Below are 56,377 nucleotides of genomic sequence, written 5' to 3'. Positions count from 1 at the left end.
GTCATTAGTTTTGGAAAGCGATTCGAAGCCGCGAAGCAGGAAAAATCAATCATCGATTTTTCTGATTTGGAGCATTACTGTTTGGCGATTTTGACAGCTGAAAATGACAAAGGTGAACAGGAGCCGAGCGAAGCGGCAAGATTTTATCAGGAGCAGTTTCATGAGGTGCTTGTTGATGAATACCAGGATACCAACCTCGTGCAGGAATCGATCCTGCAGCTCGTCACAAGCGGGCCGGAAGAGACGGGCAACCTGTTTATGGTAGGAGATGTCAAACAGTCGATTTATCGATTCAGATTGGCGGAGCCGCTCCTTTTCCTCTCCAAATACAAGCGGTTTACAGAAAGCGGAGAAGGAACGGGACGGAAAATTGACTTGAATAGAAATTTCCGAAGCAGGACTGATATTTTAGACAGCACAAACTTTTTATTTAAACAGCTGATGGGCGGCAAAATCGGTGAGGTTGATTATGACGAGCAGGCTGAGCTGAAGCTTGGTGCAGATTATCCGGACAATGCTGAGACGGAAACAGAGCTGCTGCTGATTGACAACTCTGAACAGACGGATGCAGGCGAGGAAGCAGAAGAGCTTGAAACAGTGCAGTTCGAAGCGAAAGCGATCGCTAAGGAAATTCGCAAACTGGTTTCATCGCCATTTAAGGTATATGACGGAAAAACGAAAACACATCGCAATATCCAATACCGGGATATCGTGATTTTGCTTCGTTCCATGCCGTGGGCGCCGCAAATCATGGAAGAGCTGAGAGCTCAAGGCATACCGGTTTACGCCAATTTAACGTCAGGTTATTTTGAAGCGGTCGAAGTCGCCGTCGCGCTTTCTGTGCTGAAGGTGATCGATAACCCGTATCAGGATATTCCGCTTGCCTCCGTGCTGCGCTCCCCGATCGTCGGGGCTGATGAAAATGAGCTGTCCTTGATCAGGCTTGAAAACACAAAAGCGCCATATTATGAAGCGATGAAAGACTATTTGGCTGCAGGCGACCGAAACGATGAGCTTTATCAAAAGCTGCACACATTCTACGGACATCTGCAAAAATGGCGTGCGTTTTCGAAAAACCACTCCGTATCTGAGCTGATTTGGGAAGTGTACCGCGACACGAAATACATGGATTATGTCGGCGGGATGCCGGGCGGAAAACAGCGTCAGGCCAATTTGCGGGTTCTCTATGACCGGGCGCGCCAATATGAATCGACAGCATTTCGCGGCCTGTTCCGTTTTCTGCGGTTTATCGAACGGATGCAGGAGCGGGGCGATGATCTTGGAACGGCGCGAGCGCTCAGCGAGCAGGAGGATGTAGTCCGTTTAATGACCATCCACAGCAGTAAAGGGCTCGAATTTCCTGTCGTGTTTGCAGCGGGGTTGGGCCGCAATTTCAACATGATGGATTTAAACAAATCGTACCTGCTGGACAAGGAGCTCGGATTTGGCACGAAGTTTATTCATCCGCAATGGCGCATCAGCTACCCAACGCTTCCGCTCATTGCAATGAAGAAAAAAATGCGCAGGGAGCTGCTGTCAGAGGAATTGCGTGTTCTGTATGTTGCATTAACGAGAGCGAAAGAAAAACTGTTTCTGCTTGGTTCGTGTAAGGATCATCAGAAACAGCTCGCAAAATGGCAGACGTCCGCGTCCCAAACGAACTGGCTTCTTCCTGAATTTGACCGCTATCAGGCAAAAACGTATTTAGATTTCATCGGCTCGGCTCTTGCCAGGCACAGAGATATGGCGGCTTTGGCGGAAAACGATGCCGCAACGCATGCGGACATCTCAGGTCACCCGGCGCGTTTTGCCGTCCGCATGATTCATTCCTATGATTTGCTGGATGATGATCTGGAAGAAAGAATGGAAGAAAAAAGCGAGCGCTTAGAAGCAATCCGCAATGGTGAACCGGTTCCCGGCGCGTTTGCTTTTGATGAAAAAGCCCGCGAGCAGCTGAACTGGACCTACCCGCATCACGAGGTAACGCAAATTCGCACAAAGCAATCGGTTTCTGAGATCAAGAGAAAAAGAGAGTATGAGGATGAATACAGCGGCCAAGCTCCCGTTAAACCTGCTGAAGGAAACATGTTGTACAGGCGTCCTGCTTTTATGATGAAAAAAGGCCTGACAGCGGCGGAGAAAGGGACGGCTATGCATACGGTGATGCAGCATATCGCGCTGACACACATCCCAACGATAGAAGAAGCAGAGCAAACGGTGCAAAAGCTTTATGAAAATGAACTGCTCACTGAAGAACAAAAAGCCGCTATTGATATTGGAGAAATCGTTCAATTTTTCCATACGGCAATTGGCGGACAGCTGATCGGTGCGAAGTGGAAGAACCGTGAAGTGCCATTCAGTTTAGCGCTTCCGGCAAAAGAGATCTATCCTGATGCACAGGAGGCGAATGAACCGCTTTTGGTGCAGGGAATCATTGATTGCCTTTATGAAACGGAAGATGGTTTATATCTCTTGGACTACAAATCTGACCGGATTGATGGCAAATTCCAGCACGGATTTGAAGGAGCGGCACCGATCTTAAAGAAACGATATGAAACGCAAATACAGCTGTACACGAGGGCTGTTGAGCGAATTGCAAATACAAAGGTAAAGGGATGTGCGCTTTATTTCTTTGACGGAGGGCACATCCTCACATTATAGCGAGATCCGTATGCTCTGGGGATTCAAGCGGAGCGGATCTCGTTTTCTATACAAAAGAGAGGTGAAAGCATTTGCGTATTTTACATACGGCTGACTGGCATCTAGGAAAAACGCTGGAAGGAAGAAGCAGGCTGAGTGAACAGGCCGATGTGCTTGATGAATTGAATACGATTGTAAAGGAAGAGCAGATCGATGCCATTGTTATGGCGGGGGACGCATTTGACACCGTGAACCCGCCGGCTTTAGCCGAACAACTGTTTTATGAAAGCCTGTCTGCGCTCAGTGACAGAGGAAAGCGTCCGATTGTTGTCATTGCCGGCAACCATGATAATCCTGACCGCTTATCCGCCGCTTCACCGCTGACACATGAAAACGGCATTTATTTAATCGGCTATCCGACAACAGAACCGCTTCACATTGAAGTGCCTTCAGCAGGGGAGCTTTTAGCGGTCGGAGCACTGGCGTATCCATCTGAAGCGCGATTAAATGAAGTGCTATCCGATACATTTGATGAAAAGCTGCTCCGCGATCATTATGACGTAAAAATCAGGCAGGCGTTTGAGCATATGACAAGCCGGTTCCGTAAAGAGGCCGTGAAGGTTGCCGCCAGCCATATTTATGTCGCAGGCGGAAACCAAACGGATTCAGAGCGGCCGATTGAAGTCGGCGGCGCTTATACGGTGGCTGCTGAAAGTCTGCCCGCGGATGCCGCATATGTGGCACTCGGCCATTTGCATCGCCCGCAAACGATCAAGCGGGCGCGGACGCTTGCGCGTTATTCAGGTTCGCCGCTCGCCTACAGTTTTTCTGAGGCAGGCTATGCCAAGTCAGTGACAATTGTGGACGCGAAGCCGGGAGAAGAGGCTTCTTGGAATGAAGTATTATTATCGAGCGGCAAACCCCTTGTGAAGTGGAAAGCCGTAAATGGCGTAAGCGAGGTGTACAGCTGGCTTGATGAAGGCAGGGATCAGAATGCTTGGATTGATCTGGAAATCCATGTGACGGACCAGCTCTCACTTGAAGACATTCACAGACTGCGGAAGGCGCACCCGGGCTTTATCCATATCAGGCCGGTTTTCGAAGAACAAAAGAAAGACCGGGAACGGATCGAGGTTAAACATGTGTCGATTGAGGACCGCTTCAAGAAATTTTATGAAAAACAAACAGGCGGCGCAGTGCCGGATGAAGAAATGGTGAAGCTGTTTTTAGAGCTTGCATCAGGTGCAGAAGAGGAGGATGCGACATGAAGCCGATCGCCTTAAGCATTAAGGGGCTCCATAGCTTTAGAGAGGAGCAGACGATAGATTTTGACGGCCTTTCCGGCGCAGGGGTTTTTGGTATCTTCGGCCCGACAGGAAGCGGTAAATCCTCTATCCTCGATGCAATGACGCTTGCTTTATACGGAAAGGTGGAGCGGGCGGCAAACAATACACACGGGATCTTAAACCATGCGGAAGATACGCTGTCTGTTTCCTTTACCTTTGCGCTTCAGGCGAATCATCAAACCTCTTACAAAGTTGAGCGCGTATTTAAGAGAACAGATGACATGAAGGTAAAGACAGCACTTTGCCGCTTCATCGAAATCAAGGATGAACAAACGGTGCTGGCGGATAAAGCCGGCGAAGTGAACAAAAGAGTGGAAGAGCTTTTAGGGCTGACGATCGACGACTTTACGAGAGCTGTGGTCCTGCCGCAAGGGAAATTTGCTGAATTTCTGTCTTTAAAAGGGGCGGAGCGCAGGCATATGCTTCAGCGCTTATTTCATTTAGAGCAGTATGGAGACCGGCTTGTGAAAAAGCTGAGACGGCAGGCGCAGGAAGCCAATGCTAGGAAAAATGAAATGCTGGCTGAGCAGTCCGGTCTCGGCGAGGCGAGTTCAGAAGCGGTTGAGCAGGCGGAACAGGCTCTTAAACAAGCGGAAGCCCGGCTGGAAGCCATGAGGAAGAATCGTGATCAAGCAAAAGAGCGGTTTGCTGAGCATCAGGAGATTTGGAATGTGCAAAAGGAAAAAGCCGCTTATGAAGAAGAGAAAAAACGTCTGGAAGAAAAACATCCGCACATAGACAGCATGCAAAAGCGTTTGCAGGAAGCCGAAACAGCTGCCGCTCTGAAGCCCTATGCCGACCGGTATGCAGAAACGATCCAGCATGAGGATAAAGCTGAAAAGGAACAAACGCTTGCCCAAAAGAATGTAGCAGAGCGGACTGCTTTCTTTCATCAAAAACAAGAAGAATATGAAGCGTGGCGCCGGCATAAAAGCGAGAAAGAGCCTGCGCTTTTAACGGAACAAGAACAGCTTTCCCGCTTGCAGGAGATCGAAATCAAACGGAGTGAAGCCAAACAAGAGGAAGAGCACAAAAAGGCTGAACTCCGACAGAAAGAAAAGGCTCTTCAATCTGTCATGAATGAATTGGAGACGGTAACAGATCGTCTGACACGGGGACAAAACAGACAGACGGAATTGAAGCAGCAGCTTAAATCTCTGCAGGTGACCTCTGATGAGCGAAAAAGCTGCCAGAAGGCCGCAGAAATGGCTCTGCGCATCAGACAGACTGAGGAGCAAATCACAAAAGAGAAAAAACGAAGTGACGCATTGAACCTCATCCTGCAGAAGATGAATGAGGAGAAGCGTACACTTGTTCAAAAGAAAGAAGCAGAAGAAAACAACATCATTCAGGCATATGAGGCGGTACAAACGGTGTATCATATGGTGTGCGAGACGGAGCGTTCATTCAACCAAATGATTGAGCAGGCCAAAAAGAGACAGCAAACGCTTCACGCGCAGCGTGAAAAAGCAAGGGTGGCACTGCTGACAAAAGAATTAGCTGAAAAGCTGACTGCCGGAAAGCCTTGTCCGGTCTGCGGTTCAACCCATCATGATTCATCTGCCTCTGTACATGAAACATATGAGCTCGACAGCAACCTTGAAGAAAACATCAAACAGACAGATGTGTTATTGACGGAAGCGGCAGCTCTCGGCCAAGAGATTCTGTCAGCCAAAATCACGCTTGAAGAACAGTCTGCACGCTGTATTGAACAGTGTCCGTTTTTACAAACGATTCAAGCACCGAACCTTGAAGCGGCAGCTTCTTACGAGAATCAGCCGGTCAATGAAGCGTTTGATGCAGCTGTATTAGAATGGAAACGAGTCAAACAGGATATTCTTTCTGTGAAAACACGAATGACACAAATGATCAGTGCTTACCAGGAGTCTGTAAAAAAGGTCGATCAGTATAATGAAAAAATCGGTTTTGAAAAACGAGAGGCTGATCGGATTGAAGGCATTATCGCCGAACTTCAGTCCTCGATGGACAGCCATCTGAACATGTTTAAAGAAGCATTTCAGGATCAGTCTGTGGATGAAGCGGAAAAATGGCAGCAAGCCATTGAAGAAAAGGACCGGGCTGCGGAAGAATGTGAAAAACGGATTGAAAAAAGCATCGCGTTTCTTGCTGAGTATGAAGCACAAAAGGAAAAGCTGCGGGAATCGGGACACCAGCTGGAACGGGAAAAGCTGGAGCTTCATTATGCGGCTGAACGAATCAAAAGCGTAATAGCTGATTATGAGCGCGAACTCGGTGGTTACGCAAAAGGTGATTCGATCAAACTCAAACTCAGCACTGTCCAGCAGGATCTAAAGGTGTTAAAGGAAAAAGAACAAATTCTGTATGAAGAACTGCAAAGCGCCCAAACGACGCTTAATCAGGCGAACAGCCGCGCTTCAGCAAGCGAGATCGCCCTTCGAGAGGCAAAGGACAGATTGGAGAAAGCAGAAGCTGCTTGGCTTGAGCATGCAAAAAGCACCCCCTTTACTCGGACTGAAGAGGTGGAGCAAAGTCTTATTCCGTCAGATGAGCTTGATAAGATGAAAATTGGAATCGACCAGTTTATGGATAAAGTGAAGCAAAATACCGCAAACTTAAAGCGTGTGGCGGAGAGACTTGCCGGACGATCCTTATTAGAGGGCGAATGGAACGAAACCGTTACGGCATTACAAGAAGCAGAGGACGCACATGGCGCAGCTATAGAGGAAAAAGGCGCGGCGGCGAAAGCGCTGGCCGTCATTCGCGACCATCATAAACGGTTTAATGAAATTGAAGCGGAACTAAAAAAATGGCAGACGCATATCGACAGGCTGGACAAGCTGCAAGCTGTGTTTAAAGGGAATACCTTCGTCGAATTTTTAGCTGAGGAGCAGCTTGAAAGCGTTGCGCGGGACGCGTCAGCAAGACTTGGCATGCTGACGAGACAGCGTTATGCCATCGAAGTAGATTCAGAAGGCGGGTTCGTGATGCGTGATGACGCGAATGGAGGCGTCAAACGCCCGGTATCCAGCTTGTCTGGAGGAGAGACCTTCCTCACCTCGCTTTCTCTCGCTCTTGCGTTATCTGCACAGATCCAGCTGCGCGGCGAATACCCGCTTCAGTTCTTTTTCTTAGATGAAGGATTTGGCACTCTGGATCAGGATCTTCTTGATACGGTTGTGACCGCTTTGGAAAAACTGCAGTCAGACAATCTGTCTGTCGGTGTCATCAGCCATGTGCAGGAACTGCGGGCGCGGCTTCCGAAAAAGCTGATCGTCCATCCGGCGGAACCAAGCGGCCGCGGAACACGGGTATCACTTGAGTTGATGTAAGGGAGGAGCGGATATGGCAAAGCAGACTGCTGGAATATGTGAGCTGTGCGGCCGGAGAGATGTCCAGCTGACAGAGCATCATCTCACACCGAAAGAGGAAGGCGGCACATTTCTGCCGACAGCGATGCTCTGTATTCCTTGCCATAAACAGATTCATGCTTTATATACCAATCAAGAGCTCGCGGTTCGTTTAAACGGAATAGCTGAACTTCGAAGTGATCCGCAACTGGCCCGGTTTGTCAAATGGATCAGAAAGCAGCCGCCTGAGAAGCTGATCAAAACAAAGAAATCAAATGAACGAAAAAAGAAAAAATGACTAAAAGCAGCCCTCTCTTTGTAAGAGCGGCTGCTTTTATCCGTTTCCAACCATATCCTGATCGCTGACATCGGGGTCTATATAGTTTGTCGCGTTGACTGCGTTGTTTAATAGAAGGAAATCTCCTGTGTTTCCTGCTCCCGAACCGAGCGCAGATTTTGAAGAACTTTTCGGAGAAAGGTAAAAGGAATCACCGAAGTTTACGACTCCGCCCGATATGGAATTGATAGCTATAGGCCCGACAATTGCTGGCATAAACGACACCCTTTATCGAAGTCTCTGTTTATTATATGCTTTGGTCGGGCGATTGTGAGCGCGGAGGAGACTGAATCTGCCTAATATGTTTGATTCTCGCATCGCCGCGAATAAGAGAAACCGACCCCGCATGAAAAACAGAAGAGGATGACACCCCTTGAATTTTAATGTTGTGGACCTGGATAATTGGCACCTCATGGTAAAATGCGCTTTGTACACCTGTTTCAGGAATCGGGAGAGGTGCGTGCTGCTGAAAGATTTGATACTCTTTCCTGTTAAATGAGCCTTCATTACTGTAAAACGTAGACTGTGAGCGCTGAACAGCCAATACTTTTAGTTTCATATCGATTTCGTTTGTGTCGCCGGCTTGAAACACACTTGCTATTCCAAGAGAGTTAAATTTAATCATCCTGATGCGGGGTATGCGCTTCAGCATTATTCTGACGGCAGCTGAGCAAGCGGCCCGATAATAAGAGATTCAGGCGGTGTATCGAAAATAGATGACAGATAGATGGATTCAGTGTCTCCAATATGAAAAACAGAAGAGCTGGATACACCATTCATCCGGATATTCCCGACTTCCAGGTTGCGGTTGATGACTGTAAAAATCATGTTTGCTCATCTCCTTTCATTTCGGGTGGGATATGCTCCAGAAAATGCTCTACAGCACGAATTACGTCCTTCTTCACATGCTCAGCGATATGTTCCGCATATTGTGCAGGCGGTGTATGTTCTTCTTTTTTGATATGGGACATGTAATAGTGAATCCTGCTGTCCATTTGTTTTCTGATGTCTTCAATGACATGATGTCTGTTTGTATCGTCAAGCCTGCTGTCATATTGGTTTTCAAGCTGCTCCAAAACACTTGGGATTTCCTCGGTTAAGTACATATCGACATTCTGGCGGATCTGCTGCATGAGCTGGGCACTCTCTTCCTGCTGCATCATTCCGATTTCAGGTGCAGTTTGGTTGACTTCAAAATTCTGGACGCTGTTCGGATCTGTCGGATTTAAGCCAATATTTAAAGTCCCTTCAAGCCTTTCAATTTTCAGCTGATCAAATTTATACTCAACACGTTCAATCGTAGTAGCCGGCCTCTGTTTCACCGTATTCATTTCAGATTGAATCTCTTTCAGCTGGCGTTCGAGCTGCTGAATATGAAGCGCCTGCTGCTGAACAAAGGAATTCAAGTTTTGCAAGTAAGAGGAAACAGATTGATCATACATATTCTTCACCTCTTTCATATGATTAACGGCCAGGAGGCTGGAGCGGGACCAATGAACCTGTATCGGGTTCCTGTAATTCGATTGGCTGCCCCAAAGCCGAAACCTCTGGTGCCGGTTCGACATAGCTGCCCGTATTATACAGGTTAGACAGAGATTTGATTGACCCTGCGCTTCCAATTTGCAAAATGGAGGAGTTGCTGATTGATTCAAGCCGGATATAGTTAATTTGGATTGTTTGATTAATGTAGAAATTCATGAAGCCTCGCTCCTTTTACGCATTGCCTGCGATCGGCTGATCTATCACATCGTTGTCATTTACATTCGTCGCGTTTTGGTAATTCATGACCTTGAGGCTGTCGCCGGTATTAAAGCTGCCGGCACCGGCAAACGTTCTGACCTGTGCCTGAGGAGAAATCGTAATGCAGTCTCCGATATGAACGACGGCGCTCGTACCAATCGCATTAATTTTGAACGCTCCGACAATGGCCGGCATACGAGCACATCCTTTGTTGTGAAATTGAAAAAATAACGATTGATTTTGTTTTCAATTGGGCGATTCATGATAGCTTATGACAAACGCACATATGTGTGAGAGGAATTTTAAAGGGATTTACCGACTTTGAATATTAAACATAGTCTGAGCGGAAAAAGAGGCGGCGGATGCCGCTGTCTGCCTGCATGATGTTGTTTTTTTGTAGACATGTTTTTGAGAGTATGTCGTGCTGCGGTATATTACGATTTTCGGGCGGCATATTTTCGCCCTGAGGGATATCCCGATGTATGCTGAGCAAAAAGCGTAGTTGCATGCGGTGTGTTCCAATCGCTTTAGAACATGATTTACATCCGGGAGTTTTCATGATATCCCCCAAACATCATTTCTTCTTTAATGCTGGTATTCAGCAGGCTATCCAGCTTTTGGCTGCATTGAATCGTTTCCTTTGCATTCATGCCGTACTTTTGTGCTGTTTTGATTAGTGTGTCTCTCATCGCTTCAATTTTCCTGTTCATTACACGATCTCCAATTCTAGAATTTATTTTGATCAACAGAGGATATCGTTAGTATAACTTATTTTGACTGAAAAGGTTGCCTTTCGTCAATTTGGCTAAAAATGCGACAATTTTTTCTGCGGCCTTTTTTATAGGAATAGGGACTATAGCCTTGCTAAGTGTGCTTGCAAAAAGTCCTGCCGTTCTTCAATTTCTCTAAGTATGTTTGTCTGCTCCTTTTCGAATGAGAGGGGGCTTTTTTTTATGAAAGGATCATCATTGGCTTTTTGACAAATGTCAAGACACCATTCGTTAATGAAGGGAGACAATCCTTCAATGGTGAACGACCGGTTCAGCACGTTTTTCATTAACGTGTGATATTGAGACCGGAAGGCGGGGATGGAAAGAAGCCGTGACGAAAGGGTCCGTCCTTTTGTCAGCAGCGGGTCGTCGTCAGATTTTCTATGGGCGGCAAGCGATCTGGTCTCAATCGGGGAAACATGCAACCGGCCGTATTCGTTTAAACAAAATGTGTAATAAAATCCTTGATTGGTACAGGCACTGCCGATCAGCCACAAAAAAAACAGTTTGACATCCAAATACATTTTAACGCGTTCAGCTAATTCATCATCTTCAGCTGTGTGGATCAGCGTCAAAAACTCGGGTGAGAACGCAGCAGATCCATCTTTCAAAACGGACAGCGGAACCCTCGGATCGGCTGTCTTTACACGGCAACTTGTTCTATCAGATAGCTGATCGTTTTTGATCTCTAAATAAATGCCTTCCGGCTGGCCGTTGATATTCAGAAAGCTATACGAGGCAGCGGGAGCGGGAACGCCAATCTGGTTAAAAAAACAATAAGCGAGCCTGCGCCTCATCAGGGACGGGTCATTCTGTTCTGCATTCAAAAAAAGTGTGCTTTGACCTAGCGGAGACTGTTCCCATTTGATTTCATAGGATGCTTTTTCTGCCTTATCACGCTGTGTGAGAAGAATGGGAGATACTGATTGATCCATTATCAGAAGCCCTTTGGCAGTACCTTCATGATTCAGCTGCTGCCGATGAAAAAATAAATGTATGATCTTCATATTTATTCCTCCTCCTCAAAACGACATTGTATGATATGTGCAGCAAGCCAGTCCTGAAACGAAATGAAACGGATATGAGAAAAAGGGATTTCAGCATTCGACAGAGAATACATGAAGGAGCATTCTGATTTAAAAGATGATGGAGGAATAACATGAAATTTGCGACAGGGGAACTTTACAACCGTATATTTGTCGGCCTGATCATTGATGATGAGAACATTATGGATTTACAAAAGGCTGAAAAAAAACTGTTTGAACTTGAAACGATTCCGGGATCGCTGATTGAATGTATCGCAGAAGGGGATAAGTTTGTTGCGCATGCAAGACAGCTGGCCGAGTGGGCAAAGAAACCGAATGATGAGCTGGGATCCTTTGTTTATTCGTTATCTGAGGTAAAGCTCCATGCACCCATTCCGAAGCCGTCAAAAAATATCATCTGCATTGGCAAAAACTATAGGGATCACGCAATTGAAATGGGAAGCGAAGCTGATATTCCGGAGCACCCGATGGTATTCACAAAATCGCCGGTAACGGTTACAGGGCATCATGATATTGTAAACAGCCATGAAGACGTCACTTCTCAGCTTGACTATGAAGGAGAGCTTGCTGTCGTCATCGGAAAAAGCGGCACCCGCATATCGAAAGAAGACGCCTATGACCATATCTTCGGATATACGATTGTAAATGATATCACGGCGCGTGATCTGCAAAAAAGACATAAGCAGTTTTTTATCGGAAAAAGCCTTGATACGACATGTCCGATGGGACCTGTGCTTGTCCATAAATCATCGCTTCAAGAGCCGGAGCGCCTCAAGATTGAAACAAGAGTCAACGGCGAGATGCGCCAATCCGGTTCGGCGAGCGATATGATTTTTTCTATTCCAGAATTGATAGAAACCCTCTCAAAAGGGATGACGCTTGAAGCGGGAGACATCATTGCCACCGGTACGCCGTCTGGTGTCGGAAAAGGATTTACGCCGCCAAAATTCCTGAGGGCAGGTGACAAAATCGACGTTACGATTGAATTGATCGGAACGCTGTCAAACCAAATCGGCTGAAACAACCAGGAGGGCGGACGCGAACCCGGCCATTTTTTCTGAGATTCATCTTTGTGGCAGAGGACAAGTTCATGGTACTATAAGTGAGGTAATTTATCTGATAGGGGGAACCTGTATGACACACTTACATATTACAACATGGGTGGTAGCGCTGATTCTGCTGTTCGTCAGCTACTCGCTGTATTCGTCAGGAAGTGCGAAGGGAGCAAAAATCACTCATATGATTCTGCGATTATTCTATATCCTTATTATTTTGACAGGTGCTGAGCTGTTTGTCCGTTTTGCCAACTGGAATGGAGAATACGCCGGGAAAATGATTCTTGGCATCATCACCATCTGCCTGATGGAAATGCTCCTCATCCGCAAGAAAAAAGAAAAGTCAACCGGAGGCCTATGGATCGGTTTTGTCATTGTCCTTATTCTGACAGTGCTGCTCGGTCTGCATCTGCCAATCGGTTTTCAATTGTTTTAATAGAAAAAAGCGCAAACCCGGCTCTATGAAAAGAGTCGGGTTGTTTTTGTATATTTATCCCTCAATATTCCTAAATATTTAAAATAATCTTAAAATATCCTGTAAGCGGTATCTTGTTCTATGAAATTATGATACCTTCAAAGAGATTCACTATTTTACAGGAGGGATATCATGAAACGAAGAAAATTCAGCTCGTTTATGGCGGCGGTGCTCATTTTTGCGCTGATCTTCAGCCTTTTTTCTCCGGAAACCAAAGCGGCAGCGGCTGACCCGATCGATCAGGCAACGGCTCTGGAAAATGGCAAAGACCGGACTGGCACCATGAAGGAACCAGAACAGGTGAAATGGTACAAAGTGACCCCGGGAAAAGCTGATATTCAGAAAAACTCACATATGGCATTGAGCGTAAAGAGTGATTCAGTACTGAATGTATCTGTATATCCAAGTAAGGAAAAAGCGCTTAAAGATGAAACGTTTGAGATGTACCGTTCTTACACAGCGGAGGATGGAAAAAGCGAAATCGTTTTTCCATACGCGTGGAGCGGCCCTTATTATGTGAAAGTTGAATACCTCGGAGAAGAAGAACAAGAGGACGGCGAATCAGCAGAAGCAGCGGCGGAAGCCAAATATACGATTGGATATAAAGGTACCAAAAAACAGCCGTCAGATTTAGAAGAGGAAGAAGCTTGTCCGGTGGAAATGAGTGTCGATCAGAAGAAATCCGGAAAAAGCATCCTGGACAAGCTGAGAGCGATTCGTGATGAGCAGTTAAGCCAAACAGCAGAAGGCAAAGAGCTGACAAGCCTTTACTACAAAGCGGCTCCATTTATTGTGGCAAAGCTCGCCCTTCATAAAACAGCAAGAAATGAAATCTATCAGGATCTGGTGACATTAAAGCCATTGTTTGATGACGTGTCAGAAAACGGTGCGTTATCTTCATACAAAGTGACTGAAAAAGATCAAAAAGCAATCAATCGGCTTTATGATACAGCTTTACAATCAGTCCCGTCTTTCCTTAAAAAAGAAGTAAAGAAACAAGCAGAGCGATTCAATATCAAACAGCTGCAAGGCAAGACAGCAGGAGCCATTTTAACCGAAAACAATCTTGCGGCAAAAAGTGAAGTTCAGACAACAAAGGTTATTTTCAAAGTGAAAAACAATAAAAGCCTCTCCTCTGTACATAATGAAATGAAGGGCTTTTCTGCAAGTGCGCAATCGAAAAAAGACATTTCCAATGTGAAAACGGCAAAGAAGCTATTTGACAATCTGTATTCATTTGAGCTTCCGAAAGACGAGAAACAAAACGGCGCATATACGGCAAGTGCAAAACGGGTCAAAAGCGCTGCTGCAACATTATCCAAGATGTCTAATGTAGAATTTGCGGAACCTGTGCAGACATACAAAAGCCTGTCAAACGATATTCAGTATCCTTACCAATGGCCGCTTAAAAATACCGGTGAAGATGGCGGAGTCAAAAATGCGGATGTGAAATACGAGCCTGCCAGCACATTGCTGTCCAAACGCAAGCTGAACGATACATTAATTGCGGTAGTAGACACAGGTGTGGACAGCACGCTTGCTGATTTAAAAGAAAAAGTAAGAACCGATCTCGGCCGCAATTTTGTCGGACGGAATAACAATGCAATGGATGATCAGGGGCATGGGACACACGTCGCGGGCATTATTGCCGCCGAAAGTGATAATGGCTATTCTATGACTGGGTTGAATGCCAGCGCGAAAATTATCCCGGTCAAAGTGCTCGATTCCACAGGCGCCGGAGATACTGAACAAATTGCTCTTGGCATTAAATATGCTGCTGACAAAGGAGCAAAGGTAATTAATTTAAGTTTAGGAGGAGGTTATAGCCGCGTACTTGAATTTGCTTTGAAATACGCTGCTGACAAAAACGTCTTGGTTGCCGCTGCCAGCGGAAATGACGGAGCCAATTCCTTATCTTATCCTGCTTCTTCTCAATATGTGATGTCTGTCGGAGCGACGAACCGCATGGATATGACCGCTGATTTCTCTAACTATGGAAAAGGTTTGGACATTTCTGCTCCAGGATCTGATGTCCCGAGCTTAGTGCCAAACGGAAATGTCACCTACATGAGCGGAACATCTATGGCGACGCCATATGCTGCCGCTGCCGCGGGATTGTTGTTTGCCCAGAATCCTCAGCTGAAAAGAACAGAAGCAGAGGACATTTTGAAGAAGACGGCAGACGATGTTTCCTTTGAAAGTGTAGATGGTGAAGAAGAGGAATTGTATGATGATAACGGCGATCCGATTGATATTCCGAATACGCCTGGAGTAGACTGGCACTCAGGCTACGGACGGCTGAACGTCATGAAGGCTGTCAGCGCAAATGATGTAAAGCTCAAAGTCAACAAGCTTGAAAGCACACAAACAGCTGTCACAGGAAGCGCAAAAGAAGGCACACTTATCGAGGTCATGAACGGCAAGAAAAAACTCGGCAGCGCCAAAGCCGGAAAAGACGGTGCGTTCAAGGTCAAAATCCCGACTCAAAAACAGGATCAAGTCTTATATGTGAAAGCGACAAAAGGTGATGCAAACACATCATACAAAGTGATCGTCGTCAAAGGAAAACCTTCCGGCGCACCGAAAGTAAACGCGGTAAAAACAAAGGATACGGCAGTGAAAGGGAAGGCAAACAGCAAGGCAATGATTAAAGTGAAAAGCAAAGACAAGAAAGTCATTGCTTCTGCCCAAGCTGACGCAAAAGGAACGTTTACGGTGAACATCAAAAAACAAACAGCCGGAACTGTGCTGTATGTCACGGCTACTGATACAAATAAAAAAGAAAGCAAGGATGTAAAAGTGGTTGTTGAAAAATAATCAAAAAGCGGTGCTCGTTGCACCGCTTTTTTTATTTGCGCCCCCGCTGGACTGCTGAATACATAATGGAACGTTTTCCGTTTGAAGCTGTCCATTCAAACCGATCGCCTGTCGTGTCGTGGCTGTAGTGGTGCTGCATCGCGCATTGGGCGGTGTCGTTTGAGAAGTGATAAAAAGATACACCCTGCTCGGCAGGTGTATTCGAAAAGACCCCCTTATTATAGGAAAATACGCAATCGAATACGGATAAGCCAAAGCTGTGCAAATGCTGTAAAAACACCAAAAAGGTTTCGTCATCCAGCGAATCCAAAAGTGTCATGAGCGGCAACTTGACTGATTTTTCATAGCGGATGTGTTCTCCGCCTGAAAGGGAGATGTGTTCCTCGCCGCATGCCAGAATCAATTGATCATGAAAGCCGGCCTGCTTCCATTTTCCTTTATGCTGGATCCAAATTGGGCTGTGATGGAGACTGTCCGCCAGCAGGATATCGCCTTCCCCGTTTTCAATTAAACAGATGCCATCTTCGATGAGAATGGTGCCGTATTCCCATTTTCGTTCCTCTTTATATAACAATTGTTTCCGTTTCATCCATGCTGTCTCCTTTTTCTTCATTCCTCTTCTTTCTTTCCAATTCAAGCCTGTCCCATACAACTCTTTGATGGACAAATCATCTATCTGCCTATAGATGCATAAACTTACTAAGGCGCTGAAAGAAACGAAATTGTTTCGATAGAAATGGGATTGGAGCTGATATCACATGTGTGGAATTACGGGTTGGGTCGATTTTAAAAAGCAGCTCGTCCAGGAAAAACAAACGATTAACAGAATGACAGACACTCTTACCCAACGGGGACCTGATGATTCGAACGTTTGGGGAGAGCATCATGTTTTATTTGGACATAAAAGGCTTGCGGTTGTCGATATAGAAGGCGGACGCCAGCCGATGGCATGCACCTATAAAGGGGATACGTACACCATTATTTACAATGGGGAGCTGTATAACACGGAAGATCTGCGCAGAGAATTGCGGGCGCGGGGCCATCAGTTCGAGCGCACGTCAGATACTGAAGTGCTCCTGCACAGCTACATTGAATGGAAGGAAGACTGCGTAGACCATCTCAATGGCATATTCGCTTTTGCTGTGTGGGATGAAAAGCGTGATCTGCTGTTTGCCGCGAGAGACCGTCTTGGTGTAAAGCCGTTTTTTTACACGAAGCAAGATTCTTCTTTTCTGTTTGGATCAGAAATCAAAGCGATCCTCGCACATCCTGAGGTAAAAGCGTGTGTCGATAGAACAGGACTTTCTGAAATCTTTGGGCTTGGGCCGTCCAGAACTCCGGGTACTGGCGTATTTAAAGGCATTAAAGAAGTCCGCCCGGCACACGCGCTGATATTTTCTAAAGATGGGCTGAATATTTGGCGGTATTGGAATGTAGAAAGCGAAACACATACGGATAGCTTTAATGACACGGTTGCCAATGTCAGATCATTGTTTCAGGATGCGGTGACACGGCAGCTTGTGTCAGATGTGCCGGTTTGTACGTTTCTATCAGGCGGATTGGACTCAAGCGCCATTACAGCGATTGCGGCAGGCCATTTTGAAAAGGAAGGAAAAGCACCGCTTCATACTTATTCGATTGATTACGAAGAGAACGATAAATTTTTTCAAGCAAGCGCTTTTCAGCCAAATGACGATGGGCCATGGATAGAAAAAATGACAGAGGCCTTCGGCACGACGCATCACAGGTGCATCATCAGCCAACAGGATCTTGTCGATCATTTGGAGGAAGCTGTGCTCGTCAAGGATTTGCCGGGAATGGCTGATGTGGACTCATCCCTACTGTGGTTTTGCCGGGAAATGAAAAAGGACTTTGTCGTCAGCTTGTCGGGCGAATGCGCGGATGAGATTTTCGGCGGGTACCCTTGGTTTCATATGGCAGACGTTGAGGCCGGCTTTCCATGGATGCGGTCGACAGAAGAGCGAATTAAGCTGCTTTCTGATTCGTGGCAGAACAAATTGAATCTCAAAGAATACGTGAATGCCAAATATGAAGAAACCTTGGCGGAAACGCCATTATTAGATGGGGAAACGGGTGCGGACAAAGCAAGAAGACAGCTCTTCTATTTAAATATGCTGTGGTTTATGACGAACCTTTTGGATCGAAAGGACCGCATGAGCATGGGAGCAAGCCTTGAAGTGCGGGTGCCATTTGCTGATCACCGGCTCGTGGAATATGTATGGAATATTCCGTGGGAAATGAAAATGCATGACAGCCGGGAAAAAGGCATTTTACGAAAAGCACTCGAAGGCATTTTGCCTGATGACATTCTGTATCGCAAAAAAAGCCCGTATCCGAAAACACATCATCCCGAATATACAAAAGGAGTCAGCGAGTGGCTGAAAGCCATCAGAAGCCAAAAGGACTCTGTGCTCCATACTCTGTTGGACAGAAAACAATTGGATCAGCTCTTAGAAACGGAAGGCTCCTCCTTCAAGGTTCCGTGGTTTGGGCAGCTCATGAAAGGGCCTCAGCTGATCGCTCACCTTGCTCAAATTCATACATGGTTTGAAGCGTATCGCATTGATATTGACGAGAGATAGGTTGTTCTATGCAAATGTTATGAAACGGCGTGGGATATAATTAAAATAAAAAAGGATGGGTGAGCAGAAATATGCTCCGCCTATCCTTTTTTGTACAACAGCGATATCGACTTGTTGCAGCGCCTTCAATAAGAATTTATGTTCTGCCGATAAAATGAGCTGATACGGGGCTTAACTTTAATTCCCTAGCCCATACAGAAAGTTGGCCAATATGGTGAATTTCGTGAGCGATAATATGGTGTAATATTTCATCTCGCGTATATAAAACATCTTTCTCCCAAGGAACGCTTACAAGTTCATCTTTTATTTGGTCTGAATGTGTTTCTAAAACATCAATAATTTCATCTCGGAATGTGTTTGAAAGGGATCTTACTTTATTGAGTGTCTGATAATCAGCGAATTGAACAACGATGTCTTCTTTACCTTGGATTGCACGAATCCAACTATATTCCACGTCAATAATATGAAAAAGAGTATATAAAATATTCCCTACCCCGCCAAGACGGTTTTTAAGTAACTCTTCTGTGGTTAACTGATGACACCACGTAAACCATTGATCCCTAACCTGCCAGTTATATTCAAAAAATGTTTTCACTGAACTCACTCCAATACTATGATGTATCAACTAACAATTAGCTCTTTTTCTCGTGATTCCTTCTTTTATTGAAGCGGTGATTGAGAAGTATTTAGATTTTATCTGTTGCAGGGCATTAAAAGATGCTCCTGTTCAGACCAGGTATCCGAGGTTTATATGATGGCGGCAATCACATTTTTCATCTTGTTTCTTTTACAAAATAAGAATCGGCATTTTCTTCATATACAATTAGGGAAAAACATACTAGACTTGAAGAAGCAGTGATACATAGGAGTGAAAAGAAATGAAAGAGATAAAAGAAGCCTACCAGCAGTGCGGACAGATTGTTGGCGAATATGCGCCAGCTTGTTTTAAAGCATTATTATGTCTCCCGCTGAAGCAAAGACAAGCCGCTTGGGCAGTGTTGTCGTTTTGCCACACAGCGGCCAGTGCGGATGAACAAGTATTGGCTGCATTTGAAGCTGAGGCGGATCATGTTTACCAAAGGACAAGTAACGGGAAACACCATTTATGGAAGGCTTTCGATCATGCATATCAGACTTTCACATTGGACAGCGAGCCTTTTCGGGAGTTTATTGCCGCACAAAGAGAGAACGCCAAACCGTATGATTCCCTTGATGAATTGCTCATGTATGCATATCAGACGGGCGGTACGGCGGGATTGATGCTGCTGCCGATTCTGACACGCCGAAAACAAGATGAGCTGAAACAAGCAGCCGTCTCTCTCGGCTTAGCCATACAGCTGGTTCGCATCTTAAGCGATCTTGGCACAGAACAGCAAAAAAACCGCATTCCCCGTCAGGTGATGCAGCAATTCGGCTATACAGAGGCCGAGCTTCAAAAAGGCACCGTAAATAAAGCGTTCACGATGACATGGGAGTATATCGCCTTTGAGGCAGAAGCCTATCTTGAAGAGTGTCTGGATGCTCTGCCGCTTTTCCCTAAGTATTCGCAAAAGGCGGTGGAAGCAGCGGCGCACCTGCACCGAGCAGTTTTAGAAAAAATCAGGACTGAGCAGTACAATGTTTTTGAACAAGAGCATGTCTTAACTGACAGCGAAGCAAAGCTGATTCTGTCTGCACAATAAAAAAACACCCGGCCTTGAGCCGGGTGTTACGCCATCCCTTTTTGAATCCAAATCCGTGAGCGCCATCTTCTGTACATGAGGATTCCCCGGACCCATTCATCCGCGATAAAAGAAATCCATACACCGGCAAGCCCGAAGCCGAGATGAATACCGAATAGATAAGCAAGCGGAAGGCCGATGCCCCACATTGAAATCATTGCCATGTAGACAGGGAACTTCGCATCGCCAGCCGCACGCAAGGAGTTGATAATGACGACGTTAAATGACCGGCCTGGTTCAAGAATAATCGTCATCGCAATCAATAAGCTTGCAGTAGCGATAATATCAGGGCTTTGCGTAAAGATGCCGATGAGATCCTTTGAAAAGATCGTCATTAAAACAGACGTTGCCGCAGCAATACCGATCGCCCAATATAAACTCTTCATACAGCGTTCATACGCGGCATCAAACTGTTTGCCTCCAATAAAGCGGCCGATTAAAATTTGTGTGCCTTGGCTGATTGCAGTGCCGAACAGCAAAATAAACATCGTAATATTTTGCGTGTACACCTTTGTTGTCAAAGCTTGTGCGCCCATGATGGCGATAAAATAGGTGACAATCATTTGTGAAAGATTGTATGAAAGCTGTTCTCCCGCAGAAGGGATGCCGATTTTCAGCAGCTTGCGCAAATGATCTTTATGCATATGAAAGATTTTTTTCAGCGACATCTTCAGCCCGATGCGTTTGTTGACAATAACAATCATAGCGATTAATCCAATCACGCGAGCGATAGATGTTGACATCGCAACACCGGCAACGCCGAGAACAGGAAAGCCGAACATACCGAAAATAACAATAAAGTTTCCGGCAATGTTTAAAATATTCATGCCGATCGTGACAAACATTGTATCTTTAGTATAGCCATAGCTTTTTAAGATCGCACTGAATGTCATGATTAAAGCTTGAATAAAGGAAAGACCTCCGACAACTTGCAAAAAGACTTTGGCATCAGGCATCAGTTCGTTTGATAATCCCATCATATGAAGCAGAGGAACAGCCGAGAAAAAGACGACAGCACTGATAGCAAGGCTGATAAAGAAGTTGGCGGCGATTGATACATAAGCGACTTCTGTGGCTTCTTTCTTTTGATGCGACCCTAAAAATTGTGAAATGATGACAGTTGTTCCTGTTGCGATAAAGCTGAACATCACGATAATTAAATTCAAAATCTGGTTGCTGACGCCGACTGCTGCCACACTGTTATCTGAGTATTGGCTAAGCATCAGTGTATCGGCATTACCCATAAACATATATAAAGAGACCTCGATAAAGATCGGCCAAGTAAGCGAAAATAATGAGAACGTTTTGTCAGCGGGTTTTTTCAAAGCGGTAGTTTTGAAGACAGCTTGTTTCATAGTGTCTAACCCCTTTCGTAAATAAAATCAACGTTTTAAAGTGTACCTCCATTTCCTTATAATAAAAAGGGAGAGAAACGATACTTCTTGCAAAAATCCGACTTAAAAAGGAGGGTGATTCAAATGCCTCGAATCCTATTTACAGTCCCGCCTTTTCCGGTATTTATCGCAGCTGGAGAAGGGATTTTTAAAAGAGGAGAAACTCATGCGAAGCGTGTATTCTCCGTATTTGATCTGATATACGTCAAGCGGGGAACGCTTTATATAACAGAAAATGATAAATCGTTCTCTGTTGAAGGCGGTGAGTACATCTTGCTTTCTCCCGGTCTTGAACACTATGGGACAAAGGGCAGTGATGAAGCAACCTCTTATTATTGGCTTCACTTCGATGAACATCAATATGAATTTACGGAAAAGAGAGGCAGTAATTGGTCTGAGCTGCAGAAGGAAAAAGGGGGGCTTGAGGAGCCGGCCCGCTACGAACTGGCTTTGCCGCGAAAAGGCAAGGTGCAGCGTCCGCAGTTTATGGCGCAGCAGTTTGAAAGGCTGATCGATTACTCTGCTGAAAATTCCGATTTGCCGCTTAGAAAACAAATCTTATTTGAAGAACTGATGCTTCACCTTCAAAAAGAGGCGTTTCAAATACCGTCTGCGAAAGAACGGGTCGCATGGGAGGCAGCCCGGTACTTACAGGAGCATTATAAAGAAAAAACAACAATCAAAGACTTATCGCTCGCTCTTCATTATCATCAGGATTATGTGAGCCGCTGCATGCAGCAGGTGCTTGGCGTTACACCGGCACAATACACGAATCGGGTGAGAATGAGGGAAGCAAAGCGTCTTTTATCCTCTACAAATGATAAAATGGGCGTCATTGCGGAAACGGTCGGAATGGAAGACCCGACATACTTTTCAAAACTCTTTAAGCAAATAGAAGGCATTTCACCAATTGAATACCGGAAAAGTGTCAGCCGGAAAGTTCAATAACCAGACGAGGAGCGGACCTGAAAACAACAATTTAGGGCGGCGGGCGTTTTATGGGCCGAAGTGTGAGCGAACTGCTAACATGAAAGATGAAATAAAAAAACTCGTCCTGCCGCTCAACCCATGAGCCTGCTAATGAGCGGGCTCTTTTTATTTTTGTTTTCTTATAGACCATTAACAGGATATGGTACAATCTGTTCATAGAAATCAGCTGTTACATGACATGTACATGAGGAGTGTCCATATGCAAAACATTGAAACCGATCGATTACTATTAAGAAATTTTGCCGCAGCAGATTCTCAAGGTTTGTTAGCATATTCGGCTCATCCGAGAGTGAATTGCTTTCTAGATGACAAAATGTCTACGTTAGAAGAAGCTGCCTTGAGAGTTCAAGAAAGAAGCAATGATGACTCTTATATTGCCGTTTGCTTAAAAGACAGCAATGCTCTAATCGGAGAACTATATTATGTAAAAGATGAACCAGATACCTATGCGGTTTGCTGGAACTTCAATGCTCAGTTTGAAGGGAAGGGATATGCAAGTGAAAGTGTGAAAGCTTTTTTCAAGTATCTCTTTATACAAAAAGGAGCAAGAAGGCTTTACGCATATGTTGAGGATGATAACTATAGGTCACAAAAGTTATGTGAGAGAGCAGGTATGCGTAAAGAAGGTTATTTTCTTGAATTTATTTCATTTACGAAATACGAGGATGGAACACCTAAATACGAAAACACTTTCCAATACGCATTGCTAAAGAAGGAATGGATAAAACAACAACACAGCGAATAGAATTGCGGGGTGTGTTTGATTCTGCATTGAGGAAGGCATAATCTCATGATGTCAGGACGGAAATGTTCGGCACAGTATTTTCATAGGGATTGAGAAATCGACATGCCGCCATCTGACAGTGAAAGTGTACCGTCAATCTCGTTTTCATAAAGCTTGCTGTGCCCGGAATGGAACAATGCCCATGGTTACAGGCCCGCCGTATGTGTATGGGAGCGGTCAGCATAATCAATGCATCTTCTGCACTCCAGCAGCGTTCTAATCAAAGCAAGCAAGGGCAAATCAGCCCTTGCTTGCTTTCTTTTCATATAAATAGAATACATAATCAGTAGGCACGCCTGTATAGCCCAGTTGTCTCAGCATGGCGGTCACGTTCCCTCTGTGATAAGTGCCGTGATTGACGATATGAAAGATGATGTCTGTAAAGGTTAGCTCCATTGTTCCGAGTTTCGGATGCTGCATGGAGAATGTCTGTTCTAAGTCCGTGTGACGGCTGAAGAAATCAAGGTACTGTGACTGCAACTTGGAAGCCTGCTGTTTAATTGCTTCCATATTACTATTTGCAGACTCGAATTTGCCTGCGCCATCAATGATCTCTTGGTAGGCTGCTCCCGAAAGAACGTTCAGCCAAAAGTAGTCAGCTCTGCACATATGAAGCAGCACATTGCTGACAGAAGAAAACACACTTTCTACTTCTTGATAAACCGTTTCCTCCGGCAGGTTTTCGATATGGTTAAACATTCGCTCGTTTGCCCAAGTATGATAGTCATATAACTGTTTTACATCTGTCATCAGCATTGCCTCCTTATCTAAGACATTCGCTGTCTCAATTGTTATTCCTTCAATTGCTGAAAAGAGACACCACGAAATACCCTGCTGCAGCCCACATCACCACCGCAGAGCATTTGTTTACGATCTGCATAAGCCTGCCGCTCGTATCTATCGTCTGAAACAGCCGGCCCGCTATCGCTAGACTGATAAACCAAATCCAAGAGACAGCGATGCAGGCAGCCATAAAGAGCCATTTCTCAAGCCCGGAATAGTTGAGCGAGCTCGTGCCGATGACGCCGATCGTGTCCAGAATAGCGTGCGGGTTTAAAAGAGAAACGGCGGCCGCAAACGCAGCTTGCTTTTTAGCTGTGAACGTATTTTTCTCATTTTGATTTGCTTTCGGACGGCTGTTCCAAGTTATCCAGCCCATATAAAGCAAAAACAAAAATCCCCCGGCCATCATTATCGTTTCAAAAATAGGCGTTTGCTGCACAATGACTGATACACTCGAAACGGCTAAAACGATTAACAGGGTATCGCAGACGGAAGCGCTGATCACGGCGGGGAGTGCCAGCCAAATATGCCTTTGCCACGCGCCTTGCTGAAAAATAAATATATTCTGCACCCCCAGCGGCAAAATTAAGCCAAACGCAAGCACAGCTCCATGAATGATTGCATTCATGCTGAAAAAACTCCCTTCATATCTGTTTTTTCAATCATAAGGGAGATTGTTTCCTAAGTCTCCAGCCATTTGGTTGGGATTAGACCCAGCCAAATGTATAATGTGAAAAAAGGAGGCATGACAATGTCGCAGTGGCAGCCAAGCCGAAGGTCGGATGTTCCGCTCCATCGGCAGATCGAACAATACATAAAAGACAAAATCCTTCACGGAGAGTGGGCTGTGGGGACGAAAATCCCTTCACAGAGAACGCTGGCCGACATCTTTCAAGTCAACCGCAGCACAGTGACTGCAGCCATTGATGAACTCACGTCTCAAGGTCTGTTAGAGGGGAGAAGAGGAGGCGGCACGAAGGTTGTAAACAGTACGTGGAGCATGCTGGCGGCTGAGCCTCCCCTTGATTGGAGCGATTACGTCCATTCAGGCATTCATCACCCTAATTCTTCAATCATTCAAGCAATTCATCAAAACGAACCAAGAGCGGATATCATCAGATTAGGCACAGGAGAGCTTTCACCGGATCTGCTGCCTGCTGAAAAAATACGCCGGATGTTTCAGCGGATCAATCCGCCCGACCTGTCTTTAGGATATGAGCAGCCGAAAGGAAATCTTAAGCTGAGGGAGGCGGTGGCGGACCATTTAAAAGGCAAGCAGATCCATGTATCACCGTCATCGATTTTAATTGTGTCCGGTGCGCTTCAGGCGCTTCAGCTCATCTCGATCGGACTTTTAAAACGAGGGTCTGTCATTTTGACTGAAAAACCTTCTTATCTTCAATCTTTGTATGTGTTTCAATCAGCGGGTATGCGGCTTTGCGGCTTGCCGATGGATGAAGAAGGAATGAAGGCGGGGCTAATTTCTTCTTACTTAAAACAATATGGAGGACAGCTGCTTTACACGAATCCGTCGTTTCATAATCCGACAGGCACCGTTATGTCAGAGCAGCGAAGGAAAGAGATCATCAGCCTGTCAAAAAAAGAGCAGCTGCCCATCATTGAGGATGATGCGTACGGTGATTTATGGTTTGAAGAAAAACCGCCGCAGCCGTTGAAAGCAATGGATCATGAGGGCAACATTCTGTATCTGGGTACGTTTTCAAAAACGGTCAGCCCAGGCCTGCGAATCGGCTGGCTTGCCGGTCCGGAGCCGGTTATGGAAAGGCTGGCGGATATTAAAATGCAGACAGACTACGGATCAAGCGGCCTGTCCCAGTGGGCGGCTGCCGAATGGCTGTCACAGGGGTATCATGAGAAGCATCTGACTTGGGTACGCAGAGCGCTCCAACAAAGGAGAGACGCCGCCGTTCATTTTCTCGAGCGGTATGCGGGTGACATCGCCTCGTGGCGGATTCCCGCCGGCGGCTTTTATATTTGGGTGACATTTCATCAAACCTTGCCTGTCAGCCGTTTCTTTTATGAATTGCTGAAACGGCAGGTGCTTGTGAATCCCGGTTTCATTTATGACGGTGAAGACCGAAACAGCATCAGGCTCTCATATTCCTATGCATCTCTTGGCGATTTGGAAACTGGCATTAAAGCGGCAGCCGAGACAGCACGCCGCCTGATGTCCTAAGCATTTGTTATACAATGACAGCTCCCAGCGCTCTGGCGAAAGCAATCGTATGCTCCGGCGCGATTTTGCAGCCTTTCAATTTGTCGAGGGAGACATGAAGCTGTTCAAAACGGCATGTGCTGATGTCCATATTTTGAAGGGACGTACCGGCAAAGCTTGCGCCTTCCAGTTCGCACCCGTCAAAGTGTGTGTGCTGGAGCGCCATATTGCTGCACTCGCTTTGCATAAGGGCACAATGATCAAATCGAACTTGTCTCATATTTGCGTATGAAAATGAACTGAAATGTCCGTGGCACTCTTCGAATGAAACATTCCGGAGCGTTGATTCTGCCACATTTATTCCAACCATTTTTGATTGCTTCAGTGAAGTTCTGTGAATGACAGCCCCGCTGAAATCTGCGTTTGACAAGTCACATTTTTCAAAGAGCACATCAGTCAGTTCAATATGCCGAAAAGACACATCGATAAACACGACATTTCTGAATACCGTTTTTTCTACACAAAGTCTTTCGATATTTTCGCCGCAAATTGTACAATCTTCAAACAAATGCATGCTGACCACATCATTCTGCGCCGCGGTTTCATGAAAATCAGCGGTTTGCAGGTTTTCCGGTATGTGCGGTTTTTGAATCACTATTTTTTTCATGAATGACATCCTTTGCCGCCCGAACACGAGAAGCCTTCGGGATCAATTTAATAGATCGTTATGGAAATTGATACATATAGTAAATCGTGAAGAGCTTTTTCTGCGGCAGAAGCCCGCTCGTTTTGTAAGCATAAATGGAAAGATTCCTATACGTCAAGGCGCTGACAACCCGGGAATGAAAAGGGAACAGGAGGAATGAGGGAATGGGGCATTACGTCAAAACCGAGGAGCATGTGAAACTGTTTGTAGAGGATATTGGACATGGCAGGCCGATTATCTTTTTGCACGGGTGGCCGTTGAATCATAAGATGTTTGAATATCAAATGAATGAGCTTCCGAAAAGAGGCTTCCGTTTTATCGGCATTGATTTACGAGGATATGGGCAATCTGACCGCCCGTGGGAAGGCTATGATTATGATACGATGGCCGACGATGTGAAAGCAGTCATTTATACACTCCAGCTTGAAAATGCGGTACTTGCCGGATTTTCGATGGGCGGCGCCATTGCCATCCGTTATATGACAAGGCATGAGGCGGCTGATATTCATAAGCTGATTTTACTGTCTGCCGCAGCGCCCGCATTTACTAAACGCCCCGGTTATCCGTACGGCATGAGGAAGCAGGATATTGACGATATGATCGAACAATTCAAAACAGATCGGCCAAAAACACTGGCTGATTTAGGCACGCAGTTTTTTGAGAAAAAAGTATCACCTGAGCTCAGGCTGTGGTTTTTCACTTTGATGCTGGAAGCTTCCTCCTACGGGACGATTCACTCCGGCATTGCATTAAGAGACGAGGATCTTAGAAAAGATCTTGTCTCAATCAAGGTGCCGACACTGATTTTGCACGGAAGAAAGGATAAAATAGCGCCATTTGATTTTGCGAAAGAATTAAGGCGCGGCATCAAGCACTCAGAATTGGTTCCGTTTATAGGCAGCGGGCACGGAGCTTTTTATGAAGAAAAGGAGAAGATCAACCATTTGATAGCGCAGTTTGCAGGATCATAAGAAAAAACCCGACATTGATCGGGTTTTTATATAATTCCTTTGTTCCGCAGTTCTGTAATAATCAAATCAGCGCCCTCGGAAATAGAGGTTCGATCTGTTTCAATGATGAACTCGGGAGAAAGCGGCGCTTCATATGGAGAATCAATCCCGGTGAAATGTTTGATCTCTCCGTTCCGCGCTTTTTGATAAAGTCCTTTCGGATCGCGCTGTTCACACACATGCAGCGGGCACTTCACATAAATTTCGAAGAATTCCTCTTCAGAAAAGAGCGCTCTGACCATGTCTCGATCCTCTCTGAATGGTGAGATAAAAGCTGTTAAAATCATTTGTCCGCTGTCAACAAACAGCTTTGCTGCTTCTCCGATCCGGCGGATGTTTTCAACCCTGTCTTCAGTCTGAAAACCAAGATCTTTGTTTAAGCCGTGGCGGATATTGTCACCGTCGAGCACATAGCTCTGAACGCCCATGCGGTACAGCTTTTCATCAACAGCATTGGCCAGCACGGATTTTCCTGAGCCGGACAATCCGGTAAACCAGAGAGCGCAGCTTTTGTGCCCGTTTAAGGATTGTCTGTCAGACTTCGAGATGGCAGCGGGATGCCAAATAATATTTGGATTGTGTGTCATTGCCATCCCCCGCTGTTTTGCCGAATGGCAACGGGCTGCTGTTGAAGGCCCTTGATCAGTACGTTTGCGACCTCAGGCCGGCTGAATTCTTTAGGCGGTTTTTTGCCGTGGCGGAGGAGCTCTCTTACTTTTGTGCCTGATAAGTGGATGTGGTCTCTTTGGCTATGCGGACATGTTTTCGAGGTGGCCATGTTTCCGCATTTCCGGCAGTAAAAGCTATGCTCGAAAAACAGCGGCTTTATGCCGAGCTCCTCATCTGTAAATGATTGAAAAATATGCTGTGCATCATACGTTCCGTAATAACTGCCGACACCCGCGTGATCACGCCCTACAATAAAATGGGTGCAGCCGTAATTTTTGCGGACGAGCGCATGGAAAATCGCTTCCCTCGGCCCTGCATACCGCATGGCGGCAGGGAAGACCGACAGCATGACACGTTTCTTTGGATAATAGTGATCAAGCAAAACCTGATAGCTCTCCATTCTGATATCGCTTGGGATATCGTCTGACTTCGTTTCTCCGACAAGCGGGTGAAGCAGCAGACCGTCGACCGTTTCTAACGCTGTTTTTTGAATATATTCATGTGCTCTGTGAACAGGGTTTCTAGTTTGAAAACCGACAATCGTTTGCCAGCCGAGCTCTTTAAAGGCCGCTCGTGTTTGTGCGGGTGCTGCGTAAAACCGTTCGAAGGGTTTGTCAGGCAGGCGGCTGACCGTGATAGGCCCTCCGATATAATAATCCGGGCGCGCCAAAAGTTTTTTTACGCCTGGGTGGGCAGGATCGCTAGTTTTAAAGACGGACAGTGCTTCATGTGCTTTATTGGGCCGGTATATATCAGTGACAGTGATCATGCCATAGGTGGCGCCATCTTTCACAAGCTTGACGCGGTCACCGGCAGACAGCTGTTTTGCTGTTTCTTCCGCGACAGGCAATGTAATCGGCAGGCTCCACGGCAAGCCGTTTGCCAGCCTCATTTCTTTCACAACAGAATGATAATCTTTTTCTCCCAAAAAACCAGTTAATGGGCTGTAGCCGCCGATCGCGATCAGCTCCAGGTCGCTCAGTGCAAGCTGATCCAACTCCGCTTCGCACATACACCCTTCAAAATGGCACGCGGGATCATAGCGGTTGATTAACACACCTCCATGGGGTTCGTTTCCATTCAACGCGTTCAACCTCCATTTTTGCTTTTTCTTGTCTGTGCTTCGCTGAAATCTTTAAAACAACGACATTATTCTTGATGCAGGCCGCATTCTGTTTTCTCTCGTCCGGCCCATCTCCCCGCCCTCTCATCGTTCGGGTCCGAGGAAGGCAGTGTACACATTTCACAGCCTATGCTCGGGTAATATTGATCGTGCAGTTTGTTATAAGGCAAATTGTGAAGGCGGATGTAGGTCCAAACGTCTTTCCAAGTCCAGTGGATAAGCGGACAAATCTTAATGAGCTTAAATTTCTGATCCAAATTCACGTATTGAATATGCTTTCTTGTAGGCGATTGCTCGCGGCGCAGCCCTGAAATCCAAGCTGTCATGCCGGACAGGTGTTTTTTGAGCGGCACGATTTTTCGCAATTGGCAGCATAGATTCGGGTTATGCTTCCACAGCTCTCTGCCGTATTGCGTCTCCTGTTCTTTTAAGCTTAGCTCAGGTTCAAGCAGCTGGATTGTCAAGCTCGGGTATCGTTCTTTGACGGTCTCGATGAGCTCATACGTTTCCTGAAAATGCAGCCCTGTATCCAAAAAGATGATGTGCGCGTTTTTGTTGATTTTGGATATAAGATCGAGAAGCACCATTCCTTCTGCGCCAAAGCTGCACGCGTACACAATCGTTTCCCCGTACGTTCTGTAAGCCCATTTCAACACATCAAGCTCATCGATCAATTGATCTGTTATCTGTTTGGACAGTGTATCATTCCATGTGTCATAGGTGATGATTTGTTCGTTCAACCTTTTCCCTCCGTTTGCATCTGTCTGTTTTTTATCTATTGATCGAGTTATAGGCAGACTATTCACTTTTTACATAAAGGTTCACGGTTTTTGGGTGCGGCGCCCGTCTAACATGAGGGGCGGAACCATTAAGAAACTAGATGAATATGCTTTTAAGCAAAATGGTTTTATGCCCAAGGAGAGATCGTATGCCGATTACCATTTATCAGGGGCATCATCATTTGCTTGCCCCGGCGGATGTTAACATCGTCATTGATGTCATCAGAGCCTTTACGGTCGCCCACTATGCGTTTATCGGCGGGGCAAAAGAGATTTTGTTAGCCGGAACAAGAGAGGAAGCCTTTGCGCTGAAAGAAACATATCGGGATTACGTGTTGACGGGAGAAGAGAAGGGGGTCGGTATCAGCGGATTTGATGTGGATAATTCTCCAAAACGCATGGCAGTGCAAGACATGGCGGGTAAGCGCCTGATCCAGAAAACAACAAACGGTGTTACAGCAGCGTTAGGGGCCTTGAATGCTAAGCATTTGTTCGTAACTGGATTTTCTAACGCCAAAACAACGGCAGAGCATGTGAAAACACTTGCCGCAGCGGATTGTGTCATAAACATAGTTGCATCCCATCCGTCAGGCGATGACGACGCGGCGTGCGCGGAGTATATGAAAGCCATTATTGAAGGGACGAATGAGGTAACGGCCGCGGAGGCGATTGAAAGAATTAAACGCTCTTCTGTTGCGGAGAAATTTTTTGATCGCAGCCAGCCATTATTTGATCCGGAAGACATATCATACTGTACAAAAGAATTGCCGGGCGATTTTGTGATGAAAGTGAAACAAGACAGAGAAGTTCCAACGATTGAGAGGGTCAGAATATGAATGATTTTTCACTAGAATTGCCAGTGAGAACAAGCAAACCGAGAGAAGCCGGTCAAACCATTTTAATTGATAACGGCTACCCCTTGCAATTTTTCAAGGATGTGATAGCTGGAGCATCCGACTATATTGATTTTGTGAAATTTGGCTGGGGCACATCATTACTTACGAAAGAACTTGAAACAAAAATCAGCGCGCTGAAAGAGCATGACATTAAATATTTCTTTGGCGGCACATTATTTGAGAAGTATGTAAGCCAGAAAAAAGTGAATGAATTTCATCGGTACTGCACCTATTTCGGCTGTGAATATATTGAGATTTCAAATGGTACGCTTCCGATGACAAATAAAGAGAAAGCGGCTTACATTGCCGATTTTTCCGATGAATTTCTTGTGCTCAGCGAGGTGGGCAGCAAGGATGCGGAATTATCAAGCCGGCAAAGCTCTGAGGAATGGCTTGAGTATATCGTTGAGGATATGGAAGCGGGCGCGGAAAAAGTGATGACGGAGGCAAGGGAAAGCGGGACAGGAGGGATCTGTTCCAGCAACGGCGATGTCCGGTTTCAAATTGTCGATGACATCATTTCCTCAGATATTGATATCACCAAGCTGATATTTGAAGCGCCGAATAAAACGCTCCAGCAAGGATTTATTCAAAGGGTTGGGCCGAATGTGAATCTGGCCAATATCCCATTTCATGATGCGATCGCATTGGAGACGCTGCGTTTAGGGCTACGATCTGATACTTTTTATTTGTAAAACTGCGGCTGCGGGGCTCTCGCCGTGAAGAGAGCCTCTGCCTATTATTTTTTATGGCGGTACATAGGCGTGAGATAGGGGAGTGAGGTTAGCCGGATGTTATAAATGAAGTCGATGACTCTTGTCGATATGACTTGGCAAATGAGTGCCTGAATCACGATGCCCCAGGCAATAATAGAAGCGGTCACCATAAAAATAATGCAATTCATAATCAGCAGAATTGTTCCGGGATTCCCGCCGCGGTAGATGGAAATCATCAAAGCGAGGGCCCCGAATCCTCCGTTTGAAATTTTGTACTTGTATAAAAGCCCGATGCCGAACCCCAATAACATAGCACCGCTGGCCAGATCAAGCCACAGGTTTGACGTGATATCCGGAAAAACCGCATCAAAAATCAATACTGAGACAGAGGTAACGGTAATCGAAGCGAGGGTGCCGGTGAATGTTCTCATCTCCAGCCATTTTAAAGCGGTAAAAAGCATCGACACATTTACTGCCCATACTGAAAAGCCGTGGGGAATGTGAAACAGATAATGCAACAGCACTGCAATGCCTGCCGCCCCGCCTGTCGGAATATCATGGGGAAATAAAAACAAGGACATACCGAGTCCCTGTAACACGCCGCCTATGACAATCATAAACGTAAGTTTTGCTTTCGTCAGCAGTTCAGCCATTACGTCATTTGCTCCTTTATGAAAAGACTTGTCCGCTGTTTCCATTTTATGAGGCTGTCCATTTTTTATGTCTGCAAAATAAGAAATGATCCAGCTTAATAGGCTGAACCATCCCACTTGCAGCGATTGACAATCTCCATATTGATCTCTGTTCCAATGCCTTTTCCTTTTGGGATATGGACGATTCCTTTTGATGGCTGAACGCTGATAAGATCTGTAAAAGGGTTCTCCATGACATCCCACTCGATCGGTTCAATTTGCTCGTTCTCCATTTTAGTCCATGGAGGCAGACAGGCTTGTGCAAATAAAGCATAGAGCCGTGAAAGCGAACCATCATATGCATGGGCGGACGCTCTGATGCCGAAATAACGAGCGAGCTGGAGGCAGTCCCGAAATCCATCAATCCCGTTGACATGCATGACATCGGGCTGAATGATATCCAAGTATCGCTGTGAAAGAAGAGGCACAAACTGCGCCGCGCTTTTTATATTTTCTCCGCCGGCAACAGGAACAGACAAACGGCTGCGCAGCAGAGCGTAATCCTGCGGCTGATCAAAAGGCAAAGGCTCCTCAAGCCAGCCGATGTTCATCCATGCTGAAAAATAGCGTTCCCATTTTAAAGCGGTTGCGGCATCATAACTTTGGTTTGCGTCTAAAATCATCGTAATGGAGCTGCCGGCTGTATGCTGCAGCGCCTTGATGTGCCGGAGGTCCTCCTCGAATGACATCCCGCCGATTTTGACTTTCATTTGCTTAAAGCCCTTTTTTAACTGAGCTTCAACATTGGAAACGGAATGGCTGATCCATTGCGTCTGATCTGAATACGATTGAAAGGAGGCGTATACAGGGATTTCTTCTCTGTACTGTCCGCCCCATAGTTCGCAAACCGAATAATCCGCAGTTTTGGCCGCGATTTCTGTCAGCGCCATGCTCACGGCAGAGGCCGCCCGCTGATGCCATTTTTGAATTGTGCGCACTAACAGCAGGCGGCTCCCGGCTTGCTTCCCTAAAAGATAGGGGATGATCCGTTTGGTAAAACCGATATGGAGAGCCGGGAGCCAATCAACGCATTCGCCCCAGCCGTCAATCCCGCTTTCTGTGACAATTCTGATGAGATAGCAAGTTCGATATCGCTTTAACCCATTCGCGTCTCCGTAGGGCTTTTCTAATCGGTGCAAAAGGGGAAAGGTCTCAATCTGTACAATTTTCAAACTGAAAGCTACCTTTCCTCAGCAGGCTGAAGCCGATTTCCCGCCATTTTCGGTTCTTCTTTTTCGTTTGTTTCTTCTTTGTTTTGTTTCACATGGATCAGCAGAATGACGAGAATGCCCACAACAAGCGTCAAACCCGCGATGCTTAAAAACATGCCGGGTCTGGACCATTCCATCAAGCGGCCGAAAATCGGAGGCCCGATTGCCACCCCTAAGAAACGAACCGATCCGTACAGCGACGTCACAAATCCCCGTCTTTCTTTGCCGACAGCCCCGGTAATAAAGCTGTTCACACAAGGAAGAACAAGACCTGAACCAATGCTGCTCAGAACGAGAACACTGATAAAAAGGACAAGATTTTCAATGAATGACAGTGCCGCATAAGAAACAGTCATGAACGCCAATCCAAGAACAATCAGTTTTTTCATTAACGATTGCTTCTGCCCGATTTTGCTTCCGGTTGTATAAGACGTCACACACATAACCAAAAGCGGAATCGCCAAAATCAGGCCTTTTTTGACGCCGTCGGTATCGTATGTTTTTTCAAGGATATCCGAAAGAAAAAAGAGAATACCGAATAAAGTAAACAAACAGGTTGCACCGGCTAAATAAGCGGTGAACAGCCATCTGCCTTCATGTTTGAAAACACTTAACAGCCCTTTTGCGTATTTTCCGATCGGAGGGGGTTCTTTTTCCTTTTTCTTTTCTTTAATAAATACCCACGTCAGCACGATCGCAATGATACAAAACACCGGAAAGGCAAAAAACGCGCCATACCAGACAAGCAGGGCGATAAGCGAGCCGATAATCGGAGAAAGCACTTTCCCCATGCCGTTTGAAGCTTCAACGAGGCCGAGCACCTTGCTTTCCTGGGCCCCTTTAAACAGATCTCCCGCCAGCGCCATGGCAATCGGGCCGGTTCCGGCTGCCCCGATTCCCTGAAGCGCCCGTCCAGCCATCACCCAAGGATATGCATTGTCAAAAAAACCTGCCGCAAATCCTGCTAACAAGCCGCCGACACCATATAAAAATAAGCAGGGGATAATGATAACTTTCCTTGAGAATCGGTCAGCAAGATAACCGACAATTGGAATGGCAAATGCCGCAATCAAGGAAAATACTGTGATCACGAGACTGACTTGAAATTGGGATAAATGAAGTTCAGATTTCATTTTTGGCAAAATCGGAATAAGCATCGAGTTTCCAAGCGTTAATATTAAAGGGATTGAACCGATTGCCACAATCGTCATTCCGTTATTTTGTTTTGTTGATTCCATCTCAAAGCACACTCCTTTTCTTCTGATTAGAATGTCCCTGATAACATAAAAAAAACCGAACAGAATCTTCCTGTTCGGGAAATAAAGGGTTAGCCGAGCCCTTGTGAAATCAAGGCGAATAATTGTCCGTTCCTAGCTGGAAATGTTTTATTTGGGTAAAGCATTAGCGGAGGTTCATCGTCTAAATGAAAGCCCATCGCTTTCAGGGGGGCATGCAGCGACACACTGTCACCAGGCACATCGATTCGCATCGGTCCTTGTTTCCCCGCGGCCAGTCTGTTGATTAATTGGGCTGCTGCTTCTGAGGATGGTGCAACGATCGGGCCGAATTTCAGATTGCACGGCGTTTGTGCAGATAAACCGTATCCGATCAACTTGCCTTCTTTATTTCGAATTATCACGCTTTCGTCCGATTGGGAAATAAGCGAGTGAAGAAGAGTTGATCTGTCTCCGCCAAAGGCGGCCTGATCTGCTGCAAGAACTTCCCGAAAATCCAATTCGGTAAAGGCTGTCAACGCAAAGTCATGCTTCTTTGTCATCGGCTTGAAGTGTTGGCAGCTGTATTTACGGACTGAGCCAGCTGTTTGAAAACCGGATTTTTCATAAAGGGGCAAACCTTCCTTCGTTGCACAAAGCATGATGGAGGCGTTCTTATCCGCTTTGCTGATGCACGTGTTCACCATTCGCCGCCCTAAACCCTGCCGTTTGTACTTATTGTCGACGATAACGATTCCGATAGAAGCGAGTCGGCCGTATCTAAACAAACCGATACAGGAGATGATGTCCCCTTTGCTGTTTTGATAGCCGAAAACGCTCTTTTGCTGTACAAGCATCCGAAGCTCCCGTTCGCCGTAGTCAGGCCATCCGGCTTGTCTGCAAAGCCGTAATAAGCCGGGGATATGTTCTTCTTGAAGTTCAATCAGCTCATCTGCTGCGTGCATTTAGATCACCTGCTTATTCCGAGCGTTTTGCACATGACAATATGTGTGCCAATGCCGGGAATCTCAAACGGTTCGCCGCGTTTTTCCCAGCCAAGCTTTTCGTAGTAGCCTTTGACATGGTGTCTTGCATTGCACCAGACCGCCTCTATCCCCATATCTTCCAGTTTTTGCTCTGCGTATTTCATCAGCTTGCTTCCGGCTTTTTGATCACGATATCCTTCAAGCGTTGCCATGCCTCTCAGCTGATATGCGGAGTCGGCCGTTACTAATGGTTGAGGTTGAGGAGAAAAAGAAGCGATGCTGATCAGCGTTCCTGCATAATACGCGCCGAGATGAAAAGCGCCTGGCGCATCATCCTGTTCATATTGGCATTGTTCAATGGATTGATGGGGACGCAGAACACGGTGCCGAATTTCATATGTATCTTCTGGGGAAATGGTTTTGACCTCGAGCATAAGGTTCCTCCTTGAAAACTGATTTTTTTATATCGTAACACGAATGAGATAAAAAAGGCCGCCCAATTGGCTTTGGGCAGTCCTCCGTGTTAGTGCAAGTAAATATTTTTACGCTGTTCATCTTTTTGCTGAATATATGTACTAAGTTCAGCGGTCAAGTCAGATCTGAGAAAAGGTGTAATCAAGTAGATGCCGTTAAACAACTCGCATGCTGTATCCAGCAAGGAGCGTGCGATCGCAAGGCCTTCTGCTTTTTGCTTCTCTTTATCCTCTCCGGCGAGGGCCATTTTTTCGCGAATAGAGTCAGACAGCTTTATCCCGGGAATTTCATGGTGGATGAACTCTGCATTTCTGCTGCTTGTAAGCGGCATAATGCCGACATAGATCGGCGTCTTCAGGTGCTTTGTTTCATTATGGATGTCAACAAGCTGCTGTTCAGAATAGACAGGCTGAGAAACGAAGTAATCCGCGCCGCAGTCTATTTTTTTCTCCAGCCGTTTGACCGCTTTGTCCAAATGGCGAACATTAGGATTAAATGCGGCGGCAACTGAGAAATTCGTTCTCTTGCCAAGCGGTTTTCCAGACAGGGACAGCCCTTCATTGAACTGTTTGATCAGCCTGATTAAATCAAAGGATGTTAAATCATACACAGACGTCGCACCCGGAAAATCCCCGATTTTAGAAGGATCACCCGTGATAGCCAGCACGTCAGTCAGCCCTAATGTATCAAGGCCCATTAAATGTGACTGCAAGCCGATAATGTTCCGGTCACGGCACGTAATATGGACAAGGGAGCGCATATCAAGCTGCTGCTTCACAAGGGAGCCGCAGGCTACATTGCTGATCCGCGGGGTTGCCAAAGAATTATCAGCGAGTGTCAGGGCATCAATTCCCGCTTCTTTTAATTCAGCAGCGGCGGACAGAAATTTGTCAAAGCTCAATTTTTTCGGCGGGTCCAGCTCTACGATGATGGAGCGTTTTTTCGTGGCGATCTCATTCAGGCCAGGTTCTGTCCGCTCCTGCTGAACAGAAATATATTCTTTCGCCGGGGTTTTGACTTCTTTTTCTGTAATTGGAGCAAGACCGCCAACGGCTTCCGCCATCGCCCGGATATGATTCGGTGTGGTGCCGCAGCAGCCGCCGATAATTCGTGCGCCTTGCCTGCGGAATTCTGACGCACTTTGCTGAAAATAGGTGTCGTCTGTTTCATAGACGAGCCGCCCTTCTTCAAGCGAGGGAAGACTGCTGTTTGGATAAACTGATAAGAAGACATCATCAAAAATCGGCACTTCGCTGAGTGCTTCAATCATGTGGTAAGGGCCGAGCCGGCAATTAATGCCGACGATATCGGCGCCGAGATCAGCAATTGACCGCAATGCTTCAGAAAGCGGCGTTCCGTCCTGCAGTACGCCTTGCTCATGCATGGAGACATTAAGCATAATTGGAAGTCCAGTCTCTTTACGGGCGATTTTCAGCACTTCACGGGCTTCTTCCAAATCGTAATACGTTTCCAACAGCAAGCCGTCCGGCTCTTCATGCAGCAGAAGGTACAGCTGCTCGCGAAAGCTGCGTTTGATCTCGTCAAGGCTGTAGGCGTTTTTATTAAATGTGCGGATGCCGCCCATCGTTCCAAGAACGTACGCGTCGCCTGCTGAAGCCCGCGCGATTTTTACCGCCTCCTGATTCATTTTTTTGATATCACCCTCAAGCCCGTGCCTGGATAATTTAATATAATTGGCTCCGTACGTATTTGTTTGAATAATGTTGGCACCAGCCTCAACGTACGCTTTATGTATACGCTGGATGTCCTCTGGCTTTGAAATGTTGAGCTCCTCAAAGCACCTGTCAATGCCATAGGAATAGAGAAGCGTTCCCATGGCCCCGTCACCAATTAACACCTGTTTTTCCAAATCTTCTAAAAGTCCCATTGTCAGCCTCCTTTATTCACATTCAGCAAGGAAAAAAGAGAAATAAAAAAAGTCCTCTTAAGAAGAGGACTATGTCAGTGATATTGTCTCTTCTTATCTTCCAAGCTGTTCGAGCTTGCTGGATTTAGCACCTTGGTTATGGCTGAATTGCCATTACACCGGTTGCTGAAGCTTCGTCGGGCCAGTCCCTCTGCTTCTCTTGATAAGAACGGATATGAAATTTTCGTATTCAGGAAGTGCGCCTGGCATTTTCCCTTTCTCTAAATTTACCGAAAATAAAGACAATAATCAATAGGATTCAGAAAATTTATCTGAAATTTATAAATTGAATGTCAATTGGGAGGTCTGCGGCTCTCACTGCTGTGATAATCTGCTGCAGGTCATCCTTGTTTTTTCCTGTCACGCGCACTTGGTCATCCTGCACTTGAGACTTTACTTTCAGTCCGGTGTTTTTGATGATCGTATTGATTTTTTTGGCGTTGTCCTTGTCAATGCCTTGTACCAGCTTTGCACGCTGGCGCACTGTTCCGCCTGACGCGCTTTCTACCTTGCCGTAATCAATGTTTTTTGTCGGCACGTTTCGTTTAATCAATTTACCGACAAGCACATCTTTCAGCTGGCTTAATTTGAATTCGTCATCAGAAATGAGGACAAGCTCTTCTTTCTCTAAAGAAATGTTGCTTTTGCTCCCTTTAAAGTCATAGCGAGTGCTGATTTCTTTCAGTGCGGTTTGAATCGCGTTTTGCACTTCAGGCAATTCTACTTTGGATACAATATCAAATGAACTTTCTTTTGCCATACGAAAACCTCCATAACATTTCACTTATGTGTTGATTATAGTAGAATAAAGAGAAACTTCCAACAGAACATAGAATCAATTTGTGATGCTTGGAAAAAATGTAAACAAAATCCGCGGAAAAATGAGCGGAACAGGAAGGAAGATAGCATGAGACCAGGGCAGCAATTAACCTTGAGTATAGATCACCAAACCGATTTCGGCTACTTTTTAACCGACGGGGAGGATACGATTCTCTTACATAATAGTGAAATAACAGAGGATATCGAGGACAGAGACGAAGTAGAGGTCTTTATATATGTCGACCAGCAGGAAAGGCTTGCGGCCACAATGAAAATTCCGGTCATCAGCGCGGACGAGTACGACTGGGTTGAAGTGGTGGATAAAGTGGAAGATATGGGCGTTTTCGTGGATGTCGGCTTATCCAAGGACGCGCTTGTCGCAACTGAGCATTTGCCTCCATACGAGGATGTCTGGCCACAAAAAGGCGACAAGCTCTACTGTATGCTGAAGGTGACGAACCGGGGGCGGATGTTTGCGAAACCAGCGCCGGAAGATGTCATCAGCGAACTGTTTACCGATGCTCCGGAAAATCTGATGAATAAAGAGCTGACAGGTACGGTGTATAGATTAATCGCCACGGGTTCATTCGTCATTACGGATGAAGGCATCAGAGGTTTTATCCATCCTTCAGAACGAAAAGAGGAGCCGAGACTCGGTTCAAGAATCACGGGACGAGTGATTCAAGTGAAAGAAGACGGTTCAGTCAACATGTCGCTATTGCCGAGAAAACAGGATGCGCTGTCTGTAGATGCAGAGTACATTTTGACGTATATGAGAACAAGAAACGGCGCCATGCCGTATAGTGACAAAAGCCAGCCTGATGATATCAGAGAACAGTTTAACATGAGCAAAGCCGCCTTTAAACGCGCGCTCGGCCATTTGATGAAAAACGGGAAAGTATATCAGGAAAAAGGATGGACATACGAGAAAAAATAGAAGGCCCGTGCGCCTTCTATTTTTTTATCAAAGGACTTCATAAATAAAGTGCTGTTACGTATTATTACGGGAGACAGAGTGTTTTGTCAGTGAAAAGACAGGGGGAGAGTTTATGGAAATTCGGATCGATTTTTTATTGATCTTGATTGCGGTGCTTTTCTTTTGGATTGCTTATATGGCAGGAATAAAAAAGCAAACATGGATACTGTCCGGTTTCGGTGAGTCCCGGATACGTGACAAAGACCGTCTGGCTAGAATTGCGGGATACTTTTTTCTGAATTCAGGGATGTTTATTCTGTTAAATGGGTTTATTTCATTTCAAGGACAAGACCAGCTGATTCCGCCTATGATTTTGGCATATGGAGCGGGAGTCATCATGTATGTAAAGAAAACATTGCTATAAAACCTCCAGACCGCATCAAATACTGGAGGTTTTTGTTTGTTCATTTTCCTAAAAAGAATATGGCCAATGTGCCGGGACCTGCGTGCGAGCCGATTACAGAACCGATTGAATGAATGATGATCTCTTTCGGCTTAAATTCATCCGCAATCAAGTGTTTCATGGCAATGGCTTTTTCTTCGTTGACGGCGTAGCTGATTCCTACAGTTTGATTGCTCCAATCAGCACCGCGCTCTTTCATAAGTTCAATAATCCGTTTGAATAGTTTTTTCTGTCCGCGGATTTTTTCCAGAGGCACAAGCTTGCCGTCCTCCATATGAAGCAGCGGTTTAATATTCAGCAGGCCGCCGACAAAAGCGGACGTTTTGGAGATGCGGCCGCCTCTTGCAAGATATGTGAGATCATCAACGGTAAAAATGTGCTCAAGCTGTTCGCAAAAGTTCTTTACAGACGTTTCAATTTCTTGTATTGTAATCCCGTTGATACAGAGATCGGCAGCATGACGGACTGCCAGGCCGTATCCTAATGAAGCGCATTTGGAATCAATGACCCGCAAATCAAAATCGGGGAATTCCTCCTTCACTTCATTCGCCATCATCACAGCTGTCTGATATGTGCCGGAGAGGCCTGAGGAAAAGGCAATGTAAAGAGCGGGATCACCTGTTTCGGCATATTGCAAAAACATATTTTTAATCGTTTGCGGTGAGGCTTGGGACGTCTTAGGCGTTTCGCCATTTTGCATCGCTTCAAATACCTGATCCGCATCTATTGTGACCGCATCTTCGAATTCTTTATCGCCGAGAGAGACTCTGAGCGGAATAAAGCCGATGCTGTTTTCTTCAAAATAAGAACGGGGCAGATCGGCGGCGCTGTCAGCGATGAGATGAACTGTCATATTGCTTCCCTTCTTTCCGTTATCGCTCGTTATAATAAGAGTTAAGCCAACTATATCATATTAATTTGCCAAAATCGTGTTCAAATATTTGTTTTAAGGGAAAACATAATAAAGAAGAAAGAGCGGAGGAACTGCCATGGTACTAGATCAAACAAAAAAATTACTCGTCGTCATCATCGGCGCTTTACTCAATGCGGCCGGGCTAAACCTGTTTTTGATTCCGGCAGATGTATATGCCAGCGGATTTACAGGTGTCGCTCAGCTTTTATCAAGCGTTGTTGTGGAATATGCTCCCTTTTACATATCGACGGGAACGCTCTTGTTCCTCCTAAACATTCCGGTCGGTATTTTAGGATGGCTGAAGGTCGGCAAATCATTTACGGTGTACAGCATTTTAAGTGTCGCACTCACTACTCTGTTTATGGGAATTCTGCCTGAAACAAGCTTGTCACATGACATTTTGCTGAACGCAGTGTTCGGCGGCGTCATTTCCGCGGTCGGCATCGGCTTAACATTAAAATACGGCGCTTCGACAGGCGGACTCGATATCGTCGCCATGGTGCTTGCAAAGTGGAAAGACAAACCCGTCGGCACATATTTCTTTATCCTGAACGGAATTATTATCTTGACGGCAGGATTATTGCAAGGTTGGGAGAAAGCATTATATACCCTTGTTACACTGTATGTGACAACGAGGGTGATTGACGCCATTCATACTCGCCACATGAAGCTTACGGCAATGATCGTGACGAAAAAAGCGGACGAAATCAAAGAAGCCATTTACGGAAAAATGGTGCGAGGCATCACAACTGTGCCGGCTAAAGGCGCATTTACAAACGAACAGAAAGAAATGATGATTATCGTCATCACAAGGTATGAACTGTACGATTTAGAGAAGATCGTCAAAGAAGTTGATCCGAAAGCATTTACGAACATTGTACAAACGACAGGGATTTTTGGTTTCTTTAGAAAAGACTGACGAAAGCAGGTGGAAGTCGTGAAACGGCTGCTTGTGATGCTTCTGCCCGTGCTGCTTTTGATAAGCTGCGGGAAAGAGGACCAGACAGAACCCGATAAGGAGGTATCAGGCGGATTGGAGAATCAAGAGATTGTTTTATCTGTTGACGCCATTCAGGAGCCTGAACAAATCAAGTTTAACATGTCGCTGAAGAACCAAAGCGAACGTGCTGTTGAGTTTCAATTCAGCACAGGGCAAAAATTTGAACTCGTCGTGTATGATTCTAAGCGTAAAGAAAGATACCGATATTCGAAAGGCAAAATGTTTACGCAGGCTTTTCAAAATCTGACACTTGAATCTGGAGAAACATATGATTTTTCTGATATGTGGAAGGAAGTCCCTGAACCCGGAACCTATGAGGTGAAAGTGACATTTAAGGGCAAAGCGGAGAATCTCAAGCAAGTTCAGGCTGTTCAGCAGTTTGAAGTCAAATAAGAGGCTATGGCGAAAGCGCCATAGCCTTTTTTTATTGCAGTTTATCCAGCTGATCTTGAAATTGATGCAGCTGGTGACGCTCCGCATCTGTCGAATTGGCATACGCAGAAGATACAGCATTTTTAGCTCTCAGAATCGCTTGCTCCTGATCGCCTTCTTCAAAGCCGTTTGTCACCATGACAGCCTGTTGAACAAATGATTTTGCCTGCTGAAACAGTTCATTTCTCATTAATATTCATACTGCCTTTCAGCCGAGTCTCGTGCCGCGGCATGCTGGTGAGCTTCTTCTAATGTAGACCGATATGGAAATCTTGCGGCGTGTTGCCCGATGGAGTCTTTACCCTGGTGAATAAACCTTTTGGATTTGCTTCGTTTACCCATTTTGAGATTGCCCCCTTCCATACTTTGACGAGATGAGTCGTCTTCAATAGTATGGTGGGACAAAGTACGGATTATGAGTGGGAAAAATTAATACGAGCCGTTCTTTAAAGCGAGAAATATTCTTTTAAAAACCTTGCGACGCCATCCTCTTCATTTGTAACCGTTGTTCGGTTGGCAATCTGCTTGACCTCGTCAATTCCATTTCCCATTGCAACACCGCAGCCTGCGAATGCAAGCATCTCCAGATCGTTATCCTCATCTCCAAAAGCGATGATCCGCTCTCTCGGCACACCATAACCATCGCTGATTTTCTGCAGACCGACTGCTTTATTCATGCCGCTTTTAATAATTTCTATGACATGCCACGGCGCAGCCCATCTTCTATGGTCAATCACCTCGGCATGCACATCCGATAAATAGGAGCGTATGGCTGTCACATCTTCTTCTTTGGCGTGAATCAGCACAGATGTCACATCTTCACCGAGGTTTTCCCGCAAGTCTCCGACCGTCACATGTGTTGTGTTCATGTTAAAGGCATCAATCAGATGCTCGTCATGATAATGAAAATACACATCGTCAATCACTTCAGCAAGCACATTATGTACATTGTAACTCTCGCTGATATTCACTAATTGTTTGACAACTTCAAGCGGCAGTGATGTATGATACCTTCCCCAGCTGTCGTCCTGCGGATGATGGACAAACGCTCCGTTAAAATTGACAATCGGTGTTGTCAGCCCCATCTGCTGATAGTACATGGAGCTTGAACGGTACGGACGCCCTGTCGCGATGCAGACATAATGCCCGTCATCTTTTAGACGCTGTATCGTCCGAAGGGTGTTTTCTGATATGGTTTTATCATCCTTTAATAATGTTCCATCTAAGTCTAATGCGATTAAATAGGGTTTTGTCTCCATGAAAAGCTCCTTTAGCCATAGTCTTTACTTGTTTTGCCTTACTTCCAGTGTAGCTTTTTACCATCTTTATTGTCTACATGTTACACTTATGATTATGGTTATCCTAAGGAGGGGCACATTGTGATTCAAATTGAAAATCAAACCGTTTCCGGTATTCCGATTTTACATATTGTAAAGGAAGAGAACAGGCATCGCGCTGTTCCTCTCGTGATCTTTATACATGGTTTTACAAGCGCGAAAGAACACAACCTTCATATTGCTTATCTGCTTGCGGAGAAAGGCTTTAGAGCCGTTCTGCCAGAGGCTTTGCACCATGGCCAGCGGGGTGAGCAAATGACTGTTCAAGAACTGGCCGGATACTTTTGGGACATCGTGCTCAATGAGATTGAAGAGGTTGGCGCACTCAAAACCCATTTTGAAAAAGAGGGCCTGATAGACGGCGGCCGCATCGGTCTGGCAGGCACATCAATGGGCGGCATCACGACGCTTGGCGCATTGACTGCTTATGATTGGATAAAAGCCGGCGTCAGTCTGATGGGAAGCCCGAACTATGTGGAGCTGTTTCAGCAGCAAATTGATCATATCAAATCTCAAGGCATTGATATCGCCGTGCCGGAAGAAAAGGTAGAAGAGCTGATGAAGCGACTCGAATTACGTGATCTCAGCCTACAGCCGGAGAAACTGCGACAGCGTCCGTTATTATTTTGGCACGGCGAAAAAGACAAAGTCGTGCCTTATGAGCCGACCCGGAAATTTTATGAGACGATCAAATCCCATTACAGCGAGCAGCCGGAACGTCTCCGATTTATCGGTGATGAACATGCTGACCATAAAGTCCCGCGGACGGCTGTGTTAAAAACGATTGAATGGTTTGACACGCACTTATAAAGCACAAAGGTATGAACAAGGGCCGGGTTTACGTTATACTGTAGAAAAAAGGAGTGAGGGTACGTGGAAGAAGCATTAAAAGAAAACATCATGGGCGCCTTGGAACAGGTTGTTGATCCTGAGCTTGGCGTTGATATCGTAAACCTTGGTTTGGTATACGATGTTGATATGGATGAAGACGGCTTAACGCACGTTACAATGACATTGACATCAATGGGCTGCCCGTTAGCGCCGATTATCGTGGATGAAGTGAAAAAAGCATTAGCGGATATTCCGGAAGTAAAAGAGACGGAGGTTCACATTGTGTGGAATCCGCCGTGGACAAGAGACAAAATGTCCAGATACGCGAAAATCGCGCTAGGCATTCAATAAAACAAAAAAGGACGGCCTGCTATGGGAGGCTGTCCTTTTTTACAGCTGGAAGGAGTGAGCTTAAAATGATGTATCTGCTAGCTGTCCTATGCCCGCCGCTTGCTGTTTTATTTTCGGGCAAGCCGTTTCAGGCATTGCTGAATCTCATATTGACCTGTGTTTTTTGGCTGCCGGGTGCGATTCATGCCTGCTTTATCGTTGCCGACCGCCGCGCTGAAAAACGGGCAAGAAGATAACCTGGAAACATAGAATAAGGGACATAAAAAATAGCAGGGAGAGTGCCATGAAAAAGAAATTGCTCGCATTCGCGCTCTGTACAGGCGCGTATGCGGCCCTGTTTGCGTACGCTGTGCACACAACAGATCAAAAAGCAGACACAAACGAAATGACGGATGTCAGCCGCCTGATGCCAGTGAAAATTAAGCAGGCAGTAAAAGGGCAGGAAGAGGAAACGCTCATTGACACGGTCAAAGAGGCAAACCGAAAAAACATAAAGATTTCAATCGCCGGGACGCAGCATTCCATGGGCGGCCATACATATTACGAGGACGGCATTGTTCTAGACATGACGGGCTACAACAAAATCCTGTCCCTCAATCAAGAGAAAAAAACGATCAGAGTGCAAAGCGGCGCGACGTGGAATGACATCCAGAAATACGTGAATCCATACGGGCTTGCGGTAAAAGTCATGCAGTCGCAAAACATTTTTACAATTGGAGGATCACTCAGCGCCAATGCGCACGGACGTGATATCCGCTATGGCTCGCTGATTGATACAGTCAAATCATTTCGGCTTTTAAAAGCGGACGGAACGATTGTCACTGTTACTCCAAAAGATGATTTATTTACAGCTGTCATCGGAGGGTACGGTCTTTTTGGCGTGATTCTTGATGTAACGCTTGAGCTGACGGATGATGAGCTGTATGTCATGCAGACTGAAACAATGAATTACAGTGAATACGCCGACTATTTTACAAAGCACGTAAAAGAAAATCCTGATGTCCGAATGCATCTGGCGCGAATTTCAACAGCGAAAAAAGGGTTTCTGAAAGATATGTATGTCACGAATTATGAATTGGCTGATCATCAGAATCAGCTGTCATCATACAGCAATCTTAAAGAAGACGAGTATACGGGGGCCACAAAGTTTGCGCTCGGCTTGTCAAGACGATATGAGTGGGGAAGAAATTGGCTGTGGAATACGCAGCAATCCTACTTTGTAAACCAAAACGGAACAAAAATTTCACGCAATAACGTCATGCGGTCCGAATCAGCATTTCTCGAATATGAAAACAACGACAACACAGATGTCCTGCAAGAATATTTTGTGCCGGTAAAGGAGTATGCGTCCTATATTGACGACCTGAGACAAACGCTGTCGCCGGAAGACTTGAACCTTTTAAACATTACGATCCGCTATGTGCAAAAAAATGAAAAGGCCGATCTTTCCTATGCGAAAGATGATATGTTTTCACTTGTGCTTTTGATAAATGAAGGCTTTTCGAAAGAAGACCAGAATGACACTGCCCGGATCATCAGGCGCATGACAGACGTTGCCATCAAACATGGAGGCAGCTATTATTTGCCGTATATGACTTACCAGACAAAAGCGCAAATGAGACAGGCATATCCGAAAAGCGAAGCGTTTTTTCAGAAAAAAAGAACGTATGATCCGGATGAGCGCTTTATGAATTACTTTTATCAGAGGTATAAATAATGGGGAAAAATAAATTAAAATGGCTGACATTATCACAAAGCAGCGTGTTTTTCGCAAGCAGCTTAATCTTTCCGTTTTATATATTGTTTGTGAAAAATATCGGATCGAGCTACACGCAGTTCGGTTTTTCCTACGGATTGTTCGGGCTGAGCGGAGCGCTCATTTATCCGCTTCTCGGACGGCTGTCTGAAAGGTTTGACAGCCGTTATTTTCTGCTTGCAAACTCTTGGGGCATGGCTGTTTTGCTTCTGTATGTCCCGCAGATTGGCAGTGTCGTTCAAGTGTACATCGTCCAAGTGCTGTTAGGGCTCTTTGGCGCGATGCAAAAGCACGGAGAAAAAGTGCTGATCGCCAATTTTACAGATGGCGGTGAGCGGGGAAAGAAGATTGGGAATTATCATTTTTGGACAGCTGTCTTTTCAGCAGTCGCCATTATGCTCGGCGGCTTTCTCGCCGACTTTTTTACAGTACAAATGATTTTTTATACAAGCTCTATTCTTTATTTTTTGAGCGGATTGATGATGATGAAAACAGGCTGACATGTTCAGTCTGTTTTTTATATTGCTAAAAAAGGCGTCAGATCAACATTTTATAATGAAATCATGTTAGGTTTTTTGAGCTGGATTTTCATAGAACAGAAAATATATAAATGAATAAAAATATTAAATATACGATTGAATTAATTTTTATTCATGTTATAATGTTAAATAATTTCACAAAGACCAAGAAGGTGAATTTGATTTGAAAATAGGAATTGTAGGGGCTACAGGATACGGAGGCACCGAACTTGTCAGGATTCTCTCGCATCACCCTCATGCAGAAGAATGTATACTTTATTCATCCAGCGGAGAAGGGAATGTCTATAGCGAGATGTATCCCCATCTTACCGGCTTAGAGAATCAACAGCTGAAGCCGATTGATATGAATACGATCAAACGCGAAATAGATGTCATGTTTCTTGCTGCGCCGCCCGGGGTATCAAGTGAATTGACTCCGCAGCTGGCAGGCGCGGGAATTTCGGTTATTGATCTGTCAGGTGATCTGAGGATACAAGCGCCGGCTGAATATGAAAAGTGGTATAAACGGGCGGCGGCACCGAAGGATGTGATTCATGAGGCAGTATACGGGCTGGCAGAATTAAATCATAAGCAAATTCAACAGGCGAAACTCATTGCCAATCCGGGCTGTTTTCCAACAGCTGTTTTGCTTGGCCTCGCGCCATTGGCTCAAAAGAAGCTGATCAATGAATCTTTCGTTATCGTTGATGCGAAGACCGGTATTTCCGGAGCGGGAAGAAAAGCATCCATGGGAACTCATTATTCTGAGCTGAACGACAATTTTAAAATTTATAAAGTGAATGAACATCAGCATACGCCTGAAATTGAACAGGCGCTGCAAGAATGGCAGCCGGGACTTGGTCCTATTACGTTTTCAGCCCACTTGGTTCCGATGACAAGAGGTATCATGGCGACGATGTACACGCAAGTATCCTCTAATCTATCAGCAGGTGATCTGTATAATCTATATTCGGAATTTTACCAAGATTCATATTTTGTGAGAGTAAGGCCAAAAGGACAGTATCCGCAAACGAAGGAAGTGTACGGCAGCAATTTCTGTGATATCGCTGTGACCCTTGATGAGAGAACGAACAGGGTCACGATTGTTTCGGTAATCGATAATTTAATGAAGGGTGCCGCCGGTCAGGCTGTGCAAAACTTTAATTTGATGAATGGCTGGAATGAAGAGACTGGACTCACCATGACGCCAATATATCCATAGAACGGGAGAGACTCGAATCATGATTCAGTTAAGTGAAGATCAAATTGTAAAAGTAACAGGTGATATATCCTCGCCAAAAGGGTTTCAGGCAAAGGGCGTACATTGCGGGCTGCGCTACTCAAAAAAAGACATCGGCGTCATTATCAGCGATACACCGGCCGTAAGCGCAGCGGTGTATACGCAAAGCCATTTTCAGGCAGCTCCCATCAAAGTGACACAAGCCAGCTTAAAGCATGGGGCAGCATTAAAAGCCGTTATCGTCAACAGCGCTATTGCCAATGCCTGCACGGGGGAACAGGGCATAAGGGACGCATACACAATGCGGGAGAGCCTCGCTTCACAGCTTGGCATTGAGCCCGAGCTTGTCGCTGTTTCATCAACAGGCGTTATCGGCGAACATTTAGATATGGAAAAAATTCAGTCGGGGATCGAGCTGCTGACACATACTTCTGCTGGATCAGGCGATTTTGAAGAAGCGATTTTAACAACAGATACTGTGATCAAGCAGACGTGCTATAAGCTGACAATTGGCGGCAAAACAGTCACGATCGGCGGAGCGGCTAAAGGCTCGGGAATGATTCATCCAAACATGGCTACGATGCTCGGGTTTGTGACAACGGATGCAGCAATCGAAGAAAAAACACTGCAAAAGGCGCTGCGTGATATCACTGACGTTTCATTTAACCAAATCACAGTTGATGGTGAAACATCCACGAACGACATGGTCTTGGTCATGGCGAACGGCTGTGCAGAAAACGAGTGCCTGACAGAAGATCACCCAGATTGGCCGGTCTTTAAAAAAGCGCTCTTGCTTACTTGCGAGGATTTGGCTAAAGAGATTGCCAGAGACGGAGAAGGCGCGACAAAACTAATCGAAGCCCAAGTGCAGGGCGCGAAAAACAATCTTGATGCAAACGTGATTGCAAAAAAAATTGTCGGCTCAAGCCTCGTGAAAACGGCGGTCTACGGAACAGATGCCAACTGGGGGCGCATCATCGGAGCCATTGGACACAGTGCGGCCCGGGTGACGGCAGAAGAAGTAGAGGTTTATCTCGGGGGCCAATGCCTGTTTAAACATAATGAACCTCAGCCATTCTCTGAATCTATCGCCAAGGAATACCTTGAAGGAGATGAAATCACGATTGTCATAAAGATGAATGAAGGTGACGGGAACGGAAGAGCGTGGGGCTGTGACCTGACTTATGACTATATCAAAATTAACGCGAGCTATCGCACGTAATAAAGGGGAGCACAATGAAGAAAACAATCGTTTTTAAATGCGGAGGGAGTGTCATCCGTGAGCTGTCTGAGGAATTTTTTCATAACCTGAAAGAGCTGATGGCTTCAGGATGGCAACTGGCGATCGTTCACGGCGGCGGCCCGGAGATTACAAATATGCTGAAACGGTTAAGTATCAAAACAGAGTTTTCGGGAGGTCAGCGGAAAACAACAAAGCCAGTGCTGGAAGTGGCTGAAATGGTTTTATCCGGCTCTGTGAATAAATTTTTTGTTGCCGAGCTTGCCAAACACGGATTGTGTGCTGCAGGAATCTCCGGCAAGGACGGCGGTCTTTTGGAGGCGGATTATCTCGATCGGGAAACATACGGGGAGGTCGGAGAAATCAAAAAAGTCGATGCATCTATGGTGAAGGCTCTGATGGAAAAAGGCATCATTCCTGTTATTGCCCCGCTGTCTATGACAAGTGACTGCAAGACGCTGAATGTGAATGCCGACTTGGCAGCATCAGCAGTAGCCGGAGCGCTTGAAGCTGATAAGCTGATGTTCGTAACAGATGTGGATGGAATCATGAAAGAAAAACAGCGCGTTGACGTCCTCACCTCTAAGGAGATTCAGATGCTGATCAAGCAGGAAGTCATCACAGGGGGAATGATTCCGAAGGTCAATTCAGCCTTATCGGCTTTATCAAATCAGATGTCAGAAGTCATGATCGTAAACGGAAAAGGATCATTCTTGTCAGAACAAGCCTTTCAAGGAACAAAAATCGTCAAAGCAAAGGAGACTGTTTCATGAGCAGCTTATTTCAAACCTACGGCCGCTGGGATATTGACATCAAAAAAGCAGAGGGAACGTACGTTGAGGATCAAAACGGCAAAACCTATCTCGATTTCATTCAGGGAATTGCAGTATCTAACTTGGGTCACTGTCATGAAACGGTTACCGAAGCGGTCAAAAAACAGCTCGACAGCGTATGGCACGTATCCAACCTATTTCAAAACAGTCTTCAAGAGCAAGCGGCACAAAAGCTGGCTGCGCACAGTGCGGGAGATCTCGTCTTTTTCTGCAACAGCGGTGCGGAAGCGAATGAAGGCGCGATCAAACTCGCCCGAAAAGCAACTGGGAAGACGAAAATCATCACGTTTCTTCAGTCGTTCCATGGCCGCACATATGCAGGAATGGCTGCGACTGGACAGGATAAAATCAAAACAGGCTTTGGCCCGATGCTGGAAGGCTTTTATTACTTGCCGTACAACGACCCTTCCGCTTTTGAGACTCTTGAGAAGGAAGACGGCATTGCGGCGGTGATGCTTGAGACAATACAGGGAGAAGGCGGAGTCAATCCGGCGAGCGTTGAATTTTTAACAGCTGTCCAATCGTTTTGCAAAGAAAAAGAGGCCCTTCTGATTGTTGATGAAATCCAAACCGGCATCGGACGGACGGGAAAGGGCTTCGGATACGAACACTTCGGCCTCTCACCAGATATCATCACAGTCGCAAAAGGTTTGGGAAACGGCTTTCCAGTCGGCGCTGTCATCGGCAAAAAACAGCTTGAAGAAGCGTTTACTCCTGGTTCTCACGGAACAACCTTCGGAGGAAATATGCTGGCGATGGCAGCTGTGAATGCCACATTGCAAATTGTATTCCAGCCTGATTTTCTGCAAGAGGCTGCTGACAAAGGGACATTTTTAAAAGAAGAGCTTGAGGCGCAGCTGAAAAACCCGTTTGTCAAACAAATCCGCGGGAAAGGATTAATGCTTGGAATTGAGTGTGATGGCCCGGTTGCTGACATTATTGCTGAATTGCAGACATTAGGCTTGCTTGTGCTGCCGGCCGGCCCGAACGTCATTCGGCTGCTGCCGCCGCTTACCGTGACACAGGATGAGCTTGCAGAAGCAATCAGCAAACTGAAACAGGCAATCGCTCAGCATTCGGCCGTAAAACAGTAAATTTTTTTCGGTATAAAGGCATAAAAATTCATTTTAATAATTAATTATACATCGGGAGGCGGGCTGTTAGATGGAAGGTTATTTAGTGTTAGAAGATGGAACGGCGTTCAGCGGCGAGCTGGACGGTCATGAAAGCTGCACAGGAGAGGCTGTTTTTTTTACAGGAATGACAGGCTACCAGGAAGTGCTGACAGATCCATCATATAAAGGACAGATTATCGTATTTACCTACCCGCTGATTGGCAACTACGGTATTAATGAAAAGGATTTTGAAAGCAAGAAACCGCAAGTGAAAGCCGCGGTTGTCTATGAGGCGTGTGATCATTTTTCACATCATGAAGCAGTATACAGCCTCAAGGAGTATTTGCAGAAATGGAACATTCCGCTCTTGACCCATGTCGATACGAGGGCAGTTGTGAAAAAAATCCGCGCAAACGGAACGATGGGTGCGACTGTCACAGCCTCTAAAGAAGCAGCTGAGGTCGCTCTCCAGCCAGAGGACGTGGCACAGCAGGCTTCCGCACAGGAAATCAGCACCATCGGTGACGGAAATAAACATATCGCTCTTATCGATTTCGGCTATAAAAAGTCCATCGCGTCAGCACTCGTCAAACGAGGCTGCAAGGTCACTGTGGTGCCGTATCAGCAAATGGAAGCTGTCTGCGATTTAAAGCCGGACGGCATTGTGCTATCGAACGGACCTGGAGACCCGAAAGCCATTCAGCCGTATTTAGGAAAGATTAAAAGCATCATCAGCCAGTTTCCGACTCTCGGCATCTGTCTCGGCCATCAGCTGATCGCGCTCGCGTTCGGAGGGAATACATTTAAGCTGCCATTCGGACACAGGGGCGCAAATCATCCGGTCATCGACCGTGAAACGAAACGCGTTTTTATGACAAGCCAAAATCATAGCTACGTGGTTGATGAAAAGTCTATTAATCAAGAAGAGCTTACGATTAGGTTTCACCATGTCAATGATACGTCAGTTGAAGGGCTTTCCCATAAAAAATGGCCTGTCATGAGTGTTCAATTTCACCCGGAAGCCCATCCAGGCCCTGCGGAAAGCGAATGGATTTTTGATGATTATCTAAAGAATGTGATACCAGCAAGGAGAGAAATCGCGCATGCCTAAAGACACCAGTATTTCAAGCATATTAGTAATCGGCTCAGGCCCGATCATCATCGGGCAGGCCGCAGAATTTGATTATTCAGGCACTCAAGGGTGCATCGCGCTGAAGGAGGAAGGCTATCGGGTGATCCTCGTCAACAACAATCCGGCGACCATTATGACCGATGAAGCCTTCGCTGACGACATTTATTTTGAGCCGCTGACAGCAGAAAGCCTGACAGCCATCATTCAGAAAGAGCAGCCTGATGGGCTTCTTGCCAATTTAGGCGGGCAGACCGCGTTAAATCTAGCGGTGGAGCTTGAAGAAACGGGTGTTTTAAAAGAGCACGGCGTCAAACTGCTCGGGACATCCGTTGAAACGATACAAAAAGGTGAAGACCGGGAAAAATTCCGTGCGCTGATGAATGATTTGAACCAGCCAGTGCCGGAGAGTGAAATTGTTGATAACGAGGCTGACGCTATCCGTTTTGCGGAATCCATCGGTTTTCCTGCCATTATCAGACCAGCTTACACATTAGGCGGAAAGGGCGGGGGTATTGCCCCTGATAAAGAGGCCTTTACAGCTATGATCAAGCAGGCGCTATTAGCAAGCCCGATCAATCAATGCCTTGTGGAAAAAAGCATTGCCGGCTTTAAAGAAATCGAATATGAAGTCATGCGTGACAGCAATAACACATGTATTACCGTGTGCAACATGGAGAACATCGATCCTGTCGGTGTGCATACAGGTGACTCCATCGTTGTGGCGCCGTCACAAACGTTAACGGATGAAGATTATCAAATGCTGCGGACGGCAAGCCTGACGATCATCTCGGCACTTGATGTCGTAGGCGGCTGCAATATTCAATTCGCGCTCGATCCATTCAGCAAGCAATATTACGTCATCGAAGTGAATCCGCGGGTGAGCCGGTCATCTGCTCTCGCATCTAAAGCAACCGGTTATCCGATTGCGAAGATGGCTGCAAAACTGGCAGTCGGTTACACCCTTGATGAGCTGGAAAATCCCCTCACAGGCTCGACTTACGCAAGCTTTGAACCTGCGCTGGACTATGTGATTGTCAAATTTCCGCGCTGGCCGTTTGATAAATTCAAGAACGCAGACCGCAAGCTTGGCACAAAAATGAAAGCCACCGGTGAAGTGATGGCGATTGAACGGAATTTAGAAGCGGCAATACAAAAGGCAGCAGCGTCTCTTGAACTGAAAAATATCGGTACACACTTACCAGAGCTCAGCGGATTATCGATTGATTCACTTTGGGAGCTGGCAGTCACGCCGGACGACCGCAGATTTTTCGTCGTCATGGAGCTGCTGAGCCGTAGCATAACGATTGATGACATCCATGCGAAAACAAAAATTGATCCGTTTTTCCTGCATACCTTTGACAACATCATCAAAATGGAAAACCGGATGATGGAAACAGACGGAAATATCTCTTTTGACTTATTGAAAAAAGCAAAGGAAAAGGGATTTTCTGACGCGACGATTGCCTTGCTTATCGGCAAGACAGAAGGAGAGGTGCGCACACTTCGCAAGGAGCTGGGCATTATGCCTTCCTTCAAAATTGTCGATACATGCGCGGCTGAGTTTGATGCGAAAACAAACTACTTTTACTCCACATATTTCGGAGAGACAGATGGGGACATCAGCCACAAAGAGAAAAAGCGCGCGCTGATTATCGGTTCAGGCCCGATTCGGATCGGCCAAGGCGTTGAATTTGATTACAGTGCTGTGCACGGTGTGCTGACACTGCAAGAGCTTGGATTCGAAACCATCATGATCAACAATAATCCGGAAACGGTCAGCACCGATTATGAAATTGCGGACCGCCTGTATTTTGAACCGATGACAACGGAGCACATTTTAAACGTAGCGGAGCAGGAAAACATTGATTTTGCTATCGTGCAATTTGGCGGCCAAACCGCAATCAATGCCGCGGAAGCGCTAGAAAAAGCCGGCATTACCTTACTCGGCACATCGTTTAAAACGCTCGACGTGTTAGAGGACCGTGACCAATTCTATCAGCTTCTTGATGAGCTCGGATTGAACCACGCAAAAGGCGAAATCGCTTATACAAAAGAAGAGGCCGCTCAAAAAGCTGATGAGCTCGGTTATCCGGTGCTTATCCGTCCATCTTATGTTATTGGCGGAATGGGCATGATCATTGTGGACTCGAAATCCCAGCTTTCTGAGCTGCTGAAGAGTGAAAACAGCCTGCCATACCCAATTTTAATTGATCAGTATGTGCCAGGAAAAGAAGTCGAAATTGATTTGATTTCTGACGGCGAAGATGTCTTTATTCCGACCTATACAGAACATATCGAACGGGCGGGTGTCCATTCGGGAGACAGCTTTGCCATCCTTCCCGGACCGTCCATCACAAGCGGGCTGCAGCAGGGAATTAAAGATGCCGCGCAAAAAATTGCCCGAAAGCTTTCCTTTAAAGGCATCATGAACATTCAATTTGTGATCGACAATGGACACATTCTCGTTCTTGAAGTGAATCCAAGAGCAAGCCGCACGGTTCCTGTCGTCAGCAAAGTAATGGGTGTTCCGATGATTCCGCTCGCCACACGTCTGCTGGCTGGGGCGTCTTTAAAAGAGGTAAACCCGGCAGTTCAAAATCATCATGGAGTTGCCGTGAAGTTCCCTGTGTTTTCGTCTCACGCAATCCAGGATGTGGATGTCAAGCTGGGTCCGGAAATGAAATCAACGGGTGAAGGCATGTGTGTTGCGTATGATGCAGACAGCGCCTTGAAAAAAATCTATACACGAATCTGGAATCAAAAAGGAAGCGTATATTTGCAAAACGAACCGGCAGATATCAAGGAGTTAGCAGAAAAGGCTGGTTTTACCGTTTATGACGGGGCATTTTCCACATGGATGGAACAGAGCGAAAAAGCGCTTCACATCAATCTGAGCGGCTCCGAAGAAGCGCGTAAGGAACGTTTAGAAGCCATGACGCACGGTATCCCTGTCTTTACAGAAGAAGAAACCGTGCGGGCATTTTTACAAAGCGGGTCAGGGAATCCTCTGCCTGTATCACTCAAAGATCTCTATAAAAAGGAAGTGGCATCATGCATACAGTGACGCAAGCC

58 protein-coding genes, 2 pseudogenes and 1 riboswitch (2 of these 61 only partly in view) are annotated in these 56,377 nt (G+C 45.9%); of the genes and pseudogenes, 31 read left to right on the top strand and 29 right to left on the bottom strand.

The genetic code is table 11. The features are described 5' to 3' along the window. From addA to hlpB, 4 genes are all read left to right on the top strand, one after another. Positions 1-2,661, top strand: the 3' portion of a protein-coding gene (addA, locus tag AAGG74_RS08680) for a helicase-exonuclease AddAB subunit AddA (protein ID WP_429675117.1). The gene continues 1,044 nt to the left of window position 1, outside the view; the window shows 2,661 of its 3,705 coding nt (coding positions 1,045-3,705); the start codon falls outside the window, past its left edge; the stop codon is at positions 2,659-2,661. Between the two features lie 71 nt (positions 2,662-2,732). Beyond that, positions 2,733-3,908: an exonuclease subunit SbcD gene (gene sbcD, locus AAGG74_RS08675; protein WP_429675116.1), complete on the top strand. Its 1,176-nt coding sequence runs from the start codon at positions 2,733-2,735 to the stop codon at positions 3,906-3,908. After that, on the top strand, positions 3,905-7,297 hold the full coding sequence (sbcC, locus tag AAGG74_RS08670) for an exonuclease subunit SbcC (RefSeq protein WP_429675115.1): 3,393 nt from the start codon (positions 3,905-3,907) through the stop codon (positions 7,295-7,297). Before sbcD ends, sbcC begins: the two co-directional genes overlap by 4 nt. Positions 7,298-7,310: 13 nt before the next feature. Then, positions 7,311-7,613, top strand: coding sequence for an HNH nuclease-like protein HlpB (gene hlpB, locus AAGG74_RS08665; RefSeq protein ID WP_162102011.1), 303 nt, complete (start codon positions 7,311-7,313; stop codon positions 7,611-7,613). A gap of 36 nt (positions 7,614-7,649) precedes the next feature. Here hlpB and AAGG74_RS08660 read toward each other — a convergent pair whose 3' ends face one another. The 9 genes from AAGG74_RS08660 to AAGG74_RS08620 all read right to left on the bottom strand — a co-directional run bounded on the left by AAGG74_RS08660 (position 7,650) and on the right by AAGG74_RS08620 (position 11,169). Further along, positions 7,650-7,868 carry a spore germination protein gene (locus AAGG74_RS08660; protein ID WP_010333667.1) on the bottom strand — a complete coding sequence of 73 codons (219 nt, stop codon included), beginning with the start codon at positions 7,866-7,868 and terminating at the stop codon, positions 7,650-7,652. A 31-nt stretch (positions 7,869-7,899) separates the two neighbouring features. Further along, on the bottom strand, positions 7,900-8,304 hold the full coding sequence (locus AAGG74_RS08655) for a spore germination protein GerPE (RefSeq protein WP_162102010.1): 405 nt from the start codon (positions 8,302-8,304) through the stop codon (positions 7,900-7,902). Continuing rightward, positions 8,304-8,480, bottom strand: coding sequence for a spore gernimation protein GerPD (locus tag AAGG74_RS08650; RefSeq protein ID WP_162102009.1), 177 nt, complete (start codon positions 8,478-8,480; stop codon positions 8,304-8,306). The genes AAGG74_RS08655 and AAGG74_RS08650 overlap by 1 nt, the downstream gene beginning before the upstream one ends. Beyond that, the gene (gene gerPC / locus AAGG74_RS08645; protein WP_429675113.1) at positions 8,477-9,094 is read right to left on the bottom strand and encodes a spore germination protein GerPC; all 618 of its coding nucleotides are present in this window, start codon (positions 9,092-9,094) and stop codon (positions 8,477-8,479) included. Before gerPC ends, AAGG74_RS08650 begins: the two co-directional genes overlap by 4 nt. Positions 9,095-9,116: 22 nt before the next feature. After that, positions 9,117-9,350, bottom strand: a complete 234-nt coding sequence (locus tag AAGG74_RS08640) for a spore germination protein GerPB (RefSeq protein WP_162102007.1) — start codon at positions 9,348-9,350, stop codon at positions 9,117-9,119. 15 nt (positions 9,351-9,365) lie between these two features. Beyond that, positions 9,366-9,587 (bottom strand): spore germination protein, encoded by a 222-nt coding sequence (locus AAGG74_RS08635; RefSeq protein WP_162102006.1) that lies wholly within the window; start codon positions 9,585-9,587, stop codon positions 9,366-9,368. A gap of 133 nt (positions 9,588-9,720) precedes the next feature. Beyond that, positions 9,721-9,951: a hypothetical protein gene (locus tag AAGG74_RS08630; RefSeq protein ID WP_429675112.1), complete on the bottom strand. Its 231-nt coding sequence runs from the start codon at positions 9,949-9,951 to the stop codon at positions 9,721-9,723. After that, positions 9,932-10,102: an aspartyl-phosphate phosphatase Spo0E family protein gene (locus tag AAGG74_RS08625; RefSeq protein WP_429675110.1), complete on the bottom strand. Its 171-nt coding sequence runs from the start codon at positions 10,100-10,102 to the stop codon at positions 9,932-9,934. Before AAGG74_RS08625 ends, AAGG74_RS08630 begins: the two co-directional genes overlap by 20 nt. A gap of 143 nt (positions 10,103-10,245) precedes the next feature. Beyond that, a complete protein-coding gene (locus tag AAGG74_RS08620; RefSeq protein WP_429675109.1) occupies positions 10,246-11,169 on the bottom strand; it encodes a CotH kinase family protein in 924 nt (307 codons plus the stop codon). Positions 11,170-11,321: 152 nt separating this feature from the next. Between AAGG74_RS08620 and AAGG74_RS08615 the strand changes: the two genes are divergently transcribed. The 3 genes from AAGG74_RS08615 to AAGG74_RS08605 all read left to right on the top strand — a co-directional run bounded on the left by AAGG74_RS08615 (position 11,322) and on the right by AAGG74_RS08605 (position 15,555). Beyond that, positions 11,322-12,227 carry a fumarylacetoacetate hydrolase family protein gene (locus AAGG74_RS08615; RefSeq protein ID WP_429675108.1) on the top strand — a complete coding sequence of 302 codons (906 nt, stop codon included), beginning with the start codon at positions 11,322-11,324 and terminating at the stop codon, positions 12,225-12,227. Positions 12,228-12,342: 115 nt separating this feature from the next. Next, positions 12,343-12,699 carry a YisL family protein gene (locus AAGG74_RS08610; RefSeq protein WP_429675107.1) on the top strand — a complete coding sequence of 119 codons (357 nt, stop codon included), beginning with the start codon at positions 12,343-12,345 and terminating at the stop codon, positions 12,697-12,699. A gap of 171 nt (positions 12,700-12,870) precedes the next feature. Continuing rightward, entirely contained in the window at positions 12,871-15,555 is a 2,685-nt protein-coding gene (locus tag AAGG74_RS08605) for a S8 family peptidase (RefSeq protein ID WP_429675106.1), read from the top strand. 31 nt (positions 15,556-15,586) lie between these two features. Here the strand turns inward: AAGG74_RS08605 and AAGG74_RS08600 are convergent, their stop codons facing one another. Continuing rightward, a complete protein-coding gene (locus AAGG74_RS08600) occupies positions 15,587-16,168 on the bottom strand; it encodes a DUF2777 domain-containing protein (RefSeq protein ID WP_162102182.1) in 582 nt (193 codons plus the stop codon). A 145-nt stretch (positions 16,169-16,313) separates the two neighbouring features. Between AAGG74_RS08600 and asnB the strand changes: the two genes are divergently transcribed. Continuing rightward, the gene (gene asnB / locus AAGG74_RS08595; RefSeq protein ID WP_429675105.1) at positions 16,314-18,158 is read left to right on the top strand and encodes an asparagine synthase (glutamine-hydrolyzing); all 1,845 of its coding nucleotides are present in this window, start codon (positions 16,314-16,316) and stop codon (positions 18,156-18,158) included. A 136-nt stretch (positions 18,159-18,294) separates the two neighbouring features. Here asnB and AAGG74_RS08590 read toward each other — a convergent pair whose 3' ends face one another. After that, positions 18,295-18,753, bottom strand: coding sequence for a DinB family protein (locus AAGG74_RS08590; RefSeq protein ID WP_429675104.1), 459 nt, complete (start codon positions 18,751-18,753; stop codon positions 18,295-18,297). A 260-nt stretch (positions 18,754-19,013) separates the two neighbouring features. Here AAGG74_RS08590 and AAGG74_RS08585 point away from each other — a divergent pair. Beyond that, positions 19,014-19,840: pseudogene (locus tag AAGG74_RS08585) on the top strand (phytoene/squalene synthase family protein). A gap of 26 nt (positions 19,841-19,866) precedes the next feature. On the opposite strand, the gene AAGG74_RS08580 reads toward AAGG74_RS08585, so the two are convergent. Further along, entirely contained in the window at positions 19,867-21,234 is a 1,368-nt protein-coding gene (locus AAGG74_RS08580; RefSeq protein ID WP_429675103.1) for an MATE family efflux transporter, read from the bottom strand. A 123-nt stretch (positions 21,235-21,357) separates the two neighbouring features. On the opposite strand from AAGG74_RS08580, the gene AAGG74_RS08575 reads away from it, so the two are divergent. Together AAGG74_RS08575 and AAGG74_RS08570 are read left to right on the top strand one after the other, a co-directional pair. After that, complete coding sequence (locus tag AAGG74_RS08575; RefSeq protein ID WP_429675102.1) at positions 21,358-22,221, top strand: AraC family transcriptional regulator; 864 nt, start codon at positions 21,358-21,360, stop codon at positions 22,219-22,221. A gap of 241 nt (positions 22,222-22,462) precedes the next feature. Continuing rightward, positions 22,463-23,008 (top strand): GNAT family N-acetyltransferase, encoded by a 546-nt coding sequence (locus AAGG74_RS08570; RefSeq protein ID WP_429675101.1) that lies wholly within the window; start codon positions 22,463-22,465, stop codon positions 23,006-23,008. Positions 23,009-23,287: 279 nt separating this feature from the next. Here the strand turns inward: AAGG74_RS08570 and AAGG74_RS08565 are convergent, their stop codons facing one another. Together AAGG74_RS08565 and AAGG74_RS08560 are read right to left on the bottom strand one after the other, a co-directional pair. Further along, entirely contained in the window at positions 23,288-23,797 is a 510-nt protein-coding gene (locus AAGG74_RS08565) for a DinB family protein (RefSeq protein ID WP_429675100.1), read from the bottom strand. 49 nt (positions 23,798-23,846) lie between these two features. Further along, a pseudogene (locus AAGG74_RS08560) lies at positions 23,847-24,496 on the bottom strand (LysE/ArgO family amino acid transporter). A gap of 79 nt (positions 24,497-24,575) precedes the next feature. On the opposite strand from AAGG74_RS08560, the gene AAGG74_RS08555 reads away from it, so the two are divergent. Then, positions 24,576-26,027 (top strand): aminotransferase-like domain-containing protein, encoded by a 1,452-nt coding sequence (locus tag AAGG74_RS08555; RefSeq protein ID WP_429675099.1) that lies wholly within the window; start codon positions 24,576-24,578, stop codon positions 26,025-26,027. Between the two features lie 7 nt (positions 26,028-26,034). On the opposite strand, the gene AAGG74_RS08550 is transcribed toward AAGG74_RS08555, so the two are convergent. Next, positions 26,035-26,673: a pentapeptide repeat-containing protein gene (locus AAGG74_RS08550; protein ID WP_162101991.1), complete on the bottom strand. Its 639-nt coding sequence runs from the start codon at positions 26,671-26,673 to the stop codon at positions 26,035-26,037. 203 nt (positions 26,674-26,876) lie between these two features. Here AAGG74_RS08550 and AAGG74_RS08545 point away from each other — a divergent pair, with 203 nt between their 5' ends. Next, positions 26,877-27,683: an alpha/beta fold hydrolase gene (locus tag AAGG74_RS08545; RefSeq protein ID WP_162101990.1), complete on the top strand. Its 807-nt coding sequence runs from the start codon at positions 26,877-26,879 to the stop codon at positions 27,681-27,683. A 26-nt stretch (positions 27,684-27,709) separates the two neighbouring features. On the opposite strand, the gene cysC is transcribed toward AAGG74_RS08545, so the two are convergent. From cysC to AAGG74_RS08530, 3 genes are all read right to left on the bottom strand, one after another. Continuing rightward, entirely contained in the window at positions 27,710-28,309 is a 600-nt protein-coding gene (gene cysC, locus AAGG74_RS08540) for an adenylyl-sulfate kinase (protein ID WP_162101989.1), read from the bottom strand. After that, entirely contained in the window at positions 28,306-29,475 is a 1,170-nt protein-coding gene (gene sat, locus AAGG74_RS08535; protein ID WP_429675098.1) for a sulfate adenylyltransferase, read from the bottom strand. The genes cysC and sat overlap by 4 nt, the downstream gene beginning before the upstream one ends. Positions 29,476-29,540: 65 nt before the next feature. Then, the gene (locus AAGG74_RS08530; protein ID WP_429675097.1) at positions 29,541-30,254 is read right to left on the bottom strand and encodes a phosphoadenylyl-sulfate reductase; all 714 of its coding nucleotides are present in this window, start codon (positions 30,252-30,254) and stop codon (positions 29,541-29,543) included. A gap of 188 nt (positions 30,255-30,442) precedes the next feature. Between AAGG74_RS08530 and AAGG74_RS08525 the strand changes: the two genes are divergently transcribed. Both AAGG74_RS08525 and AAGG74_RS08520 read left to right on the top strand, forming a co-directional pair. Then, positions 30,443-31,129 (top strand): 2-phosphosulfolactate phosphatase, encoded by a 687-nt coding sequence (locus AAGG74_RS08525; RefSeq protein ID WP_429675096.1) that lies wholly within the window; start codon positions 30,443-30,445, stop codon positions 31,127-31,129. After that, positions 31,126-31,884: a phosphosulfolactate synthase gene (locus AAGG74_RS08520; RefSeq protein WP_429675095.1), complete on the top strand. Its 759-nt coding sequence runs from the start codon at positions 31,126-31,128 to the stop codon at positions 31,882-31,884. Before AAGG74_RS08525 ends, AAGG74_RS08520 begins: the two co-directional genes overlap by 4 nt. A 44-nt stretch (positions 31,885-31,928) precedes the next feature. Here the strand turns inward: AAGG74_RS08520 and AAGG74_RS08515 are convergent, their stop codons facing one another. The 7 genes from AAGG74_RS08515 to AAGG74_RS08485 form a co-directional block, all read right to left on the bottom strand. Beyond that, positions 31,929-32,558, bottom strand: a complete 630-nt coding sequence (locus AAGG74_RS08515) for a YitT family protein (RefSeq protein WP_429675094.1) — start codon at positions 32,556-32,558, stop codon at positions 31,929-31,931. A 95-nt stretch (positions 32,559-32,653) separates the two neighbouring features. After that, positions 32,654-33,769 carry a mandelate racemase/muconate lactonizing enzyme family protein gene (locus tag AAGG74_RS08510; protein ID WP_429675093.1) on the bottom strand — a complete coding sequence of 372 codons (1,116 nt, stop codon included), beginning with the start codon at positions 33,767-33,769 and terminating at the stop codon, positions 32,654-32,656. 8 nt (positions 33,770-33,777) lie between these two features. Continuing rightward, positions 33,778-35,046, bottom strand: coding sequence for an MFS transporter (locus tag AAGG74_RS08505; protein ID WP_162101982.1), 1,269 nt, complete (start codon positions 35,044-35,046; stop codon positions 33,778-33,780). Between the two features lie 89 nt (positions 35,047-35,135). After that, on the bottom strand, positions 35,136-35,987 hold the full coding sequence (locus AAGG74_RS08500) for a GNAT family N-acetyltransferase (protein WP_429675092.1): 852 nt from the start codon (positions 35,985-35,987) through the stop codon (positions 35,136-35,138). A 5-nt stretch (positions 35,988-35,992) separates the two neighbouring features. Further along, positions 35,993-36,442, bottom strand: a complete 450-nt coding sequence (locus AAGG74_RS08495; protein ID WP_429675091.1) for a GNAT family N-acetyltransferase — start codon at positions 36,440-36,442, stop codon at positions 35,993-35,995. 89 nt (positions 36,443-36,531) lie between these two features. Beyond that, complete coding sequence (locus tag AAGG74_RS08490) at positions 36,532-38,370, bottom strand: bifunctional homocysteine S-methyltransferase/methylenetetrahydrofolate reductase (protein WP_429675090.1); 1,839 nt, start codon at positions 38,368-38,370, stop codon at positions 36,532-36,534. A 90-nt stretch (positions 38,371-38,460) separates the two neighbouring features. After that, a riboswitch (SAM riboswitch) is annotated at positions 38,461-38,579 on the bottom strand. A gap of 98 nt (positions 38,580-38,677) precedes the next feature. After that, positions 38,678-39,169 carry a YajQ family cyclic di-GMP-binding protein gene (locus AAGG74_RS08485; protein ID WP_429675089.1) on the bottom strand — a complete coding sequence of 164 codons (492 nt, stop codon included), beginning with the start codon at positions 39,167-39,169 and terminating at the stop codon, positions 38,678-38,680. Positions 39,170-39,316: 147 nt separating this feature from the next. Here AAGG74_RS08485 and AAGG74_RS08480 point away from each other — a divergent pair, with 147 nt between their 5' ends. Further along, on the top strand, positions 39,317-40,165 hold the full coding sequence (locus AAGG74_RS08480; RefSeq protein WP_429675088.1) for a CvfB family protein: 849 nt from the start codon (positions 39,317-39,319) through the stop codon (positions 40,163-40,165). A gap of 112 nt (positions 40,166-40,277) precedes the next feature. Then, the gene (locus AAGG74_RS08475; protein WP_162101976.1) at positions 40,278-40,568 is read left to right on the top strand and encodes a DUF3784 domain-containing protein; all 291 of its coding nucleotides are present in this window, start codon (positions 40,278-40,280) and stop codon (positions 40,566-40,568) included. A gap of 40 nt (positions 40,569-40,608) precedes the next feature. Here the strand turns inward: AAGG74_RS08475 and AAGG74_RS08470 are convergent, their stop codons facing one another. Then, positions 40,609-41,460: a DegV family protein gene (locus tag AAGG74_RS08470; RefSeq protein ID WP_162101975.1), complete on the bottom strand. Its 852-nt coding sequence runs from the start codon at positions 41,458-41,460 to the stop codon at positions 40,609-40,611. A 136-nt stretch (positions 41,461-41,596) separates the two neighbouring features. Here AAGG74_RS08470 and AAGG74_RS08465 point away from each other — a divergent pair, with 136 nt between their 5' ends. Both AAGG74_RS08465 and AAGG74_RS08460 read left to right on the top strand, forming a co-directional pair. Next, complete coding sequence (locus AAGG74_RS08465) at positions 41,597-42,439, top strand: YitT family protein (protein WP_162101974.1); 843 nt, start codon at positions 41,597-41,599, stop codon at positions 42,437-42,439. Between the two features lie 18 nt (positions 42,440-42,457). Next, positions 42,458-42,913 carry a BsuPI-related putative proteinase inhibitor gene (locus tag AAGG74_RS08460; RefSeq protein WP_429675087.1) on the top strand — a complete coding sequence of 152 codons (456 nt, stop codon included), beginning with the start codon at positions 42,458-42,460 and terminating at the stop codon, positions 42,911-42,913. 31 nt (positions 42,914-42,944) lie between these two features. On the opposite strand, the gene AAGG74_RS08455 is transcribed toward AAGG74_RS08460, so the two are convergent. The 3 genes from AAGG74_RS08455 to yitU form a co-directional block, all read right to left on the bottom strand. Further along, complete coding sequence (locus AAGG74_RS08455) at positions 42,945-43,142, bottom strand: DUF3813 domain-containing protein (protein ID WP_162101973.1); 198 nt, start codon at positions 43,140-43,142, stop codon at positions 42,945-42,947. Beyond that, the gene (locus AAGG74_RS08450) at positions 43,142-43,294 is read right to left on the bottom strand and encodes a hypothetical protein (RefSeq protein WP_202923590.1); all 153 of its coding nucleotides are present in this window, start codon (positions 43,292-43,294) and stop codon (positions 43,142-43,144) included. Before AAGG74_RS08450 ends, AAGG74_RS08455 begins: the two co-directional genes overlap by 1 nt. A 104-nt stretch (positions 43,295-43,398) precedes the next feature. Further along, positions 43,399-44,211: a 5-amino-6-(5-phospho-D-ribitylamino)uracil phosphatase YitU gene (gene yitU, locus AAGG74_RS08445; protein ID WP_162101972.1), complete on the bottom strand. Its 813-nt coding sequence runs from the start codon at positions 44,209-44,211 to the stop codon at positions 43,399-43,401. A 120-nt stretch (positions 44,212-44,331) separates the two neighbouring features. Here yitU and AAGG74_RS08440 point away from each other — a divergent pair, with 120 nt between their 5' ends. From AAGG74_RS08440 to argF, 12 genes are all read left to right on the top strand, one after another. Next, positions 44,332-45,099, top strand: coding sequence for a prolyl oligopeptidase family serine peptidase (locus tag AAGG74_RS08440; protein WP_429675086.1), 768 nt, complete (start codon positions 44,332-44,334; stop codon positions 45,097-45,099). A gap of 63 nt (positions 45,100-45,162) precedes the next feature. Further along, the gene (locus AAGG74_RS08435) at positions 45,163-45,471 is read left to right on the top strand and encodes a metal-sulfur cluster assembly factor (protein ID WP_003224525.1); all 309 of its coding nucleotides are present in this window, start codon (positions 45,163-45,165) and stop codon (positions 45,469-45,471) included. A 65-nt stretch (positions 45,472-45,536) separates the two neighbouring features. Beyond that, the gene (locus AAGG74_RS08430; RefSeq protein WP_429675085.1) at positions 45,537-45,707 is read left to right on the top strand and encodes a YqaE/Pmp3 family membrane protein; all 171 of its coding nucleotides are present in this window, start codon (positions 45,537-45,539) and stop codon (positions 45,705-45,707) included. A 47-nt stretch (positions 45,708-45,754) separates the two neighbouring features. Beyond that, positions 45,755-47,188, top strand: coding sequence for an FAD-binding protein (locus tag AAGG74_RS08425; protein WP_429675084.1), 1,434 nt, complete (start codon positions 45,755-45,757; stop codon positions 47,186-47,188). Next, complete coding sequence (locus tag AAGG74_RS08420) at positions 47,188-47,727, top strand: MFS transporter (protein ID WP_429675083.1); 540 nt, start codon at positions 47,188-47,190, stop codon at positions 47,725-47,727. Before AAGG74_RS08425 ends, AAGG74_RS08420 begins: the two co-directional genes overlap by 1 nt. A 202-nt stretch (positions 47,728-47,929) precedes the next feature. Beyond that, positions 47,930-48,967, top strand: a complete 1,038-nt coding sequence (gene argC / locus AAGG74_RS08415; RefSeq protein WP_429675082.1) for an N-acetyl-gamma-glutamyl-phosphate reductase — start codon at positions 47,930-47,932, stop codon at positions 48,965-48,967. A gap of 19 nt (positions 48,968-48,986) precedes the next feature. Beyond that, positions 48,987-50,207 (top strand): bifunctional ornithine acetyltransferase/N-acetylglutamate synthase, encoded by a 1,221-nt coding sequence (gene argJ, locus AAGG74_RS08410; protein ID WP_162101967.1) that lies wholly within the window; start codon positions 48,987-48,989, stop codon positions 50,205-50,207. Between the two features lie 14 nt (positions 50,208-50,221). Then, the gene (gene argB / locus AAGG74_RS08405) at positions 50,222-50,998 is read left to right on the top strand and encodes an acetylglutamate kinase (RefSeq protein ID WP_429675081.1); all 777 of its coding nucleotides are present in this window, start codon (positions 50,222-50,224) and stop codon (positions 50,996-50,998) included. Beyond that, complete coding sequence (gene argD, locus AAGG74_RS08400; protein ID WP_429675080.1) at positions 50,995-52,152, top strand: acetylornithine transaminase; 1,158 nt, start codon at positions 50,995-50,997, stop codon at positions 52,150-52,152. Before argB ends, argD begins: the two co-directional genes overlap by 4 nt. Before the next feature lie 70 nt (positions 52,153-52,222). Further along, positions 52,223-53,284 carry a carbamoyl phosphate synthase small subunit gene (locus tag AAGG74_RS08395; RefSeq protein WP_429675079.1) on the top strand — a complete coding sequence of 354 codons (1,062 nt, stop codon included), beginning with the start codon at positions 52,223-52,225 and terminating at the stop codon, positions 53,282-53,284. After that, entirely contained in the window at positions 53,277-56,369 is a 3,093-nt protein-coding gene (gene carB, locus AAGG74_RS08390; protein WP_429675078.1) for a carbamoyl-phosphate synthase (glutamine-hydrolyzing) large subunit, read from the top strand. Before AAGG74_RS08395 ends, carB begins: the two co-directional genes overlap by 8 nt. Next, a protein-coding gene (gene argF / locus AAGG74_RS08385) for an ornithine carbamoyltransferase (protein ID WP_429675077.1) crosses the window boundary here: on the top strand, positions 56,357-56,377 show its 5' end (the start). The gene runs 924 nt beyond the window's last position; 21 of the gene's 945 nt are visible here — the first part of the coding sequence; its start codon is at positions 56,357-56,359; its stop codon lies beyond the right edge, outside the window. Before carB ends, argF begins: the two co-directional genes overlap by 13 nt.

This window comes from Bacillus mexicanus (genome assembly GCF_050445615.1).
Classification (GTDB): domain Bacteria; phylum Bacillota; class Bacilli; order Bacillales; family Bacillaceae; genus Bacillus; species Bacillus mexicanus.
This window is presented reverse-complemented; position numbering and strand designations above follow the sequence as displayed.

What these genes read in the sequence shown, in the direction of transcription:
- sbcC (WP_429675115.1), top strand. Translation starts at nt 3,905, where the DNA reads ATGAAGCCGATCGCCTTAAGCATTAAGGGGCTCCATAGCTTTAGAGAG.
- hlpB (WP_162102011.1), top strand. Translation starts at nt 7,311, where the DNA reads ATGGCAAAGCAGACTGCTGGAATATGTGAGCTGTGCGGCCGGAGAGAT.
- AAGG74_RS08660 (WP_010333667.1), bottom strand. Translation starts at nt 7,868, where the DNA reads ATGCCAGCAATTGTCGGGCCTATAGCTATCAATTCCATATCGGGCGGA.
- AAGG74_RS08655 (WP_162102010.1), bottom strand. Translation starts at nt 8,304, where the DNA reads ATGCTGAAGCGCATACCCCGCATCAGGATGATTAAATTTAACTCTCTT.
- AAGG74_RS08650 (WP_162102009.1), bottom strand. Translation starts at nt 8,480, where the DNA reads ATGATTTTTACAGTCATCAACCGCAACCTGGAAGTCGGGAATATCCGG.
- gerPC (WP_429675113.1), bottom strand. Translation starts at nt 9,094, where the DNA reads ATGTATGATCAATCTGTTTCCTCTTACTTGCAAAACTTGAATTCCTTT.
- AAGG74_RS08640 (WP_162102007.1), bottom strand. Translation starts at nt 9,350, where the DNA reads ATGAATTTCTACATTAATCAAACAATCCAAATTAACTATATCCGGCTT.
- AAGG74_RS08635 (WP_162102006.1), bottom strand. Translation starts at nt 9,587, where the DNA reads ATGCCGGCCATTGTCGGAGCGTTCAAAATTAATGCGATTGGTACGAGC.
- AAGG74_RS08630 (WP_429675112.1), bottom strand. Translation starts at nt 9,951, where the DNA reads ATGAAAACTCCCGGATGTAAATCATGTTCTAAAGCGATTGGAACACAC.
- AAGG74_RS08625 (WP_429675110.1), bottom strand. Translation starts at nt 10,102, where the DNA reads ATGAACAGGAAAATTGAAGCGATGAGAGACACACTAATCAAAACAGCA.
- AAGG74_RS08620 (WP_429675109.1), bottom strand. Translation starts at nt 11,169, where the DNA reads ATGAAGATCATACATTTATTTTTTCATCGGCAGCAGCTGAATCATGAA.
- AAGG74_RS08615 (WP_429675108.1), top strand. Translation starts at nt 11,322, where the DNA reads ATGAAATTTGCGACAGGGGAACTTTACAACCGTATATTTGTCGGCCTG.
- AAGG74_RS08610 (WP_429675107.1), top strand. Translation starts at nt 12,343, where the DNA reads ATGACACACTTACATATTACAACATGGGTGGTAGCGCTGATTCTGCTG.
- AAGG74_RS08605 (WP_429675106.1), top strand. Translation starts at nt 12,871, where the DNA reads ATGAAACGAAGAAAATTCAGCTCGTTTATGGCGGCGGTGCTCATTTTT.
- AAGG74_RS08600 (WP_162102182.1), bottom strand. Translation starts at nt 16,168, where the DNA reads ATGAAGAAAAAGGAGACAGCATGGATGAAACGGAAACAATTGTTATAT.
- asnB (WP_429675105.1), top strand. Translation starts at nt 16,314, where the DNA reads ATGTGTGGAATTACGGGTTGGGTCGATTTTAAAAAGCAGCTCGTCCAG.
- AAGG74_RS08580 (WP_429675103.1), bottom strand. Translation starts at nt 21,234, where the DNA reads ATGAAACAAGCTGTCTTCAAAACTACCGCTTTGAAAAAACCCGCTGAC.
- AAGG74_RS08575 (WP_429675102.1), top strand. Translation starts at nt 21,358, where the DNA reads ATGCCTCGAATCCTATTTACAGTCCCGCCTTTTCCGGTATTTATCGCA.
- AAGG74_RS08570 (WP_429675101.1), top strand. Translation starts at nt 22,463, where the DNA reads ATGCAAAACATTGAAACCGATCGATTACTATTAAGAAATTTTGCCGCA.
- AAGG74_RS08565 (WP_429675100.1), bottom strand. Translation starts at nt 23,797, where the DNA reads ATGACAGATGTAAAACAGTTATATGACTATCATACTTGGGCAAACGAG.
- AAGG74_RS08555 (WP_429675099.1), top strand. Translation starts at nt 24,576, where the DNA reads ATGACAATGTCGCAGTGGCAGCCAAGCCGAAGGTCGGATGTTCCGCTC.
- AAGG74_RS08550 (WP_162101991.1), bottom strand. Translation starts at nt 26,673, where the DNA reads ATGAAAAAAATAGTGATTCAAAAACCGCACATACCGGAAAACCTGCAA.
- AAGG74_RS08545 (WP_162101990.1), top strand. Translation starts at nt 26,877, where the DNA reads ATGGGGCATTACGTCAAAACCGAGGAGCATGTGAAACTGTTTGTAGAG.
- cysC (WP_162101989.1), bottom strand. Translation starts at nt 28,309, where the DNA reads ATGACACACAATCCAAATATTATTTGGCATCCCGCTGCCATCTCGAAG.
- AAGG74_RS08525 (WP_429675096.1), top strand. Translation starts at nt 30,443, where the DNA reads ATGCCGATTACCATTTATCAGGGGCATCATCATTTGCTTGCCCCGGCG.
- AAGG74_RS08520 (WP_429675095.1), top strand. Translation starts at nt 31,126, where the DNA reads ATGAATGATTTTTCACTAGAATTGCCAGTGAGAACAAGCAAACCGAGA.
- AAGG74_RS08515 (WP_429675094.1), bottom strand. Translation starts at nt 32,558, where the DNA reads ATGGCTGAACTGCTGACGAAAGCAAAACTTACGTTTATGATTGTCATA.
- AAGG74_RS08505 (WP_162101982.1), bottom strand. Translation starts at nt 35,046, where the DNA reads ATGGAATCAACAAAACAAAATAACGGAATGACGATTGTGGCAATCGGT.
- AAGG74_RS08500 (WP_429675092.1), bottom strand. Translation starts at nt 35,987, where the DNA reads ATGCACGCAGCAGATGAGCTGATTGAACTTCAAGAAGAACATATCCCC.
- AAGG74_RS08495 (WP_429675091.1), bottom strand. Translation starts at nt 36,442, where the DNA reads ATGCTCGAGGTCAAAACCATTTCCCCAGAAGATACATATGAAATTCGG.
- AAGG74_RS08490 (WP_429675090.1), bottom strand. Translation starts at nt 38,370, where the DNA reads ATGGGACTTTTAGAAGATTTGGAAAAACAGGTGTTAATTGGTGACGGG.
- AAGG74_RS08485 (WP_429675089.1), bottom strand. Translation starts at nt 39,169, where the DNA reads ATGGCAAAAGAAAGTTCATTTGATATTGTATCCAAAGTAGAATTGCCT.
- AAGG74_RS08480 (WP_429675088.1), top strand. Translation starts at nt 39,317, where the DNA reads ATGAGACCAGGGCAGCAATTAACCTTGAGTATAGATCACCAAACCGAT.
- AAGG74_RS08475 (WP_162101976.1), top strand. Translation starts at nt 40,278, where the DNA reads ATGGAAATTCGGATCGATTTTTTATTGATCTTGATTGCGGTGCTTTTC.
- AAGG74_RS08470 (WP_162101975.1), bottom strand. Translation starts at nt 41,460, where the DNA reads ATGACAGTTCATCTCATCGCTGACAGCGCCGCCGATCTGCCCCGTTCT.
- AAGG74_RS08465 (WP_162101974.1), top strand. Translation starts at nt 41,597, where the DNA reads ATGGTACTAGATCAAACAAAAAAATTACTCGTCGTCATCATCGGCGCT.
- AAGG74_RS08455 (WP_162101973.1), bottom strand. Translation starts at nt 43,142, where the DNA reads ATGAGAAATGAACTGTTTCAGCAGGCAAAATCATTTGTTCAACAGGCT.
- AAGG74_RS08450 (WP_202923590.1), bottom strand. Translation starts at nt 43,294, where the DNA reads ATGGGTAAACGAAGCAAATCCAAAAGGTTTATTCACCAGGGTAAAGAC.
- yitU (WP_162101972.1), bottom strand. Translation starts at nt 44,211, where the DNA reads ATGGAGACAAAACCCTATTTAATCGCATTAGACTTAGATGGAACATTA.
- AAGG74_RS08430 (WP_429675085.1), top strand. Translation starts at nt 45,537, where the DNA reads ATGATGTATCTGCTAGCTGTCCTATGCCCGCCGCTTGCTGTTTTATTT.
- AAGG74_RS08425 (WP_429675084.1), top strand. Translation starts at nt 45,755, where the DNA reads ATGAAAAAGAAATTGCTCGCATTCGCGCTCTGTACAGGCGCGTATGCG.
- AAGG74_RS08420 (WP_429675083.1), top strand. Translation starts at nt 47,188, where the DNA reads ATGGGGAAAAATAAATTAAAATGGCTGACATTATCACAAAGCAGCGTG.
- argJ (WP_162101967.1), top strand. Translation starts at nt 48,987, where the DNA reads ATGATTCAGTTAAGTGAAGATCAAATTGTAAAAGTAACAGGTGATATA.
- argB (WP_429675081.1), top strand. Translation starts at nt 50,222, where the DNA reads ATGAAGAAAACAATCGTTTTTAAATGCGGAGGGAGTGTCATCCGTGAG.
- argD (WP_429675080.1), top strand. Translation starts at nt 50,995, where the DNA reads ATGAGCAGCTTATTTCAAACCTACGGCCGCTGGGATATTGACATCAAA.
- AAGG74_RS08395 (WP_429675079.1), top strand. Translation starts at nt 52,223, where the DNA reads ATGGAAGGTTATTTAGTGTTAGAAGATGGAACGGCGTTCAGCGGCGAG.
- carB (WP_429675078.1), top strand. Translation starts at nt 53,277, where the DNA reads ATGCCTAAAGACACCAGTATTTCAAGCATATTAGTAATCGGCTCAGGC.